The sequence below is a fragment of the Klebsiella sp. CN_Kp066 genome, assembly GCF_040065135.1.
GTDB lineage: Bacteria > Pseudomonadota > Gammaproteobacteria > Enterobacterales > Enterobacteriaceae > Klebsiella > Klebsiella oxytoca.
On the sequence record NZ_JBEAIU010000057.1, the window covers coordinates 1 to 57,020 of the forward strand.

General features: G+C 55.0%; 55 protein-coding genes (1 of these 55 running past the window's edge). 20 read left to right on the forward strand and 35 right to left on the reverse strand.

Going from position 1 to position 57,020, the window contains the following annotated elements; genetic code table 11:
• From ABLV75_RS25000 to fkpA, 9 genes are all read right to left on the reverse strand, one after another.
• Positions 1-178, reverse strand: a 178-nt coding sequence (locus tag ABLV75_RS25000; RefSeq protein ID WP_000031655.1) for a GTP-binding protein, incomplete at its 3' end; no start/stop codon positions are given.
• Between the two features lie 70 nt (positions 179-248).
• Complete coding sequence (gene fusA / locus ABLV75_RS25005) at positions 249-2,363, reverse strand: elongation factor G (RefSeq protein WP_004106369.1); 2,115 nt, start codon at positions 2,361-2,363, stop codon at positions 249-251.
• Between the two features lie 96 nt (positions 2,364-2,459).
• Positions 2,460-2,930, reverse strand: a complete 471-nt coding sequence (rpsG, locus tag ABLV75_RS25010) for a 30S ribosomal protein S7 (protein ID WP_004106370.1) — start codon at positions 2,928-2,930, stop codon at positions 2,460-2,462.
• Positions 2,931-3,025: 95 nt separating this feature from the next.
• Entirely contained in the window at positions 3,026-3,400 is a 375-nt protein-coding gene (gene rpsL, locus ABLV75_RS25015; protein WP_002920115.1) for a 30S ribosomal protein S12, read from the reverse strand.
• Between the two features lie 124 nt (positions 3,401-3,524).
• The gene (tusB, locus tag ABLV75_RS25020; protein WP_004106373.1) at positions 3,525-3,812 is read right to left on the reverse strand and encodes a sulfurtransferase complex subunit TusB; all 288 of its coding nucleotides are present in this window, start codon (positions 3,810-3,812) and stop codon (positions 3,525-3,527) included.
• A 7-nt stretch (positions 3,813-3,819) separates the two neighbouring features.
• The gene (tusC, locus tag ABLV75_RS25025) at positions 3,820-4,179 is read right to left on the reverse strand and encodes a sulfurtransferase complex subunit TusC (RefSeq protein ID WP_004106374.1); all 360 of its coding nucleotides are present in this window, start codon (positions 4,177-4,179) and stop codon (positions 3,820-3,822) included.
• Positions 4,179-4,565 (reverse strand): sulfurtransferase complex subunit TusD, encoded by a 387-nt coding sequence (gene tusD / locus ABLV75_RS25030; protein ID WP_004106378.1) that lies wholly within the window; start codon positions 4,563-4,565, stop codon positions 4,179-4,181. The genes tusC and tusD overlap by 1 nt, the downstream gene beginning before the upstream one ends.
• A complete protein-coding gene (locus ABLV75_RS25035) occupies positions 4,565-5,287 on the reverse strand; it encodes a transcriptional regulator (protein ID WP_004106380.1) in 723 nt (240 codons plus the stop codon). Before ABLV75_RS25035 ends, tusD begins: the two co-directional genes overlap by 1 nt.
• A 166-nt stretch (positions 5,288-5,453) precedes the next feature.
• Complete coding sequence (gene fkpA / locus ABLV75_RS25040; protein WP_004106382.1) at positions 5,454-6,290, reverse strand: FKBP-type peptidyl-prolyl cis-trans isomerase; 837 nt, start codon at positions 6,288-6,290, stop codon at positions 5,454-5,456.
• Between the two features lie 222 nt (positions 6,291-6,512).
• On the opposite strand from fkpA, the gene ABLV75_RS25045 reads away from it, so the two are divergent.
• A complete protein-coding gene (locus tag ABLV75_RS25045; protein WP_004106384.1) occupies positions 6,513-6,731 on the forward strand; it encodes a protein SlyX in 219 nt (72 codons plus the stop codon).
• A 59-nt stretch (positions 6,732-6,790) separates the two neighbouring features.
• Here ABLV75_RS25045 and slyD read toward each other — a convergent pair whose 3' ends face one another.
• From slyD to kefG, 4 genes are all read right to left on the reverse strand, one after another.
• Positions 6,791-7,378 carry a peptidylprolyl isomerase gene (gene slyD / locus ABLV75_RS25050; protein ID WP_004106387.1) on the reverse strand — a complete coding sequence of 196 codons (588 nt, stop codon included), beginning with the start codon at positions 7,376-7,378 and terminating at the stop codon, positions 6,791-6,793.
• Between the two features lie 94 nt (positions 7,379-7,472).
• Positions 7,473-7,673 carry a YheV family putative zinc ribbon protein gene (locus tag ABLV75_RS25055; protein WP_004106389.1) on the reverse strand — a complete coding sequence of 67 codons (201 nt, stop codon included), beginning with the start codon at positions 7,671-7,673 and terminating at the stop codon, positions 7,473-7,475.
• 11 nt (positions 7,674-7,684) lie between these two features.
• A complete protein-coding gene (kefB, locus tag ABLV75_RS25060) occupies positions 7,685-9,490 on the reverse strand; it encodes a glutathione-regulated potassium-efflux system protein KefB (RefSeq protein WP_004106390.1) in 1,806 nt (601 codons plus the stop codon).
• On the reverse strand, positions 9,477-10,040 hold the full coding sequence (gene kefG, locus ABLV75_RS25065) for a glutathione-regulated potassium-efflux system ancillary protein KefG (protein WP_024274771.1): 564 nt from the start codon (positions 10,038-10,040) through the stop codon (positions 9,477-9,479). The genes kefB and kefG overlap by 14 nt, the downstream gene beginning before the upstream one ends.
• Before the next feature lie 172 nt (positions 10,041-10,212).
• Between kefG and ABLV75_RS25070 the strand changes: the two genes are divergently transcribed.
• From ABLV75_RS25070 to ABLV75_RS25085, 4 genes are all read left to right on the forward strand, one after another.
• Entirely contained in the window at positions 10,213-12,117 is a 1,905-nt protein-coding gene (locus tag ABLV75_RS25070) for an ABC transporter ATP-binding protein (RefSeq protein ID WP_004106394.1), read from the forward strand.
• Between the two features lie 192 nt (positions 12,118-12,309).
• Positions 12,310-13,308: a hydrolase gene (locus ABLV75_RS25075; protein WP_160886763.1), complete on the forward strand. Its 999-nt coding sequence runs from the start codon at positions 12,310-12,312 to the stop codon at positions 13,306-13,308.
• Entirely contained in the window at positions 13,305-13,523 is a 219-nt protein-coding gene (locus ABLV75_RS25080) for a YheU family protein (RefSeq protein ID WP_004106398.1), read from the forward strand. Before ABLV75_RS25075 ends, ABLV75_RS25080 begins: the two co-directional genes overlap by 4 nt.
• A gap of 35 nt (positions 13,524-13,558) precedes the next feature.
• Positions 13,559-14,428 carry a phosphoribulokinase gene (locus ABLV75_RS25085; RefSeq protein ID WP_004106399.1) on the forward strand — a complete coding sequence of 290 codons (870 nt, stop codon included), beginning with the start codon at positions 13,559-13,561 and terminating at the stop codon, positions 14,426-14,428.
• Positions 14,429-14,474: 46 nt separating this feature from the next.
• Here the strand turns inward: ABLV75_RS25085 and ABLV75_RS25090 are convergent, their stop codons facing one another.
• A complete protein-coding gene (locus tag ABLV75_RS25090; protein ID WP_004106401.1) occupies positions 14,475-14,879 on the reverse strand; it encodes an OsmC family protein in 405 nt (134 codons plus the stop codon).
• 304 nt (positions 14,880-15,183) lie between these two features.
• Here ABLV75_RS25090 and crp point away from each other — a divergent pair, with 304 nt between their 5' ends.
• The gene (crp, locus tag ABLV75_RS25095; protein WP_000242758.1) at positions 15,184-15,816 is read left to right on the forward strand and encodes a cAMP-activated global transcriptional regulator CRP; all 633 of its coding nucleotides are present in this window, start codon (positions 15,184-15,186) and stop codon (positions 15,814-15,816) included.
• 51 nt (positions 15,817-15,867) lie between these two features.
• The gene (locus tag ABLV75_RS25100) at positions 15,868-17,946 is read left to right on the forward strand and encodes a YccS/YhfK family putative transporter (protein ID WP_004106404.1); all 2,079 of its coding nucleotides are present in this window, start codon (positions 15,868-15,870) and stop codon (positions 17,944-17,946) included.
• On the opposite strand, the gene ABLV75_RS25105 is transcribed toward ABLV75_RS25100, so the two are convergent.
• From ABLV75_RS25105 to ppiA, 5 genes are all read right to left on the reverse strand, one after another.
• Positions 17,936-19,156 carry an aspartate aminotransferase family protein gene (locus ABLV75_RS25105; protein ID WP_004106406.1) on the reverse strand — a complete coding sequence of 407 codons (1,221 nt, stop codon included), beginning with the start codon at positions 19,154-19,156 and terminating at the stop codon, positions 17,936-17,938. The two genes, ABLV75_RS25100 and ABLV75_RS25105, sit on opposite strands and share 11 nt — an antisense overlap.
• 90 nt (positions 19,157-19,246) lie before the next feature.
• Entirely contained in the window at positions 19,247-19,810 is a 564-nt protein-coding gene (pabA, locus tag ABLV75_RS25110; protein WP_004106408.1) for an aminodeoxychorismate synthase component 2, read from the reverse strand.
• Between the two features lie 31 nt (positions 19,811-19,841).
• A complete protein-coding gene (locus tag ABLV75_RS25115; RefSeq protein ID WP_325911996.1) occupies positions 19,842-20,444 on the reverse strand; it encodes a putative adenosine monophosphate-protein transferase Fic in 603 nt (200 codons plus the stop codon).
• Positions 20,434-20,601: a YhfG family protein gene (locus tag ABLV75_RS25120; protein WP_004106412.1), complete on the reverse strand. Its 168-nt coding sequence runs from the start codon at positions 20,599-20,601 to the stop codon at positions 20,434-20,436. The genes ABLV75_RS25115 and ABLV75_RS25120 overlap by 11 nt, the downstream gene beginning before the upstream one ends.
• Before the next feature lie 107 nt (positions 20,602-20,708).
• Positions 20,709-21,278: a peptidylprolyl isomerase A gene (gene ppiA, locus ABLV75_RS25125; RefSeq protein WP_004106413.1), complete on the reverse strand. Its 570-nt coding sequence runs from the start codon at positions 21,276-21,278 to the stop codon at positions 20,709-20,711.
• A gap of 277 nt (positions 21,279-21,555) precedes the next feature.
• Between ppiA and tsgA the strand changes: the two genes are divergently transcribed.
• Entirely contained in the window at positions 21,556-22,740 is a 1,185-nt protein-coding gene (gene tsgA / locus ABLV75_RS25130; RefSeq protein ID WP_004106415.1) for an MFS transporter TsgA, read from the forward strand.
• Here tsgA and ABLV75_RS25135 read toward each other — a convergent pair.
• Entirely contained in the window at positions 22,737-24,059 is a 1,323-nt protein-coding gene (locus tag ABLV75_RS25135; RefSeq protein WP_004106417.1) for a cytosine deaminase, read from the reverse strand. The two genes, tsgA and ABLV75_RS25135, sit on opposite strands and share 4 nt — an antisense overlap.
• A 240-nt stretch (positions 24,060-24,299) precedes the next feature.
• On the opposite strand from ABLV75_RS25135, the gene nirB reads away from it, so the two are divergent.
• The 5 genes from nirB to ABLV75_RS25160 all read left to right on the forward strand — a co-directional run bounded on the left by nirB (position 24,300) and on the right by ABLV75_RS25160 (position 30,110).
• Positions 24,300-26,843 carry an NADPH-nitrite reductase large subunit gene (gene nirB, locus ABLV75_RS25140; protein WP_348855205.1) on the forward strand — a complete coding sequence of 848 codons (2,544 nt, stop codon included), beginning with the start codon at positions 24,300-24,302 and terminating at the stop codon, positions 26,841-26,843.
• On the forward strand, positions 26,840-27,166 hold the full coding sequence (gene nirD, locus ABLV75_RS25145; RefSeq protein ID WP_004106426.1) for a nitrite reductase small subunit NirD: 327 nt from the start codon (positions 26,840-26,842) through the stop codon (positions 27,164-27,166). The genes nirB and nirD overlap by 4 nt, the downstream gene beginning before the upstream one ends.
• A 138-nt stretch (positions 27,167-27,304) precedes the next feature.
• Positions 27,305-28,111: a nitrite transporter NirC gene (gene nirC, locus ABLV75_RS25150; RefSeq protein ID WP_004106428.1), complete on the forward strand. Its 807-nt coding sequence runs from the start codon at positions 27,305-27,307 to the stop codon at positions 28,109-28,111.
• Between the two features lie 220 nt (positions 28,112-28,331).
• Positions 28,332-29,705 (forward strand): siroheme synthase CysG, encoded by a 1,374-nt coding sequence (gene cysG, locus ABLV75_RS25155; RefSeq protein WP_004106431.1) that lies wholly within the window; start codon positions 28,332-28,334, stop codon positions 29,703-29,705.
• Between the two features lie 231 nt (positions 29,706-29,936).
• Positions 29,937-30,110 carry a YhfL family protein gene (locus ABLV75_RS25160; RefSeq protein ID WP_016810006.1) on the forward strand — a complete coding sequence of 58 codons (174 nt, stop codon included), beginning with the start codon at positions 29,937-29,939 and terminating at the stop codon, positions 30,108-30,110.
• A 254-nt stretch (positions 30,111-30,364) separates the two neighbouring features.
• Here the strand turns inward: ABLV75_RS25160 and trpS are convergent, their stop codons facing one another.
• The 12 genes from trpS to ABLV75_RS25220 all read right to left on the reverse strand — a co-directional run bounded on the left by trpS (position 30,365) and on the right by ABLV75_RS25220 (position 40,349).
• On the reverse strand, positions 30,365-31,369 hold the full coding sequence (gene trpS / locus ABLV75_RS25165; protein ID WP_004106433.1) for a tryptophan--tRNA ligase: 1,005 nt from the start codon (positions 31,367-31,369) through the stop codon (positions 30,365-30,367).
• Positions 31,370-31,372: 3 nt separating this feature from the next.
• Complete coding sequence (gene gph / locus ABLV75_RS25170) at positions 31,373-32,122, reverse strand: phosphoglycolate phosphatase (protein WP_004106435.1); 750 nt, start codon at positions 32,120-32,122, stop codon at positions 31,373-31,375.
• Positions 32,115-32,792 carry a ribulose-phosphate 3-epimerase gene (gene rpe, locus ABLV75_RS25175; protein ID WP_004106437.1) on the reverse strand — a complete coding sequence of 226 codons (678 nt, stop codon included), beginning with the start codon at positions 32,790-32,792 and terminating at the stop codon, positions 32,115-32,117. Before rpe ends, gph begins: the two co-directional genes overlap by 8 nt.
• Before the next feature lie 17 nt (positions 32,793-32,809).
• Complete coding sequence (gene dam, locus ABLV75_RS25180; protein ID WP_004106438.1) at positions 32,810-33,637, reverse strand: adenine-specific DNA-methyltransferase; 828 nt, start codon at positions 33,635-33,637, stop codon at positions 32,810-32,812.
• Positions 33,638-33,715: 78 nt separating this feature from the next.
• The gene (damX, locus tag ABLV75_RS25185; RefSeq protein ID WP_004106439.1) at positions 33,716-35,026 is read right to left on the reverse strand and encodes a cell division protein DamX; all 1,311 of its coding nucleotides are present in this window, start codon (positions 35,024-35,026) and stop codon (positions 33,716-33,718) included.
• Positions 35,027-35,110: 84 nt separating this feature from the next.
• A complete protein-coding gene (gene aroB / locus ABLV75_RS25190) occupies positions 35,111-36,205 on the reverse strand; it encodes a 3-dehydroquinate synthase (RefSeq protein WP_004106440.1) in 1,095 nt (364 codons plus the stop codon).
• Positions 36,206-36,259: 54 nt separating this feature from the next.
• Complete coding sequence (aroK, locus tag ABLV75_RS25195; RefSeq protein WP_004106441.1) at positions 36,260-36,781, reverse strand: shikimate kinase AroK; 522 nt, start codon at positions 36,779-36,781, stop codon at positions 36,260-36,262.
• Between the two features lie 269 nt (positions 36,782-37,050).
• Positions 37,051-38,292, reverse strand: coding sequence for a DNA uptake porin HofQ (gene hofQ / locus ABLV75_RS25200; RefSeq protein ID WP_032704789.1), 1,242 nt, complete (start codon positions 38,290-38,292; stop codon positions 37,051-37,053).
• Positions 38,201-38,608: a HofP DNA utilization family protein gene (locus tag ABLV75_RS25205; RefSeq protein WP_032704790.1), complete on the reverse strand. Its 408-nt coding sequence runs from the start codon at positions 38,606-38,608 to the stop codon at positions 38,201-38,203. The genes hofQ and ABLV75_RS25205 overlap by 92 nt, the downstream gene beginning before the upstream one ends.
• On the reverse strand, positions 38,598-39,038 hold the full coding sequence (locus tag ABLV75_RS25210; RefSeq protein ID WP_004106444.1) for a hypothetical protein: 441 nt from the start codon (positions 39,036-39,038) through the stop codon (positions 38,598-38,600). The genes ABLV75_RS25205 and ABLV75_RS25210 overlap by 11 nt, the downstream gene beginning before the upstream one ends.
• On the reverse strand, positions 39,022-39,561 hold the full coding sequence (locus ABLV75_RS25215; RefSeq protein WP_004106445.1) for a PilN domain-containing protein: 540 nt from the start codon (positions 39,559-39,561) through the stop codon (positions 39,022-39,024). The genes ABLV75_RS25210 and ABLV75_RS25215 overlap by 17 nt, the downstream gene beginning before the upstream one ends.
• The gene (locus ABLV75_RS25220) at positions 39,558-40,349 is read right to left on the reverse strand and encodes a hypothetical protein (protein WP_004106446.1); all 792 of its coding nucleotides are present in this window, start codon (positions 40,347-40,349) and stop codon (positions 39,558-39,560) included. The genes ABLV75_RS25215 and ABLV75_RS25220 overlap by 4 nt, the downstream gene beginning before the upstream one ends.
• Positions 40,350-40,466: 117 nt before the next feature.
• On the opposite strand from ABLV75_RS25220, the gene mrcA reads away from it, so the two are divergent.
• Complete coding sequence (mrcA, locus tag ABLV75_RS25225) at positions 40,467-43,025, forward strand: peptidoglycan glycosyltransferase/peptidoglycan DD-transpeptidase MrcA (protein ID WP_004106448.1); 2,559 nt, start codon at positions 40,467-40,469, stop codon at positions 43,023-43,025.
• Between the two features lie 159 nt (positions 43,026-43,184).
• Here the strand turns inward: mrcA and nudE are convergent, their stop codons facing one another.
• Positions 43,185-43,745 (reverse strand): ADP compounds hydrolase NudE, encoded by a 561-nt coding sequence (gene nudE / locus ABLV75_RS25230; protein ID WP_004106453.1) that lies wholly within the window; start codon positions 43,743-43,745, stop codon positions 43,185-43,187.
• A gap of 330 nt (positions 43,746-44,075) precedes the next feature.
• On the opposite strand from nudE, the gene ABLV75_RS25235 reads away from it, so the two are divergent.
• The 5 genes from ABLV75_RS25235 to pckA all read left to right on the forward strand — a co-directional run bounded on the left by ABLV75_RS25235 (position 44,076) and on the right by pckA (position 50,221).
• Positions 44,076-46,205, forward strand: a complete 2,130-nt coding sequence (locus ABLV75_RS25235) for an intracellular growth attenuator family protein (RefSeq protein WP_004106455.1) — start codon at positions 44,076-44,078, stop codon at positions 46,203-46,205.
• Positions 46,206-46,265: 60 nt separating this feature from the next.
• A complete protein-coding gene (yrfG, locus tag ABLV75_RS25240; protein WP_004106458.1) occupies positions 46,266-46,949 on the forward strand; it encodes a GMP/IMP nucleotidase in 684 nt (227 codons plus the stop codon).
• Positions 46,946-47,347 carry a ribosome-associated heat shock protein Hsp15 gene (gene hslR, locus ABLV75_RS25245; protein ID WP_004106460.1) on the forward strand — a complete coding sequence of 134 codons (402 nt, stop codon included), beginning with the start codon at positions 46,946-46,948 and terminating at the stop codon, positions 47,345-47,347. Before yrfG ends, hslR begins: the two co-directional genes overlap by 4 nt.
• A gap of 18 nt (positions 47,348-47,365) precedes the next feature.
• Positions 47,366-48,250 carry an Hsp33 family molecular chaperone HslO gene (gene hslO, locus ABLV75_RS25250; protein ID WP_187107319.1) on the forward strand — a complete coding sequence of 295 codons (885 nt, stop codon included), beginning with the start codon at positions 47,366-47,368 and terminating at the stop codon, positions 48,248-48,250.
• Between the two features lie 348 nt (positions 48,251-48,598).
• Complete coding sequence (gene pckA, locus ABLV75_RS25255) at positions 48,599-50,221, forward strand: phosphoenolpyruvate carboxykinase (ATP) (protein WP_004106463.1); 1,623 nt, start codon at positions 48,599-48,601, stop codon at positions 50,219-50,221.
• A gap of 59 nt (positions 50,222-50,280) precedes the next feature.
• On the opposite strand, the gene malQ is transcribed toward pckA, so the two are convergent.
• A complete protein-coding gene (gene malQ / locus ABLV75_RS25260) occupies positions 50,281-52,374 on the reverse strand; it encodes a 4-alpha-glucanotransferase (protein ID WP_004106465.1) in 2,094 nt (697 codons plus the stop codon).
• Between the two features lie 10 nt (positions 52,375-52,384).
• The gene (malP, locus tag ABLV75_RS25265; protein ID WP_004106468.1) at positions 52,385-54,775 is read right to left on the reverse strand and encodes a maltodextrin phosphorylase; all 2,391 of its coding nucleotides are present in this window, start codon (positions 54,773-54,775) and stop codon (positions 52,385-52,387) included.
• Positions 54,776-55,394: 619 nt separating this feature from the next.
• Between malP and malT the strand changes: the two genes are divergently transcribed.
• On the forward strand, positions 55,395-57,020 hold the 5' portion of the coding sequence (gene malT / locus ABLV75_RS25270; protein ID WP_004106471.1) for an HTH-type transcriptional regulator MalT. 1,080 nt of this gene lie beyond the right edge of the window; only the first 1,626 of its 2,706 coding nucleotides appear in the window; its start codon is at positions 55,395-55,397; its stop codon lies beyond the right edge, outside the window.

The following is a 57,020-nucleotide window of genomic DNA, read 5'->3' on the forward strand; positions in this document are numbered from 1 at the left end:
CACGAGCTTTTTCTTCCGGCGCGTTATCGATCTGGTCGAATGCGCGAGCAGCACCACCGTAGGTTTTAGCCAGAACGGTAGTGATTGCAGCGGTCAGAGTAGTTTTACCATGGTCAACGTGGCCGATAGTACCGACGTTGACGTGCGGTTTTGTACGTTCAAATTTTTCTTTAGACACGGCTATATTCCTTACTATAGTGCTCTCCCCTTCAGGAGAGAGCACGGGACTTTGGTTTTAACCCTGCGGCTTATTTACCACGGGCTTCGATTACGGCCTGAGCAACGTTGTTCGGCGCATCATCATACTTCAGGAACTCCATGGAGTAAGAAGCACGACCTTTGGTCAGAGAACGCAGCTGAGTTGCATATCCGAACATTTCAGACAGCGGAACTTCAGCGTGGATCACAACGCCAGTCACGTTGGATTCCTGACCGCGCAGCATACCGCGACGACGGCTAAGGTCACCGATAACGTCACCAGTGTTCTCTTCCGGAGTTTCTACTTCAACCTTCATGATCGGCTCAAGCAGAACTGGTTTCGCTTTCTTAAAGCCATCTTTGAAGGCAATAGAAGCGGCCAGTTTAAACGCCAGTTCAGAGGAGTCAACGTCGTGGTAAGAACCGAAGTGCAGACGCACGCCCAGATCAACTACCGGATAACCAGCCAGAGGGCCAGCTTTCAGCTGCTCCTGGATGCCTTTATCAACGGCCGGGATGTATTCACCAGGAATTACACCACCTTTAATGTCGTTGATGAACTCGTAACCTTTCGGGTTAGAGCCCGGCTCCAGCGGGTACATGTCGATAACGACGTGACCATACTGACCGCGACCACCAGACTGTTTAGCGTGTTTACCTTCGATATCGGTAACTTTCGCGCGAATCGCTTCACGGTAAGCAACCTGAGGTTTACCGACGTTCGCTTCAACGTTGAATTCACGTTTCATACGGTCAACGATGATGTCGAGGTGCAGCTCACCCATACCGGCGATGATAGTCTGGTTAGATTCTTCATCAGTCCATACGCGGAAAGACGGGTCTTCTTTAGCCAGACGGCCCAGAGCCAGACCCATTTTTTCCTGGTCAGCTTTGGTTTTCGGTTCAACGGCGATAGAGATTACCGGCTCAGGGAATTCCATACGCTCCAGAATGATCGGCGCGTTAGGATCACACAGAGTATCACCCGTAGTAACGTCTTTCAGACCGATAGCAGCAGCGATATCGCCCGCGCGAACTTCTTTGATCTCTTCACGTTTGTTAGCGTGCATCTGTACGATACGACCGAAACGCTCACGAGCAGCTTTCACGGAGTTCAGGATGGTATCACCAGAGTTAACCACACCAGAGTACACGCGGAAGAAGGTCAGGTTACCCACGAACGGGTCGGTAGCGATTTTGAATGCCAGAGCAGCAAACGGCTCATCATCGCTAGCGTGACGCTCAGCAGGAGTATCTTTACCATCGTCCAGGATACCGTTGATCGCAGGAACGTCGACCGGGGATGGCAGGTAGTCAATTACCGCATCCAGCATCGCCTGTACGCCTTTGTTCTTGAACGCAGAACCACAGGTTACCAGGATGATTTCGTTGTTCAGAACGCGCTGACGCAGAGCAGTTTTAATCTCTTCTTCAGTCAGTTCTTCGCCACCCAGGTATTTTTCCATCAGCTCTTCAGAAGCTTCAGCAGCGGACTCGATCAGGTTCTGGTGCCATTCTTCGGCCAGTTCCTGCATGTCTGCCGGAATATCTTCGTAGGTGAAGGTTACGCCTGCATCTTCTTCGTTCCAGTTGATGGCTTTCATTTTCACCAGGTCAACAACACCGGTGAACGCTTCTTCAGCGCCAATCGCCAGCTGCAGCGGAACAGGGTTCGCGCCCAGACGGGTTTTGATCTGACCAACAACTTTCAGGAAGTTCGCACCCATACGGTCCATTTTGTTAACGAACGCAATGCGCGGAACTTTATATTTGTTTGCCTGACGCCATACGGTTTCAGACTGAGGCTGAACACCACCAACTGCGCAGTAAACCATTACTGCACCATCAAGCACACGCATGGAACGTTCTACTTCGATAGTGAAGTCAACGTGCCCCGGGGTGTCGATGATGTTTACGCGATGCGGTTCATACTGCTTAGCCATACCTGACCAGAATGCAGTAGTCGCTGCGGAGGTGATAGTAATACCACGCTCTTGCTCCTGCTCCATCCAGTCCATGGTGGCAGCGCCGTCATGAACTTCACCGATTTTGTGGTTTACACCGGTGTAGAACAGAATACGTTCGGTAGTAGTAGTTTTACCGGCGTCGATGTGCGCACTGATACCGATGTTACGGTAGCGTGCGATGGGTGTTGTACGAGCCATTTGATTCCTCGTTTATTTCTTTAGGCGTTCAGTTAAGTTATCCAAAACGGGCGACTTACCTGAAGCGCCCGCCTGGTGACTAAGACTCCGAAGGGATTACCAACGGTAGTGTGCGAACGCCTTGTTGGCTTCTGCCATACGGTGAACGTCTTCACGTTTCTTAACTGCAGTACCTTTGTTGTCTGCAGCATCAGAAAGTTCGTTCGCCAGACGCAGAGCCATGGATTTATCACCACGTTTACGAGCAGCTTCAACGATCCAACGCATTGCCAGAGCATTACGACGAACCGGACGGACTTCAACTGGAACCTGATAAGTAGAACCACCAACGCGGCGGGACTTAACTTCGACAGTCGGGCGAACGTTGTCGAGAGCGACTTCGAATGCTTCCAGTTCATTTTTACCAGAGCGCTGAGCCAGGGTCTCCAGCGCGCTGTATACGATTGCTTCTGCAGTAGATTTTTTACCATCTACCATCAGGATATTTACAAATTTAGCCAGCAGTTCTGATCCGAACTTAGGATCCGGCAGGATTTTACGCTGACCAATGACGCGACGACGTGGCATGGAAATACTCCGTTGTTAATTCAGGATTGTCCAAAACTCTAAGAGTTTAGTTTGACATTAATATAAAACGTTTGGCCTTACTTAACGGAGAACCATTAAGCCTTAGGACGCTTCACGCCATACTTGGAGCGAGCTTGCTTACGGTCTTTAACGCCGGAGCAGTCAAGCGCACCACGAACGGTGTGGTAACGAACACCCGGAAGGTCTTTAACACGACCGCCACGGATCAGGATCACGGAGTGCTCCTGCAGGTTGTGACCTTCACCACCGATGTAGGAGGTGACTTCGAAACCGTTAGTCAGACGCACACGGCAAACTTTACGCAGTGCGGAGTTCGGTTTCTTAGGAGTGGTGGTATATACACGAGTACATACGCCACGTTTCTGCGGGCAGGCTTCCAGCGCCGGCACGTTGCTCTTTGCAACTTTGCGCGCGCGTGGTTTGCGTACCAGCTGGTTAATTGTTGCCATTAAATAGCTCCTGGTTTTAGCTTTTGCTTCGTAAACACGTAATAAATCGCCTCATATAATATGAGGACGCAGAATTTTAGGGCGGTGCCGAAAAGGTGTCAAGAAATATACAACAATCCCGCCATTACCAGGACAACTGACCGGCATGTTTGACTGAAAGTCTGACGAAATCAGTATAGCTAACCCTGACGACACTGTCCGCAATTTGACCAGCCAGCCCGCGGGCTTCGATATCGTCTTGCAGAGCGTAGAGGGATATGGGGGCAGATTGCAGGATTTCAAGGAAACGGCCTTGAGCGACAGCGGCGATAACGCCGTCCGACAGCAGCAGCAGCTCGTCACCTTCTTTTATCAAACGGAGCATAGCCGCAATGTCGGCGTGCCAGGGGGATGTGCTTAATGTGTGGAGCATTCAGACCTCAGAAACGCAGTATCACGTTAAAATCGTCCAGCCGGGCGCGCAGAGCCTCTGGCTCCAGCCATTCACCGTCCACGACCCACGGCGTGGCGGAAGTCAGGCCGCGCTCGCGCGCTGAAGCCGCGCAAATCCAGCACTGTTCAATATCGTATAGCGACAGGAGTTTAAAGGTAGAGATATAATCGCGCGCCAGCACTGCGGCTGGCCGCTGATCCGGAAGGAGCTGAAATACGCCATCTCCGACGAAGAAGACGCCCATCTCTTCCGTCAGTGCGGATGTCGCCAGCAGGGCATCCAGCCCTTCCCTGCCCGATGCTGAGCCATGGGGTGCGGACGAAAAAATAAAGGCTATGCGTTTCATCAGAACTGCACCATCCGGTCGCAGGTTAAGGCAGCTTCCGCCAACGCACCTAATCCACTCAGCGTAAAGCCCGGCTGCAAATTATGCGCTGGCAAACTCAGCTGCTGCGCCTCCTGTGCATCGGTTATGCCACGGCGTAAAGCTGCGGCTACACAGATATGTAAGGAGACGCCGTGTTCGTCATGTAATGCCTGCCAGGCCCGGACCAGATCAAACTCATCGCTGGCGGGGGCAGTTAGCTGATTCGCATTGTAGACGCCTTCACGATAGAAAAAGATACTGAGCAATTCGTGGCCTTCCTGCAACACGGCTCGGGCAAACTGCAGTGCGCTGCTGGCCTGCTGCGTACCATAAGCCGGCCCCGTCACCGTAATGGCAAAACGCATTATTTATCCAGCCCCTGGAAATCTCCGCTTTTGAACTGACGAATATAGAGATATACCGTGTGCTTAGAGATGTTCAGCCGATCCGCTACCTGATTAATGGCGTCTTTGATATCAAAGATCCCTTTCTCATAGAGGTTCAGAACGATCTGACGATTTTTGGCGTTGTTAGAAACGTTGCGGTCGGCATTCACCTCTTCAATAGTGAACTCAAGCGTCTGTGCAACCAGGTCGTCAACCGATGAAGCAAAGTTGACCTGTGAATTCACTTCTGTCGTTTCTGGCGGAATAAAGGTGCTCATTATTTGCGAGAACGGCACGTCAAGGTTCATGTTGATGCACAGCAGGCCAATAACCCGATGGTCACGGTTGCGGATAGCGATGGTCACTGATTTCATCAGTACGCCGCTTTTGGCGCGAGTAAAATAGCATTTGGAAACGCTGCTATCGGCCCCAGTCATATCGTGCAACATGCGCAACGCAAGGTCGGTAATTGGCGAGCCGATCTGACGGCCGGTATGTTCACCGTTGGCGATACGAATAGCGGAACATTTTAAGTCCTGCAATGAGTGCAGTACGATTTCACAGTGGGAACCGATGAGCATCGCTAACCCGTCCACTACCGCTTCATAGGATTTAAGGATATCGAAGTCGGTCTGGTCAAAAGGACGTTGATCCAGCAAATCAAGCTCGCTGGTCTCGTTGGTTAAAAGCGACCTGGACATGGAAAAAAGCACTCCTTTTCAGGAGCCTGTCGTTATCGTCAGGGCAGGCTCATCATCATTATTAATCTATCTAAAGTAATACAGCGCCTGAGGTTCTTTCCAGTTTTAATTATATCTGCCCTCAATAAAAAAGCCGCCGCCCCTGGAGGCGGCGGCTTGAGCCAGATTACTTCTTCGCGTCAGCGGCTGGCGCTTCGGCCGCAGCTTCAGGCTTGGCGTCCGCTTTCGGAGCCGGTTTGATGTCCAACAGCTCTACATCAAATACCAGAGTGGAGTTAGCCGGGATACCCGGTACGCCGGTTTTGCCGTAAGCCAGATCCGGCGGAATGACCAGCTGAATTTTACCGCCTTTCTTGATGTTCTTCAGGCCTTCAGTCCAGCCAGGGATTACGCCGTCCAGACGGAAGGACAGCGGTTCGCCACGGGTGTAAGAGTTATCAAACTCTTTACCATCGATCAGCGTACCTTTGTAGTTAACAACAACGGTATCGCTGTCTTTCGGCGCTTCGCCCGTACCCGCTTTCTCTACTTTGTACAGCAGACCGGAATTCGCTTTTTTCACACCCTGCTTTTTCGCATAGGCATCGCGATAAGCTTTACCTTTTGCCTCATTCTCAGCAGCATCTTTTTCCATTTTCTGCTGGGCAGCGGTTTTTACGCGAGTTTCAAACGCCTGCAGAGTCTGTTCGATCTCCTGATCGGACAGCTTGCTCTTATCGGCAAAAGCGTCCTGAACGCCAGCAATCAGCTGAGCTTTATCTAATTTGATGCCCAGTTTTTCTTGTTCTTTCAGGGAGTTTTCCATGTAACGTCCCAGCGATGCACCCAGCGCATATGCAGATTTCTGATCGTCATTTTTGAATGCCGATTTGCTGTCCGTTGCAGGTGCCGCTTTCGCTTCGGTGGCTGCTTTGGTCACAGTTTCAGCAGCAAAGGTCAGCGGTGCATTCAGGGCGACGGCCATTGTGGTCGCCAGCAGCGTTACTTTAAACAGTGATTTCATCCATTTCTCCAGGGCCGGGGCATCTCACCCCAGGGTTATCATAAAAAACAAAAAACGTACTATAGAACGTTGCAGAACAAATCAACATACAGACGTACCTGAATATCGCCTCATTTCAGACTATTTTTGTATGAATTAGTTTCCTGTCAGGCGTAACGATGCTGCGTGAATGCTGAAACTTCAGTAGAATCCGCCCGCAGGATCAGACAGAAGAGGTTACTCATGCACGATAGCACTTTAGAGACTCGCCTTGCAGAGCTGGAGAGCAGACTGGCGTTTCAGGAAATCACCATTGAAGACCTCAACAAGACCGTCACCGCCCACGAGATAGAAATGGCCAGGATGCGCGAACATATGCGCCTGATGGTGGAAAAGCTGAAAGCTACTCAGCCCTCGCATATGGCTTCACAGGCAGAAGAAACGCCTCCACCGCACTATTAAGACGTAAAAAAAGCGGGTCTCCCCGCTTTTTTCTATTCCAGAACGCTAGCGCGATGGAATTAGTGGCAACCGCAGCCGCCGTTACCGCCGCAGCCGCCTTTGCCATGTTCATGGTCATGGCCGTGACCGTGGCCACCGCAGCAACCGTCATGATCGTGGTCGTGACCGTGATCGTGGCCGTGAGCGCCATGTACATGACCGTGTTCCAGCTCTTCCGCCGTTGCTTCGCGAAGCGCGACAACTTCAACGTTGAACTTCAGATTCTGGCCAGCCAGCATGTGGTTACCGTCAACAACAACGTGTTCGTCACCCACTTCGGTGATTTCTACCGGTACCGGGCCCTGATCGGTTTCCGCGAGGAAGCGCATGCCAACCTGCAGCTCGTCAACGCCCATAAACACGTCTTTAGGAACGCGCTGTACCAGGTTTTCGTCGTACTGGCCGTACGCGTCATTAGCGCCGACTTCTACGTCAAATTTGTCGCCCACTTCGTGACCATCCAGCGCGCTTTCCAGGCCGGAAATCAGGGAACCGTGACCATGCAGGTAGTCCAGCGGCGCGCTTACCGGAGACTCATCAACCAACACACCGTCTTCTGTACGTACCTGATAGGCCAGGCTGACCACCAGGTCTTTTGCTACTTTCATGATATCTCCTGAGCATGGGAAGAATAGTGGCGCAGATTGTAGCGGAATTCTGCAGCCGTGTACCCTTTAGCTTAAAAAAAGCCGCCCGATAACGCTAGTCCGGATGAAAAATGCCTATCACTTGCTCTTCTTTGCGAACATGCTCGCGGACCTCTTTATCCGCCTCTCGCATCTGGTGTCCACACTTAACGCACTCAACTATATCGACATTATTCTCACGCCACATCGCCAGCGAATCCTGAGCCTGGCACGCCGGGCATTTCGCCCCGGCAATAAAACGTTTACGCACAGCCATATCATTTACCTTTATTCAAATTCATCCCAGCCGTCTAACTGTCTGCTCTCTTTTTGCATCTCACGCTGAAAAATTTCCTCCAGCTCGCGCCTGGCTTCGCGCACGCGGGATATCTGCAGAGTATCACTATGAACCGGCATTAACTCACGCAACATTCGCATATCAAGACGCCGAAAATGCAGCTGCGCGCGCTGCGCCTGATGAGGATGCATGCCTAGCGAGATAAGCGCTTTACGCCCTAGCTCGAGCGCGCTGGAGAAGGTTTCACGAGAAAACTGCGCCACTCCCGCCTGCAGCAGTTCATGCGCCTCGACGCGTCCTCGCGCTCGCGCCAGAATATGAAGATGTGGAAAGTGTTGTTGACACATCTCGACCAGCTTCATGGTATCTTCCGGCTCATTGCAGGTAATGACGATCGACTGCGCCTCTTCGGCTCCTGCCGAGCGCAGGAGCTCCAGCTGCGTCGCATCGCCAAAGTAGACCTTATAGCCATATTGGCGCATCAGATTGACCGCGCTGATATCGCGCTCCAGCACCGTAATACGCATTTTGTTAGCCATCAGCAGGCGGCCAATCACCTGACCAAAGCGCCCAAAACCAACGATAATGACCTGCGGTTTATCATCTTCGACCCACGGAGCCTCGCCCTCCTCTTCGGATTGATTGAATCGGCGAGAGAGTATTTTGTCGATTAGCTTCATCAACAGCGGCGTGGTCATCATCGACAATGTCACCGTCACCAGCAGTAGAGCCATTTGATCGTTCTGAAAAAGGCGCATCGAGGCAGGTAATGAGAACAGCACAAAAGCGAATTCTCCCCCCTGGCTCAGCACTCCGGCAAACTGCACCCGTTCTGCGCTACGCAGGCCGTACACCCGCGCAAGGAGATACAGCACGACGCCTTTTACCGACACCAGTATTGCGACGCTGGCCGCTACCCATAGCAGGTGGGTATAGAGCACGCCAAGGTTCAGCGCCATGCCAACGGAAATAAAAAACAGCCCGAGCAGGAGCCCTTTAAAGGGCTCAATAGCGATTTCCAGTTCGTGGCGATACTCACTCTCGGCCAGCAGAACGCCGGCGATAAAGGTCCCCAGCGCCATCGACAAACCGAGCGCATCCATAAATAAAGCCGATGCAAGAACCAGCAGCAGCGTCGCTGCGGTGAAGACCTCCCGCACGCCGGATCCGGCGATAAAACGAAACACCGGCCTCAGCAGAAAACGGCCGCCAACCAGCATTCCGCCAAAGGCCAGGACCTTCATCCCGATGGTGAGCCAATTAAAGTGGTCGTCACCTGAACCGGCAAACAGGGGCACCACCGCCAGGGCCGGGATAACGGCCAGATCCTGAAACAGCAGTACGGAGAATCCCAGTTGCCCGGACTCGCTGCGGCTCATGCCTTTCTCACGCATCAGCTGCAGCGCCATCGCGGTTGAAGACATCGCCAGCCCAAGTCCGCCCACCACCGCTGCGCGCCATGAGAAGTCGCTAAGCATGAGCAAGCCGCCAAGAATGAGCGCGCTGAAAGCGACCTGCGCGGCGCCTACGCCGAAAATTGAGCTTCTTAGCCGCCAGAGCTTGGACGGATTCAGCTCCAGCCCAATAATAAACATCAGAAAGACGACGCCTAATTCTGAGAAGTGAAGGATTTCATCAACATCGCTGATAAACCCTAACCCCCAGGGGCCAATGGCGATACCGGCCAGCAGATACCCCAGCACGGCGCCAATACCCAGCCTCGCCGCCAGCGGTACCGCCACCACCGCGGCAAACAGAAATAACACCCCGGCCAGCAGTAAATCAGCTCCCGCCATTTGTACCTCCAGCCGTTACAGGATTAGCCAGCCAGTCGCGGTAGGCACGAGCGCGGCTTTTCAGATCGTCAGGCGATTGCCGCCGCGCCCAGTAGACGATAATCGGGCTTATCCAGTGCATGCGGCACATGCCGGCGGTCAGTTCGAAAGGGCGAAGAATGTCATTTATTGGATAGCGATGGGCATCACGTCGATAGGCGCTCTCCGGCTCCCCGGTGGTAATCACGCTACGCCAGTACTTTCCCGCCAGCTGGTTCCCTCCCGCCCCGCTGGCAAAACCACGGCTGAGCACCCTATCCAGCCACTCTTTCATCAGCGCCGGACAGCTCCAGGTATAAAGCGGATGCTGAAAAACAATCACCTCATGCTGGCGCAGGAGATCCTGCTCATGGGCGATATCGATAAAAAAATCCGGATAGTGCGCGTAAAGATCGTGCACGGTAACATTCGACAACTGTAAGGCCGGTTCAAGCAAAACCCGGTTGGCCACGGAATCCTGAGATTCTGGGTGGGCATACAGCAGCAAAACCTTCGCTGTCTGAGACATCATTCCCCTCCCGAACGTCTTCTGGCGGCCTGTGCAGCGGCTGCGTCCCGACGCAACCAGAATGACTTTGTGTATCGTCTTCATTTTGGGCTACCATTGCGGCCCGGTTGAGCGATTCGCTCCACACTACATTATCATAATGACAAATTAACATAGTCAGAACATACGGCGCCTTATGATTGTTTTCTCCTCGTTACAAATTCGTCGCGGCGTACGCGTCCTGCTGGACAACGCCAGCGCCACCATCAACCCAGGGCAAAAAGTCGGCCTGGTGGGTAAAAACGGCTGCGGTAAATCCACGCTGCTTTCGCTTTTGAAAAACGAGATTAGCGCCGACGGCGGCTCGATGACTTTTCCCGGTAGCTGGCAGCTGGCCTGGGTTAACCAGGAAACGCCAGCCCTTCCTCAGCCGGCTATAGACTATGTTATTGACGGCGATCGCGAATTCCGCAAGCTGGAGGCGGATTTGCACGCGGCCAACGAACGAAATGACGGACATGCCATTGCGACGGTCCACGGTAAGCTGGATGCCATCGATGCCTGGACCATAAGATCCCGCGCGGCCAGCCTGCTGCACGGCCTCGGTTTCAGCAATGAACAGCTTGAGAGGCCGGTGAGCGACTTTTCCGGCGGCTGGCGCATGCGTCTTAACCTCGCCCAGGCGCTTATTTGCCGTTCCGATCTGCTACTGCTTGATGAACCGACTAACCACCTCGACCTCGACGCGGTAATCTGGCTGGAGAAGTGGCTCAAAAGCTACAGCGGCACGCTGATCCTGATCTCCCACGATCGCGACTTCCTTGACCCAATCGTCGACAAAATTATTCATATCGAACAGCAAACGATGTTCGAATATACCGGCAACTACAGCTCTTTCGAAGTGCAGCGCGCAACCCGCCTTTCTCAACAACAAGCGATGTATGAGAGCCAGCAGCAGCGCGTGGCCCATCTGCAGAGCTATATCGATCGTTTCCGCGCGAAAGCGACCAAAGCCAAGCAAGCGCAAAGCCGTATCAAAATGCTCGAGCGTATGGAGCTCATCGCCCCTGCCCACGTTGATAATCCGTTCCACTTTAGCTTCCGTGCGCCGGAAAGCCTGCCCAATCCACTGCTGAAGATGGAAAAAGTCAGCGCCGGCTATGGCGAGCGCGTCATTCTCGATTCGATCAAGCTGAATCTGGTTCCAGGGTCGCGCATCGGTCTGCTGGGGCGTAACGGAGCGGGTAAATCCACGCTGATTAAGCTGCTGGCCGGCGAGCTACAGCCGCTGCGCGGTGAAATTGGCCTGGCGAAAGGCATCAAGCTTGGCTACTTTGCTCAGCACCAGCTTGAATTCCTGCGCGCGGACGAATCCCCGCTCCAGCATCTTGCCCGCCTGGCGCCGCAGGAGCTGGAGCAGAAACTGCGCGACTATCTGGGCGGTTTCGGGTTCCAGAGCGACAAAGTCAACGAAGAGACAAAGCGTTTCTCCGGCGGCGAGAAGGCGCGCCTGGTGCTGGCGCTGATCGTCTGGCAACGCCCTAACCTGCTGCTGCTTGATGAACCGACCAACCACCTCGATCTCGACATGCGCCAGGCGCTAACTGAAGCGTTAATTGATTTTGAAGGCGCCCTGGTGGTGGTCTCCCACGACCGCCATCTGATTCGTTCCACTACCGACGATCTTTATCTGGTGCACGATAGCAAAGTCGAACCTTTCGACGGCGATCTCGAAGATTACCAGCAGTGGTTGAGCGACTCGCAAAAGCAGGAAAGCCAGGCATCGGAAGAACCGAAAGAAAACGGCAACAGCGCCCAGGCGCGTAAAGATCAGAAACGCCGCGAAGCCGAGCTGCGTACGCAAACCCAGCCGCTGCGTAAAGAGATTATCCGTCTGGAAAAAGAGATGGAGAAGCTCAACGCCCAGCTGGCGCAGGCGGAAGAGAAGCTCGGCGACAGCGGCCTGTACGATCAAAGCCGTAAAGCAGAGCTTACCGAATGTTTACAGCAGCAGGCCAGCGCAAAGTCCGGCCTCGAAGAGTGTGAAATGGCCTGGCTGGATGCGCAGGAACAGCTGGAGCAGATGCTGCAGGAAGGCTAGCGACAACATGCGCTACAGCGAGGCGGGGAAACCCGCCTGTTTACCTCTCTCTCCGCGGCTTTTTACACGTAACCTGCCTACCGATTAGCCGCAAGACCACATATTGGCTAACCTGCGTACTTCATGCGCGGTATAGTATGGATAAAGATTATTAATTGCTCTGGTGCTATGGTTGATATCACTCCTACAGAAATGACGCCCCCGGAAAACGACTCGCAGCAGTTTCATCCGATGCGCGGCGTAGGCAATCGTCATTTGCAAACCATGTTGCCGCGGCTAATCCGTCGCAAACTCCGTTTCACTCCCCACTGGCAGCGTCTTGAACTGCCGGATGGCGACTTTGTCGATCTGGCCTGGAGTGAAGATCCTTCTCAGGCACGCCATAAACCCAGACTGGTGGTATTTCATGGTCTGGAGGGCAGCCTGCACAGCCCTTACGCACACGGACTTATCCATGCGGCAATGCAGCGCGGCTGGCTGGGCGTGGTGATGCATTTTCGCGGCTGTAGCGGCGAACCCAACCGAAATAACCGCATCTACCATTCGGGCGAAACGGAAGACGGCTCCTGGTTTCTGCGCTGGCTCCAGCGCGAATACGGTTCGGCCCCGACCGCAGCGGTAGGTTATTCGCTCGGGGGCAATATGCTGGGCTGCCTGCTGGCAAAAGAAGGCGACGATATTCCGGTCGATGCCGCGGTGATCGTCTCGGCTCCGTTTATGCTGGAAGCCTGTAGCTATCATATGGATAAAGGTTTCTCACGCGTTTATCAGCGCTATTTGCTTAATCTGCTAAAAGCCAACGCCGCACGTAAGCTAAAAGCCTATCCTGGCTCTCTGCCCGTCGATTTACGTCAGCTAAAAAGCATGCGCCGTATCCGCGAATTTGACGACAGCATCACCGCGAGGATCCACGGTTTTGCCGATGCGCTGGACTATTATCGCCAGTGCAGCGCCATGCCGCGCTTAAGCGATATCACGAAGCCCACGCTGATTATTCACGCAAAAGACGACCCTTTTATGGACCATCACTCGATACCGCCGCAGGAACAATTGCCGGCGAATGTCGAGTATCAGCTGACGGAGCACGGCGGGCACGTTGGGTTCGTCGGCGGTACCTTGCGTAAGCCAGAGATGTGGCTTGAAAGACGCATTCCGGATTGGCTAACCCGCTGGTTAGGAGGAAAATTATGATCATACCCTGGCAAGAGCTCGCTCCCGAAACGCTGGATAGCCTGATCGAAAGTTTTGTCTTGCGCGAAGGCACCGATTATGGTGAACATGAACGTTCGCTGGTTGATAAAGTCTCTGATGTAAAACAGCAGCTAAAAAGCGGAGAGGCCGTGCTGGTATGGTCAGAGCTGCACGAGACGGTCAACATCATGCCCCGCAAGCAGTTTCACGGCTAAGGCGGCACACACTATCGTTTATCCAGGGAGTTGTTATGTCTGCCAAACATCCGGTGATTGCCGTCACGGGCTCCAGCGGCGCGGGTACCACAACCACCAGCCTCGCTTTCCGCAAAATCTTCGCCCAGCTGAATCTGCATGCCGCTGAAGTCGAAGGGGATAGCTTTCACCGCTACACCCGCCCGGAAATGGACATGGCGATCCGCAAAGCGCGGGATCAGGGCAAACATATCAGCTACTTCGGCCCAGAGGCCAACGACTTTGGCCTGCTGGAACAGACGTTTTCTGAGTATGGGCTAAGCGGCAAAGGCCAGTCGCGCAAGTATTTACATACCTATGACGAAGCCGTGCCGTGGAACCAGGTTCCGGGGACCTTCACGCCCTGGCAGCCGCTGCCCGAGCCGACTGACGTCCTCTTTTACGAAGGCCTGCACGGCGGCGTCGTGACGCCGCAGCACAACGTCGCAAACCATGTCGACCTTCTGGTCGGCGTGGTGCCCATCGTCAATCTTGAGTGGATCCAGAAGCTTATCCGCGACACCAGCGAACGCGGCCACTCTCGGGAGGCGGTGATGGACTCGGTGGTCCGCTCGATGGAGGACTACATCAACTTTATCACCCCGCAGTTTTCGCGCACCCATCTCAACTTCCAGCGCGTCCCCACGGTGGATACGTCCAATCCCTTTGCGGCCAAAGCCATCCCTTCCCTGGATGAAAGCTTCGTGGTGATTCATTTCCGCAACCTGAAAAATATCGATTTTCCGTGGCTTCTGGCGATGCTTCAGGGTTCGTTTATCTCACATATGAACACGCTGGTGGTACCGGGCGGAAAAATGGGGCTGGCGATGGAGCTGATTATGGCGCCGCTGGTTGAACGGCTGATGGAAGGCAAGAAAATAAGCTAGCTGCGATCGCCCCGGCGGCAACATAACCTACCGGGGTCGGTTCCGTTTATCCTTCGATCACTTCATAAGAGTGAGTAATGTTTACCGCCTTCTCAAGCATCAGCGCCACCGAGCAGTATTTTTCCGCCGACAGGTCAACGGCGCGGGAAACGGCCGCGTCTTTCAACTCCTTACCGGTCACGATAAAGTGCAGATTGATATGGGTAAACAGACGCGGCGCCTCTTCGCGACGCTCCGAGGTCAGCTTAACTTCGCAGTTGGTGACGTTATGACGCCCCTTCTGCAAAATGGAAACCACGTCAATCGCGCTGCACCCGCCTGCCGCCATCAGCACCATTTCCATCGGGCTGGGCGCTTTATCCCCGGAATTACCGTCCATCAGAATCTGGTGGCCAGAAGCCGACTCACCGATGAAGGTTAACCCTTCAACCCACTTCACTCGCGCTTGCATAAATTTAACTCCAGGGCTGTAATTTTCCTGACAGATTACGCGTAGATAACAATTCTCGCAACGGAAGGCGACCTGGGTCATGCTGAAGCGAGACACCAGGAGACATGCGGCGAAAGCTATGCTAAAACAGTCTGGATGCTACAGTAATACATTGATGTACTGCATGTATGCAGAGGAGTTCACATTACAGGCTGCAGAACACTTTCAGCCGGATTCCCAGGTATAGGGATTCAATACGATTGCATGCCCGGATGCCGTGTAGTGTCGGCACCCGGAGATAGCTTATAACAGAGGATAACCGCGCATGGTGCTTGGCAAACCGCAAACAGACCCTACCCTTGAATGGTTCTTGTCTCATTGCCACATTCATAAGTACCCATCAAAGAGCACGCTGATCCACCAGGGTGAAAAAGCAGAAACGTTGTACTACATCGTTAAGGGCTCCGTGGCTGTACTCATCAAGGATGAAGAAGGTAAAGAGATGATCCTCTCTTACCTCAACCAGGGCGATTTCATCGGTGAATTAGGCCTGTTTGAAGAAGGTCAGGAGCGTAGCGCCTGGGTACGTGCGAAAACCGCATGTGAAGTGGCCGAAATCTCCTACAAAAAATTCCGTCAGCTGATCCAGGTTAACCCGGATATCCTGATGCGTCTCTCTTCGCAGATGGCGCGCCGTCTGCAGGTTACGTCGGAAAAAGTGGGCAACCTCGCTTTCCTCGACGTGACTGGTCGTATCGCCCAGACGCTGCTGAACCTGGCAAAACAGCCGGATGCGATGACCCACCCGGACGGTATGCAAATTAAAATTACCCGCCAGGAAATCGGTCAGATTGTCGGATGCTCTCGCGAAACCGTTGGCCGCATCCTGAAAATGCTGGAAGATCAAAACCTGATCTCGGCACACGGTAAAACTATCGTCGTCTACGGTACCCGTTAAGTCGGTAAAACGGCGTATTGCCTGACAATACGCCGTTTTTGTTTTTCCCTCATGTGGCGCAGGCTGATTTACCACCCGGAAGTCAACTATGCACTGCGGCAAACGCTGGTGTTGTGTCTGCCGGTTGCGATAGGGCTTCTGTTCGGTCATCTACAGCAGGGTCTGCTGTTTTCTCTTGTTCCCGCCTGCTGCAACGTTGCCGGGCTGGATACACCGCATAAGCGTTTCTTTAAACGCCTGATTATCGGCGGCTGCCTGTTTGCCGGCAGTAGCCTGATCGTTCAACTCCTTCTGCAGCGAGAAATACCTTTGCCGCTGATCCTCACGGGTCTGGCGCTCATCCTCGGCGTCACGGCCGAAATCAGCTCGCTGCACGCAAGGCTGCTGCCCGCCTCGCTTATCGCGGCTATATTTACGCTCAGTCTCGCGGGCAACATGCCGATTTGGGAGCCGCTGCTGATCTACGCGCTCGGGACGTTATGGTATGGCGTTTTTAACTGGATCTGGTTCTGGCTATGGCGCGAACAGCCGCTGCGCGAATCCTTAAGTCTGCTGTATCGCGAGCTGGCCAATTATTGCGAGGCCAAATACAGTCTGCTTACCCAGCATACGGACCCCTCAACATCGTTGCCGCCGCTGCTTAATCGACAGCAAAAGGTGGTAGATCTGATAACCCAGTGCTATCAGCAGATGCATATGCTGGCAGCCAATCAGCGCAGCGATCATAAACGCCTGCTGCGCGCATTCCAGGTTGGACTGGACCTGCAGGAGCATATTTCCGTCAGCCTTCATCAGCCGGAAGAGGTGCAAAAACTGGTGGAGCGCAGCCATGCGGAAGCGGTGATTCGCTGGAACGCGCAAACCGTTGCCGCCCGCCTGCGGGTGCTGGCGGACGATCTCCTTTACCACCGTTATCCTCAGCGCTTTCAGATGGATAAACAGATCGGTGCGCTGGAAAAAATCGCCTGGCAGCATTCCGATAACCCGGTCGGGCAGTTTTGCGCCTGGCATTTCAGCCGTATTGCCCGGGTTCTGCGCACCCAGCGGCCGCTGTACGCGCGTAACCTGATGGCGGATAAAACCCGTCGCCTGCCGCTGCTGCCTGCCCTGAAAAACTATCTGTCGCTTAAGTCGCCGGCCTTACGAAATGCGGCGCGTATCAGCGTGATGCTGAGCGTCGCCAGCCTGATGGGCAGCGCGCTGAACCTGCCAAAACCCTACTGGATCCTGATGACGGTTCTGTTCGTGACGCAAAACGGCTACGGCGCCACCCGAGTACGCATCGTCCACCGGGCTGCAGGAACCATTGCCGGGCTGGTCATTGCCGGACTGACGCTGCACTTTCACGTCCCTGAAGGCTATACGCTGACCGCGATGCTCTTTATCACGCTGTTAAGCTATCTGATTATCCGCAAGAACTACGGCTGGGCGATGGTCGGATTTACGGTAACGGCAGTGTATACCCTGCAGCTACTCACCCTGAACGGCGAACAGTTTATCGTTGCCAGGCTGATTGATACGCTGATTGGCTGCCTGATCGCCTTCGGGGGTATGGTCTGGCTATGGCCGCAATGGCAAAGCGGCCTGCTGCGCAAAAATGCCCACGATGCGCTGGAAGCCGATCAGGATGCTATCAGGCTGATCCTCAGCGACGACCATCAGGCCCCGGCGCTGGCCTATCAGCGAATGCGCGTCAACCAGGCGCATAACGCGCTGTTTAACTCGCTGAATCAGGCAATGCAGGAACCCGGTTTTAACTCGCACTATCTGGAAGATATGAAGCTGTGGGTTACCCACAGCCAGTTTATTGTCGAGCATATCAACGCCATGACCACCCTGGCGCGCGAGCACAATATGCTCACGCCAGATCTGGCGCAACGTTATCTGGAGTCCTGCGAGATTGCGCTCCAGCGCTGCCAGCAGCGGCTGGATTCCGATGGGCCGGGCAGCGCAGGGGATGTGAATATCATGGAGGCGCAGGATGCGGAGGTTCCTCGCGGCCCGCTCAGTACAATGGAGCAGCATCTGCAGCGCATCCTCGGGCATCTGAACACCATGCACACGATTTCATCGGTGGCATGGCGTCAGCGTCCGCATCATGGCATCTGGCTGCGCGCCACTAAGCGCTGAGCACCCGCTCAACAGCCTGGGCAAAGCGCGTCATGCCTTCAGCAATATCGCTATCATCAATCACCAGCGACGGTACAAAGCGCATCACGTCCGGTCCGGCATTGAGCACCATGACACCAGCCTCTGCGGCGGCGTAGAGGAAATCGCGCGCCTTCCCGTGATACTGCGGCTTAAGCTCGGCGCCGATAAGCAGCCCCATGCCGCGGATATCGCTGAACAGATCGAACCGCGCGTCAATTTGCTGAAGGTGCTCAACAAACAGCTCGCGCTTCGCGGTGACGCCGTCCAGCACTTCCGGTGTGTTAATCAGATCGAACGCCGCTCCGCCCACCGCGCAGGCCAGTGGGTTACCGCCGTAGGTCGATCCATGAGAACCGGCGTGGAACGCGCTGGCGATGTCATGGGTGGTCAGCATCGCGCTGATTGGGAAACCGCCGCCCAGCGCCTTGGCGCTGGTCAGAATATCCGGCGTCACGCCATAGTGCATATAAGCAAACAGCGAGCCCGTGCGCCCCATACCGCACTGAACTTCATCAAAGACCAGCAAAGCCTGATGCTGGTCGCACAGATCGCGCAAGCCTTGCAGAAATTCCGGCGTCGCTGCGGTCACGCCGCCTTCTCCCTGAATCGGCTCGACCACCACCGCGCAGGTATGATCGTCCATCACGGCTTTCACCGCGTGTAAATCGTTAAACGGCACGTGAACGATATCGGCCGGTTTAGGCCCAAAACCATCGGAATATTTCGGCTGCCCGCCAACGGAGACGGTAAACAGCGATCGACCGTGGAATGCGTTATGGAAGGCAATAATTTTGGTTTTGTACGGACTATGGCGAGTGACGGTATAGTGGCGCGCCAGCTTAAAAGCCGTTTCGTTGGCTTCGGTTCCGGAGTTCATAAACACGACGCGATCGGCGAACGTCGCATCAACCAGCTTACGCCCCAGGCGCAGGGCCGGTTCGTTGGTAAAAACGTTGCTGGTATGCCACAGCTTTTCACCCTGTTCATGGAGTGCCGCCACCAGCGCCGGATGGCAATGTCCGAGCGCAGTCACGGCAATACCCCCGGCGAAATCAACGTACTCTTTCCCCTGCTGATCCCATACCCGGCTTCCTTTGCCCTTCACCGGAATAAATTCCGCCGGTGCATAAATTGGCAAAATAACCTCATCGAATGTCGCGCGGGTGATCGCCGGTTGTTCAGTTGCCATGTCGTGCCCATCCCTCTTCGTTATGCGATAGTGATTATGATAATCTAATCACAAAATATGCATAAAAAATCAACCCATGGCAACTACAAATCACCGATTGAAGAAGTTTGCCAGCAGCTGGTGGCCCTGTTCGCTGAGAATGCTCTCCGGATGAAATTGCACGCCCTCAAGGTCGAATTCGCGGTGGCGAATGCCCATGATCTCACCCTCCTCGCTGCGAGCGGTCACCTCAAAGCATTCAGGCAGCGTTAGCGGGTCAATCAGCAGGGAGTGGTAGCGGGTCACGGTTAGCGGATTATTGAGGCCACGAAATACCCCCTGGCCACGATGGCTAATGGGGGACGTTTTCCCGTGCATGACTTTGGCCGCCCGCACGATCGCGGCGCCGAAAACCTGGGCTATCGCCTGGTGGCCCAGGCAAACGCCTAAGATTGGCGTCTTGCCGGAGAAGTGGCGAATAACCGCCAGCGAAATCCCGGACTCATTCGGCGTGCAGGGCCCCGGCGAAATAACGATTTTCGCGGGCGCCAGCGCAACAATTTCCGCTAACGTCAGCTCGTCATTACGCCTGACCTGCACTTCTGCCCCAAGTTCGCAGAAATACTGGTACAGATTCCAGGTAAAAGAATCGTAGTTATCGATAAGCAGGATCATAGCGGCTCCGGGAACAAAGAACCGCGCTATTCTACTCAGTTTCCGCAGCTTCGCTTACCACTTTACGAAATATCGTCTGCAGTGGAGAAAGGTCGCCCATTGCGCCACTCTGGTTGGCCTGGTTCCATACATCGACGGCAATATCACGCCAGTCCAGCGTATAGCCAGCATGAATAGCCAGTTGTTCAAAGAAAATGCGTTGCGCCAGGCCGTTGCCGATTCGGAAAGGATGCAGGACGTTAATTTCGCAGTAGTAATGAGCGAGACGTTCAATGAATTTATCCTGAGCAAGCCCCACCAGATAGCCTTCCTCTTCCAGGGCCTGAAAGAGCGTGTTCCCCTCTTTTTCGATATAGGCGAAATGGCAGAAACGGGTGTCGCCCTGATAGATATCCACTTCACGCAGTTGTCCCGCCCAGTCGAAAATATCCTGATAGAGCTGGCGATGAATCGCGCAGAGATGAGGCAAGCCGCGCACCAGTGGCCCGAGTTCGATGGTTGCCGTGCGTAGCGCGGTCAGCTCCCACGCCGCCTGCTCAAGGCGCTGTGCCTGGCGGATACCTAAGCGGTTACGCATGACCTGCAGACCGGAGTAAAGATAAGGATCCCGGCCCTCACCAAATTTATCGCTCATAGTGGCTCCTTAACGCCGCAATACGCGCCAGGGCTTCTTCGGGAGTAAGGTTGATTAGCGGAATATCGACGCCCTCCAGCCGCCGGCTGGCCTGAAAATTCACGTTGCGTCGATCCTCCCAGAGTCGGGATTTCTGTTTTTCGGTGAGCTTTTTCATTTAACACCTCCCTGACATGTCCGCAGTAGCCACAAGTATAAGCGGCAAAAAGCGATTTCGCAGGGAAGCGGGGAATGCGCGGGTGAGCGTTACCCGCGCAATTAAGATTACGGCAGTACTTTTGCGGAAAGAATAACGATAGGTTTGGACGGAACATTTTGATACGGCCCAACGTTGTGAGTCGGCACCTGAGAAATTTTATCCGCGACGTCCATGCCTTTGACTACTTTACCAAACACCGCATAGCCGAAATCACGCTGGCCATGATCGAGGAAGGCGTTATCCGCAATATTGATAAAGAACTGGCTGGTGGCGCTGTCCTGATCGGCAGTACGCGCCATGGCGATGGTGCCGCGCATGTTGCGCAGACCGTTGTCGGCTTCATTTTTAATCGGCGGATTAGGCTGTTTCTGCTGCATCTGTTCGTTAAAGCCGCCGCCCTGCACCATAAAGCCCGGGATCACACGGTGAAAAGTGGTGTTGTTATAAAAACCGCTGTTCACGTACTTGAGGAAGTTATCAACCGAGATGGGCGCTTTCTGGCTATTCAGCTCAAGCTCAATATTGCCCGCAGACGTGGTCAGCAACACATGAGGATCCCCCTTTGCCGCCATGGCCGGGGAAAATGCTGAAATGGCGAAAACGGCAGCCACCGCCGCGAGAGTTGATTTGAGCATGGAAATTCCTTAACGGAGCAGAATAAAAACCGAGTGCTTTGATTCTAAAGAGCCTTTGCATCCTGGGCTAGCCTTTTACCTAATTTTACTTAGCTGAAACACTTGTAACGATGGGCCAGGCGCTCCGCCAAATAATCAAATGTGATACAAGTCACACTAACAATTGCAAAAAACTATAAATTTCAGAATAAACGTTTGCTTGAATCACGCTAACGCATAAAATCTGTCCGCCCGGCGCAGAGTCAACGCGCTTTACATTTCTATTCACAGGCCTGTCATGACTAACAGCAATCGTATCAAGCTCACATGGATCAGCTTCTTCTCCTACGCCCTGACCGGCGCGTTGGTGATTGTCACCGGGATGGTGATGGGAAACATCGCAGATTATTTTCATCTGCCCGTCTCCAGCATGAGCAACACCTTTACCTTTCTTAATGCCGGTATCCTGATCTCTATCTTCCTGAACGCTTGGCTGATGGAAATTGTTCCGCTGAAAACGCAACTGCGCTTTGGCTTTATCCTGATGATTCTGGCCGTCGCCGGTTTGATGTTCAGCCATAGCCTGGCGCTGTTTTCCGCCTCGATGTTCGTGCTTGGGCTGGTCAGCGGGATCACCATGTCGATTGGTACCTTCTTGATTACCCATATGTACGAAGGTCGTCAGCGCGGCGCGCGGCTGCTGTTCACCGACTCCTTCTTCAGCATGGCGGGGATGATCTTCCCGATGCTGGCCGCCTATCTGCTGGCGCGCAGCATCGAATGGTACTGGGTTTATGCCTGCATCGGCCTGGTCTACGTCGCTATTTTCATTCTGACCTTCGGCTGTGAATTCCCGGTCCTGGGCAAAAAAGCCTTGCAGGATAGCCAGCCGGTCGTGAAAGAAAAATGGGGTATCGGCGTGCTGTTTCTCTCCATCGCCGCCCTGTGCTACATCCTCGGCCAGTTGGGTTTCATCTCCTGGGTACCGGAATACGCCAAAGGCCTGGGCATGAGCCTTGGCGATGCGGGTAAGCTGGTAAGCGATTTCTGGATGTCGTACATGATCGGCATGTGGTCATTCAGCTTCATCCTGCGCTTCTTTGACCTGCAGCGTATTCTGACCGTGCTGGCGGGCGTGGCGACGGTGCTGATGTATCTGTTTATTAACGGTTCGCCGGAGCATATGCCGTGGTTTATTCTCACCCTCGGCTTCTTCTCCAGCGCCATCTATACGTCGATCATCACCCTGGGGTCACTGCAAACTAAAGTGTCGTCGCCGAAGCTGGTGAACTTCATTCTGACCTGCGGCACCGTGGGTACCATGCTGACTTTCGTCGTTACCGGCCCTATCGTTGCCGCCAGCGGACCGCTGGCAGCGCTGCATACCGCTAACGGCCTCTATGCCGTGGTCTTTGTGATGTGTCTGATCCTCGGCTTCGTCTCCCGCCACCGCCAGAACAACGCGGCAGCGGAATCGCACTAAGCCTCAGGCCCCTTTGTTCCGGCAAAGGGGCTATTTCGGGTAAAGAACAGCTCCTCCCCGCCCCGATCCATCTGTACCCAGGTTTGCGCCAGCTGCGTGGTAGCGATAACTCTCCCCTGGCGAATGGACCAACGAACCGGAACCTGACAACGCACAGCCTCAAACCCGTTTTCCGCAGGGAGAATCACCAGATTCGCCGTGTTCCCCGTCGCAATACCGTAATCGCTCAGGCCAAACGTTCGCGCGCTATTTTCCGTCACCAGCTTGAGTCCATCGTTAATCTGCTGATAGCCCATCATCTGACAAACGTGCAGCCCCATGTGCAGCACCTGCAGCATGTTGCCGGTTCCCAGCGGATACCAGGGATCAAAGACATCGTCATGGCCAAAGCAGACGTTAATGCCCGCCGCCATCAGCTCCTTCACGCGCGTGATGCCGCGGCGTTTCGGATAGTCGTCAAACCGTCCCTGAAGGTGAATATTGACCAGCGGGTTAGCCACGAAGTTAATGCCGGACAGTTTCAGCAAACGAAAAAGACGTGATGTATAAGCGCCATTGTAGGAGTGCATCGCGGTGGTATGGCTGGCGGTCACTCTCGGCCCAATCCCCTCTTTTAACGCCAGGGCCGCCACGGTCTCAACGAATCGCGACTGTTCATCATCGATTTCATCACAGTGGATATCTAAAGGCCGCTGATACTTTTTCGCCAGACGAAAAGCGATGTGCAGGGACTCCACGCCATATTCGCGAGTGAATTCAAAATGCGGGATGGCGCCCACCACATCGGCGCCCAGCCGCAGGGCTTCTTCCAGCAGAGCCTCACCATTGGGATAGGATAAAATCCCCTCTTGTGGGAAGGCGACAATCTGCAAATCTACCCACGGCGCGACTTCCTGCTTCACCTCCAGCATGGCTTTGAGCGCGGTCAGCGTCGGATCGGAAACGTCGACGTGGGTGCGCACAAACTGAATACCGTTGGCAATTTGCCATTTCAACGTCTTCCAGGCGCGGGCTTTCACGTCTTCATGGCTCAACAGCGCCTTACGCTCCGCCCATCGCTCAATCCCTTCAAACAGGGTACCGGACTGATTCCAGTTCGGCTCGCCGGCGGTCTGGGTCGTATCGAGGTGAATATGCGGTTCAATAAAAGGGGGGATGGCCAGCCCGCCGCGCGCATTCAGCACTTCAAAATTCTCTTTGCGCGCCTCCCCCATAGGGGTGATATCCCCGAAGCGCCCCTTGTCTATCGCTATCTGCCATAACCCTTCGCGATCGGGCAGACGAACGTTCTCAATTAACCAAAGCGGCGCTGCTGTCATATCGATGACTCCCGTAATTGTTGCTGAAATTTTACTCAACCCGCCGTGGGTATCCGTTGCTAATTTTGTACATAAAAAAAGCAAAAAGGAAAAGCCAGCGTTTTCCGTCACTTATAAAAATACTGACAAATCATAAACATACCACTTAAGTAGTAGGTAAAGGTGTAATTGATTTGCATCAATAAGTGTCGCGGCTGAATCGTTAAGGTAGGCGGTAATATAAAAGAAATCGAGGCAAAAATGAGCAAAGTCAGACTCGCTATCATTGGTAATGGTATGGTCGGCCACCGCTTTATTGAGGACCTTCTTGATAAATCCGACGCCAGCCTGTTCGATATTACCGTCTTCTGTGAAGAACCCCGTATCGCCTACGATCGCGTACACCTCTCCTCCTACTTCTCTCACCATACCGCCGAAGAGCTCTCTTTGGTACGGGAAGGTTTCTACGAGAAGCACGGCGTTAAGGTACTGGTCGGTGAACGCGCCATTACCATCAACCGCCAGGAGAAGGTCATCCACTCCAGCGCGGGCCGTACCGTTTTCTATGACAAGCTGATTATGGCAACCGGCTCCTATCCGTGGATCCCGCCGATAAAAGGTTCTGAAACTCAGGACTGCTTTGTTTATCGCACTATTGAAGACCTGAACGCTATTGAAGCCTGCGCCCGTCGCAGCAAGCGCGGCGCCGTCGTCGGCGGCGGTCTGTTAGGCCTGGAAGCCGCTGGGGCGCTAAAAAACCTCGGCGTTGAAACCCACGTCATTGAATTCGCCCCTATGCTGATGGCGGAACAGCTGGATCAGATGGGTGGCGAACAGCTGCGCCGTAAGATTGAAAGCATGGGCGTGCGGGTGCACACCAGCAAAAATACCAAAGAGATTGTCCAGGAAGGACGCGAAGCGCGTAAAACCATGCGTTTTGCCGACGGCAGCGAGTTGGAAGTTGACTTCATCGTTTTCTCTACCGGTATCCGCCCGCGCGATAAGCTGGCCACCCAGTGCGGTCTGGAAGTCGCTCCACGCGGCGGCATTGTGATCAATGACGCCTGTCAGACTTCTGACCCGGATATCTACGCCATCGGGGAATGTGCCAGCTGGAATAACCGCGTTTATGGCCTGGTCGCCCCGGGCTATAAAATGGCCCAGGTTACCGTTGACCATATCCTGAAAACAGAAAACGCCTTTGAAGGCGCGGATCTGAGCGCCAAGCTAAAGCTGCTGGGCGTTGACGTCGGCGGGATTGGCGACGCTCACGGACGCACGCCAGGCGCGCGCAGCTACGTTTACCTCGACGAAAGCAAAGAGGTCTACAAACGCCTCATCGTGAGTGAAGATAATAAAACTCTGCTCGGTGCGGTGCTGGTGGGCGACACCAGCGATTACGGCAATCTGCTGCAGCTGGTGCTCAATGCGATCGAACTGCCGGAAAACCCGGACTCGCTGATCCTCCCGGCGCATGCGGGCAGCGGTAAGCCGTCAATTGGCGTGGATAAACTGCCGGACAGCGCACAAATTTGCTCCTGCTTTGACGTCACCAAAGGCGCATTGATTGCCGCTATTAATAAAGGCTGCCACACCGTGGCGGCGCTGAAAGCAGAAACCAAAGCCGGCACCGGCTGCGGCGGCTGTATCCCGCTTTTGACTCAGGTTCTCAACGCCGAACTGGCGAAACAGGGCATCGAAGTCAACAATAACCTGTGCGAGCACTTTGCGTACTCCCGTCAGGAACTGTTCCACCTCATCCGCGTGGAAGGCATCAAAACCTTTGAAGAGCTGCTGGCAAAACACGGTAAAGGCTACGGCTGTGAGGTTTGTAAACCGACCGTTGGCTCGCTGCTGGCCTCCTGCTGGAACGAATATATTCTGAAACCGCAGCACACCCCGCTGCAGGATACCAACGACAACTTCCTGGCCAATATCCAGAAAGACGGCACCTACTCCGTTATTCCCCGCTCTGCCGGCGGTGAAATCACCCCGGAAGGGCTGGTGGCGGTAGGCCGTATCGCTCGTGAATTTAACCTGTATACCAAGATCACCGGTTCCCAGCGTATCGGCCTGTTTGGCGCACAAAAAGACGATCTACCGGAAATCTGGCGTCAGTTGATCGACGCGGGCTTCGAAACCGGTCACGCATACGCTAAGGCGCTGCGAATGGCGAAAACCTGCGTAGGCAGCACCTGGTGCCGCTACGGCGTGGGCGATAGCGTCGGCTTCGGCGTAGAGCTGGAAAACCGCTACAAAGGCATCCGTACGCCGCACAAAATGAAGTTTGGCGTCTCCGGCTGTACCCGCGAATGCGCGGAAGCTCAGGGTAAAGACGTCGGCATCATCGCCACGGAGAAAGGCTGGAACCTTTACGTCTGCGGTAACGGCGGTATGAAACCCCGCCACGCGGATCTGCTGGCAGCGGATCTGGATCGCGAAACGTTAATGAAATATCTCGACCGCTTCATGATGTTCTATATCCGTACCGCCGACAAACTGACCCGTACCGCACCGTGGTTAGATAACCTGGAAGGCGGCATCGATTATCTGAAGTCGGTCATCATCGACGACAAGCTGGGACTGAACGAGCATCTGGAAGAAGAGATGGCTCGCCTGCGTGCAGCGGTAGTCTGCGAGTGGACAGAAACCGTTAACTCGCCAGCGGCCCAGGTACGCTTCAAACACTTTATCAACAGCGACAAGCGCGACCCTAACGTCCAGGTCGTGCCTGAGCGTGAGCAACATCGCCCGGCCACGCTGTACGAACGTATCCCGGTAACTCTGGTGGAGGAAAACGCATGAGCCAGTGGAAAAATATCTGCAAACTCGATGACATCCTGCCGGAAACCGGCGTCTGCGCGCTGTTAGGCGATAAACAAGTGGCGATTTTCCGCCCGTATCACGGTGACCAGGTGTTTGCGATTAGCAATATCGATCCGTTCTTCGAGTCCAGCGTCCTCTCTCGCGGCCTGATCGCCGAGCATCAGGGCGAGCTGTGGGTGGCCAGCCCGCTGAAAAAGCAGCGCTTCCGCCTGCGTGACGGCCTGTGTATGGAAGATGAAAGCCATTCGGTAGCGCACTATGAAGCCCGAGTGAAAGACGGCATCGTGCAGTTACGTGGTTAAGCAATTTAAGGGAGGCGCAACGCCTCCCTTTTTTTTAAATTTTTTACCTTCAATTGATGACACAACATCATCTGTGCTGCGTCGCGAAGGCTGCCAACCAGGAAGCAGCGCAAAGGATGAGGTGTTAAAGGAAATCCTATGTTTACGGACACAATAAACAAGTGCGCGGCCAACGCCGCCCGCATTGCGCGCCTTTCGGCCAATAATCCAATCAGCTTCTGGGTCAGCTCAATGATGGCGGGAGCCTATGTCGGCCTCGGCATCATTCTTATTTTTACCCTCGGCAACCTGCTCGATCCTGCGGTCCGCCCGCTGGTGATGGGCGCCACCTTTGGCATTGCGTTAACGCTGGTGATTATCGCCGGCTCTGAACTGTTCACCGGCCACACCATGTTCCTTACGCTGGGCGTGAAAGCGGGCACCATCAGCCGGAGTCAGATGTGGGCGATTCTGCCCCAGACCTGGATGGGTAATCTGCTGGGTTCGGTTTTCGTGGCGCTGCTGTATTGCTGGGGTAGCGGCAGCCTGCTGCCGGTCGATAGCAGCCTCGTGCATACCGTCGCGCTGGCAAAAACCAGCCAATCCGCGATGGCGCTCTTTTTCAAAGGCGCGCTGTGTAACTGGCTGGTGTGTCTGGCGATCTGGATGGCGATTCGTACCGAGGGCGCGGCCAAATTTATCGCCATCTGGTGGTGTCTACTGGCGTTTATCGCGTCCGGCTATGAGCACTCCGTCGCCAACATGACGCTTTTTGCCCTCTCCTGGTTTGGCCATCACAGCGATGCGTATACCCTTGCGGGAATAGGTCACAATTTGTTATGGGTAACACTCGGCAATACTTTGTCCGGTGTCGTATTTATGGGATTGGGTTATTGGTATGCTACGCCGAAATCGGAGCGCCCCGCCCCGGAAAAAACTAACGAGACTGAGAGTCTGGCTCAGTAGGCGTAATCGGTGAAGGCAGGTTGAACGCGGACAGCGCGAAACAACCGGAACGCACACGTAGTACGTGAGGATGATTCGCTACGCTCACCCTTCGGGCCGCCCTAAAGGGCGTTCAAAACTCGATGAATTTTGTGTGAGCACTGCCCAGGTTCAACCTGACAAATAAAATAGCCTGATAGCCAGATTCTAAGGCTGCTGCCAATAATTAAGAGGGAATGTCGTGGACCATTTGCCTATATTTTGCCAATTACGCGATCGTGACTGTTTGTTAGTCGGCGGCGGCGATGTGGCTGAACGTAAAGCTCGCCTGTTACTGGACGCTGGCGCCAGATTGACGGTTAATGCCCTGGATTTTGTGCCGCAATTCCAGGTATGGGCCGATGCAAACATGCTAACCCTGGTCCAGGGCGAGTTTAATCCTGCGCTGCTGGATAACTGCTGGCTGGCCATCGCTGCTACCGATAACGAAGCGGTTAATCAACAGGTCAGCGAATCAGCGGAAGAAAGGCGAATATTTTGCAACGTGGTCGATGCGCCTCAGCAAGCCAGCTTTATTATGCCGTCGATTATCGACCGTTCACCGCTGATGGTTGCCGTCTCTTCTGGCGGCACCTCGCCGGTGCTGGCGCGCCTGCTGCGCGAAAAGCTGGAGTCGGTTCTGCCATTACATTTGGGCCAGTTGGCCCACTATGCAGGTCAGCTGCGTTCAAGGGTGAAGAAGCAGTTTGCCACCGTCGGCGAGCGCCGACGCTTCTGGGAGAAGCTGTTTGTTAACGACAGGCTGGCGCAGTCGCTGGCCAACGAGGACCGCCAGGCCGTCGCGGACGCTACGGAGCAGCTGCTGACCGAGCCGCTGGACCATCGCGGCGAAGTAGTGCTGGTAGGCGCAGGTCCTGGCGACGCCGGACTGCTGACCCTCAAAGGCCTTCAGCAAATACAGCAGGCCGATGTAGTGGTTTATGACCGCCTGGTCTCCGACGACATCATGAATCTGGTGCGCCGCGATGCCGATCGGGTCTTCGTGGGAAAACGCTCGGGCTACCACTGCGTACCGCAGGAAGAGATTAACCAGATTCTGCTGCGCGAAGCCCAGGGTGGAAAACGCGTTGTTCGCCTGAAAGGTGGCGATCCGTTTATCTTTGGTCGCGGCGGCGAAGAGCTGGAAACTTTGTGTCATGCGGGTATTCCTTTCTCGGTAGTACCGGGAATTACCGCGGCCTCTGGCTGTTCCGCCTACTCCGGCATCCCCCTGACTCACCGGGATTTTGCCCAGGGCGTGCGCCTGGTCACCGGCCACCTTAAGACCGGCGGCGAACTGGACTGGGAAAACCTGGCGGTAGAGAAACAGACCCTGGTGTTCTACATGGGCCTGAACCAGGCTCCGGCGATCCGGGAAAAACTGATTGCCCACGGCATGGCGGCGGATATGCCCGCTGCCATCGTTGAGAACGGCACGGCGATAACCCAGAAGGTGGTCACCGGTACGTTAGAACAGCTGGATATTCTGGCGAAGCAAATGGCCAGCCCCGCGCTGATTATTGTCGGTCGCGTTGTCGGCCTGCGCGACAAGCTGAACTGGTTCTCAAATCACTAATCTTCCTGGCCCACTATTACCATTAATATTGGGCCATATTTTCTTTCAACATAATCTTGCCGCAAATATATTCCATAATATTTAAAAAGCAATTAAGTTAATTTAATCCTTGGAAATTTGACACCCAAAATAAAATCCTATTAAATCAAAAATAAGAAATGACTCAAAAGCCGTTTCTTATTAGCAATGGAAAGTCAAATATATTATATATCATACAACAGGGATTATCTTATGAAAAACATGCTCAGGTTCGCTGCATTAGCGGCAGTTCTCACGTCGCTCACTGCCTGCACCGGCCACATTGAAAACAAAAACAAAACATGCAGTTATGACTATCTCCTTCATCCTGCAATTTCTATTTCCAAGATGATAGGCGGCTGTGGACCCGCAGCAGATCAGAAATAAAATATCAGGTCGGATTATTCCGGCCTTTTTATATGCGGCCTAAAAACCAGTACAATTAAGAAAGTCATGATTGTGTATGAGCGATACGAATAATGACATTTCGGGCTCGCTGCTTTCCGGCCAATCAACGAGTGCTCCTCGCTAATAAATGCAGAGCGTTTACAGAACCACTGCATCATATGGCATCAGCGATTACCAATGAAAAAGCCGGATGTTTTGCACCCGGCTTTTATTGCTCAACCACCGTTAATCCATCAGGGTTTGGCGACGAAACCAATCGCTTCGTAAACCGCTTTCAGGGTCACGGAAGCGCGAGCGCTGGCTTTCTCTGCGCCCTCTTTCATGACCTGATTAAGGAAAGCTTCATCACCGCGGAATCGGTGATAGCGCTCCTGCAGTTCGGTCAGCATACCGGAAACGGCTTCTGCCACCTCGCCCTTCAGATGACCATACATTTTGCCTTCAAAATGCTGCTCCAGCTCTGGAATGCTCTGACCGGTAACCGCAGAGAGAATATCCAGCAGGTTGGAAACACCCGCTTTGTTCTGGATGTCGTAGCGAACAACCGGCGGCTCGTCGGAGTCGGTGACCGCGCGTTTGATCTTCTTCACTACCGATTTCGGGTCTTCCAGCAGGCCGATAACGTTGTTGCGGTTATCATCTGACTTGGACATCTTTTTGGTCGGCTCCAGCAGCGACATCACGCGCGCGCCGGATTTGGGAATAAACGGTTCCGGAACTTTAAACACGTCGCCGTAAATAGCGTTGAAACGCTGGGCGACATCGCGGCTCAGTTCCAGGTGCTGCTTCTGGTCTTCGCCAACCGGGACCTGGTTAGTCTGATACAGCAGAATGTCGGCAGCCATCAATACCGGATAGTCAAACAGACCGGCGTTAATGTTTTCCGCATAGCGCGATGACTTGTCTTTAAACTGGGTCATACGGCTCAGTTCGCCAAAATAGGTGTAGCAGTTCAGCGCCCAGCCCAGCTGCGCATGCTCAGGCACGTGGGACTGAACAAAAATGGTGCTTTTTTTCGGGTCGATACCGCACGCCAGATACAGCGCAAGCGTATCCAGCGTCGCCTTACGCAGCTGCTGCGGATCCTGACGGACGGTAATCGCGTGCTGGTCAACGATGCAGTAAATGCAGTGGTAATCGTCCTGCATGTTTACCCACTGACGCAGCGCACCCATATAGTTGCCAATGGTCAATTCACCTGAGGGCTGTGCGCCACTAAAAACGATGGGCTTGGTCATTTTTTATTCCTGATTTTCACTGTACGGTAGCCCGAAAGCGGGCAAGAGTTCATTAAATTGGTCAAAGATATAATCCGGCTCACTCAACGAAATCGGCTCGCCGTAGTTGTAGCCGTAGGTCAATCCGATAGAGCAGCAGCCGGCGGCCTTCGCGGCCTGAATATCATTGCGCGAGTCGCCAACGAACAGCAGCTCTGCGGGCGCCAGCCCCAGTTTCTCCGCGACCATCAGCAGCGGTTCCGGGTGCGGTTTTTTGTTTTTTACGTCATCGCCGCCGATAACAACGGTAAAATATTTGGCGATATCCAGCGACGACAGTATTGGCGCGACAAACGGCGTTGGCTTATTGGTCACCAGCGCCAGCGGCAGGCCTTTTGCGTGCAGCGCGCCCAGCGTATCGGCAACGGCAGGAAACAAAAAGCTCCCCTCTTCCGCCACTTCGCCATAGTAGCGATCGAACAACTTGCGCAAAATGGCCTGTTGCTCAGCCTGCGGGATATCATCATGATCGACGGAAGGTTTGCCCTGCGCCGCTCTGAGCGTCGCGCGCTCCTGACGAGCCCAGGTCAGGGCCCGCTGGATGAGTACGTCAGCGCCGTTACCAATCCAGGTCACGACTCGCTCTTCGCCCGCCATCGGGAGTTCCAGCGCATACAGGGCGTTATCAACGGCAGCGGTCAATCCCGGCGCGCTGTCCACCAGCGTTCCGTCGAGATCAAACGCCACACCGCGAATGTTGTGTAACTTATCCATGGCTAACCTTTGCTAATTCACTACGCATTTGTTCAACGACTTTTTTGTAGTCCGGCTGATCGAAAATAGCCGAGCCGGCAACAAACATATCCGCACCGGCAGCAGCAATCTCAGCGATGTTGCTCACTTTTACACCGCCATCCACTTCCAGACGGATGTCGTAGCCGGATTCATCAATGCGACGACGAACTTCACGCAGTTTATCCAGGGTATGCGGAATAAAGGACTGACCACCAAAGCCAGGGTTGACGGACATCAACAGAATGACATCCAGCTTATCCATCACGTAATCGAGGTAGCTCAGGGAGGTCGCCGGGTTAAATACCAGGCCGGCTTTACAGCCGTGCTCTTTGATAAGCTGCAGCGTACGGTCAACGTGTTCGGAAGCTTCCGGATGGAAAGTAATGATGCTGGCGCCCGCGGCGGCAAAATCAGGGATGATGCGGTCAACCGGCTTGACCATCAAATGCACATCAATCGGCGCGGTGATACCGTAATTTCGCAGTGATTTCAGCACCATCGGACCAATGGTCAGATTCGGCACGTAGTGGTTGTCCATCACGTCAAAGTGCACAACATCCGCACCCGCAGCCAACGCATTGGCGGTATCCTCGCCCAGACGGGCAAAATCAGCCGACAGAATCGAAGGGGCAATCAAATACTGCTTCATCCGCATCTCCTTGAAATTTATTTGGTCTTGGGCGGACGGTACAGAGCCAGAAGCTCGTCCACCTTCTTACGTGTACCACCGTTACTGCTGATGCTGCGTCGAACCTTCACAATATGCGTCTCAGCGGCGTTTTTATACCACTCCTGAGTGAGCGGCGTGCGATGGTTGGAAATCAGCACTGGAATACGCTTTTTCATCAGCGATTCCGCTTTTTTAGCCAGCAGCTCCTGCTGCTCCTGGCTAAAGCTATTCGTATGATAGGCCGTGAAGTTAGCCGTTGACGACAGCGGCGCATAGGGCGGATCGCAGTAAACAACGGAACGGTGATCTGCCCGCTTCATGCACTCTTCATAAGATTCACAATGAAACTCGGCATGCTGCGCCTTCTCCGCGAAATGATACAGTTCAGCTTCGGGAAAATAGGGCTTTTTATAACGGCCAAAGGGCACGTTGAACTCCCCGCGCAGGTTGTAGCGACACAGACCATTGTAGCCATGACGGTTCAGATACAGGAACAGCACCGCGCGGCGCAGCGGCTCCTGGCTCTGGTTAAACTCGTCGCGAAACAGATAATACTGTTCAGCAACGTTGTTCTCAGGCGTAAACATCTCTCGCGCCGCCGCAACGTACTCATCGGTTTGCAGTTTGACGATGTTATACAGATCGATCAAATCACTATTGATATCAGCGAGGATATAACGAGAAAAGTCGGTATTAAGAAATACCGACCCGGCGCCCACGAAAGGCTCAATCAAGCAGTCGCCCTGCGGCAAGTGCTTTTTAATATCATCAAGCAGGGGGTATTTGCCCCCTGCCCATTTCAGAAAAGCGCGATTCTTTTTCATGCTGCCTAACTAATTACACATTCTCCGGCTGTGGAGAAAGCTCCGACAGCATCCAGCGCTTCAGACTACACTGCGGCATTATTTCAGGTCAGACTGAACCTGATGCAGCGGTTTTGCCCACGGATTTTTCGCCTGTACATCTGCTGGCAGCGTAGCAACGGCACGTTTCGCTTCATCTTTTGAAGCGTAAATACCGCTCACCAGCACATACCAGGGCTGACCGTTACGCGTAGTCTCGTAGACAACATATTTCTCCAGCTTCTCTTTCTTCGCCCAACTATTGAGGTTGTTGTAGTTAGAAGAGCTGCTGAGCTGCAGCGTATAGTGGCCGGACGGCGCAGACTTCATCGAACCAACATCGCCAGCGCTTTTACCCGTAGTCGCCGCTGCAGCTGCCGGAGCGGCAGCTGCAGTCGCAGCCGGAGCAGTAGTTGCTGTCGCGGTGGTCGCCGCAGGAGCGGTAGTCGCAGCCGGTTTAGCCTGTGCGGTAGCGGTAGGCTTAGTGGTCGGCTGAGTTTTTGCCGGGGTCGTAGCGGCGACGCTTTCTGTACGCTTAGGCTGAACCGGAACCTGTTTCGGCTGCGTCGGCGCTTTCGCCGTGGCCTGCGGTTTTGGTTCGATAACCGTATGCTTACGCTCAGCCGGACGCGGCGCTGCCGCCGTCTGACGCTCGGTAGTGGCCTGACGCGGGGCGGCGCCATTGCGCAGCGGCGCAACGGTAGCAGGTTCTGTAGGCAGAGTAGAGTTGGCTACCGCGCTATCAATTTGCCCCTGCTGCTGGGTCAGCGCGTTATTCAGATCACCCTGAACCTCAACGCGCTGCTGCCCTTGTGGTTCAGCCGTCGTCTGCCCTTGAGTCGGGTTAGACGCGATGGGCGGCAGAGAGACATCCTGCGATTGCGCGTTGTTTGCCGCAGAGGAGTCCTGGGCCGCTGGCTGGGTATTATTGTCCTGATCTCCGGACAAGTTGATGCTCTTCTCGCCGGAAGCGGTTTGCTCGTTGGATGAGGATGGTGATTTCAGCGCGGAACCAACGCCAACGATCAGCAGCAGCAGAACGAGGATGCCTACGCCCATCATGATGTACTGACGGGAGGCCGGTTTTGCCGGCGCTTTCTTACGCTTACGCGGACGACGCTCAACCTGACGCTCTTCGTCATCGCCTTCGTCAGACTCTACTTCTTCTTCGTACTCTTCATACTGCTCTTCATCGCGCTCACGGCGTGCTTTGCTGCCGCGCGTCGGGCGACCATCGTCAGCATCATCAAGATCGACATCATCAAAATTGATTTGCGGATCGGCATCACGCTCTGAAGACTGACGAGAACGACCAGTACGACGATCGCTGCGATCGGCTTTCATATCGTCTTCTGGTTTTAATTCATCCATTTAACACCCCACTAAAAGGCTTATGCTCACGACTATTGCATGTCACCCGAAATGATAACGCCGCGCGAACGCGGCCAGACCTTCTTATTGTTGCGCCTGCTGAGTATCAGCAATCGCGCCAAGAACAACATCATGCGGTACTCCGCCGCGTATCTCGCTCTTCCCTATCGCGAGGGGTAGCACCAGCCGCATCTCGCCTGCCAGTACTTTTTTATCACGCATCATGTGGGGCAAATACGCGTCAGCTGTCATCTCCTGCGGCCCGCACACCGGCAGGCCTGCACGTTGCAGCAGATGGATAATTCGCTGCGTATCCTGCGGATTAAACCGCCCCAAACGCTCGGACGCATGCGCCGCCATCACCATGCCGGCAGCGACCGCTTCACCATGTAACCAATTACCGTAGCCCATTTCAGCTTCGATAGCATGACCAAAAGTATGGCCAAGATTGAGTAAAGCACGTAACCCGGTTTCGCGCTCGTCGGCGGCGACAACTTCCGCTTTCAGCTCACAACAGCGACGGATACAGTACGCCATCGCTTTTTCATCCAGCGCCATCAGTGCATCAATATTATTTTCCAGCCAGTCGAAAAATTCGCCGTCAAGAATCACGCCGTACTTGATCACTTCAGCCAGACCGGAAGAGAGCTCACGCTTCGGCAGCGTTTTAAGACAGTTAAGATCGACAACAACGGAAACTGGCTGCCAGAAGGCGCCAATCATGTTTTTACCGAGAGGGTGGTTGACGGCCGTTTTGCCGCCCACCGAAGAGTCCACCTGCGACAGCAGAGTGGTAGGAACCTGAATAAAGCGCACGCCACGCTGGTAGCTGGCGGCGGCAAATCCGGTTAAATCACCGATCACCCCACCGCCGAGCGCCACTAGCGTCGTGTCGCGGCCGTGTGGTTTTTGCAATAGCGCGGTAAAAACAGTATCCATCACCGCCAGGCTTTTAAACTGCTCGCCGTCGGGAAGAATCACGCTATCGACTTTTACTCCCGCTTGCTCAAGTACGGAGCGTACGGTATCCAGATAAAGCGGCGCCAGCGTTTCATTGGTGACCAGCATAACCTGATCGCCTGATTTCAGTGGCAGGAAGGAAGCTGGATCGTTAAACAAACCAGCCGCGATGGTAATCGGGTAACTACGTTCCCCGAGGGTTACAGTAAGCCTCTCCATAACGCGACGTCCACCTCAGTTGCTTTTACTCTGACGCACTTTATTAAGCCAGAATCAATTGCTTTCCAGCATATGAATAATCTGGTTTGCTACCACTTTCGCGCTTTGATCGTCAGTGCGGATAGTGACATCAGCAATCTCTTCGTACAGTGGATTGCGCTCATCTGCCAACGCTTCCAGAACTTCGCGAGGCGGCGCATCAACTTGTAACAAAGGACGCTTTTTATCGCGCTGCGTACGGGCAAGCTGCTTTTCGATAGTTGTTTCCAGGTACACCACCACGCCGCGGGCGGAGAGACGGTTACGCGTTTCACGGGATTTTACAGAGCCACCGCCGGTTGCCAGCACGATTCCCTGTTTTTCCGTCAACTCATTGATGATTTTTTCTTCACGGTCGCGGAAGCCGTCTTCGCCTTCTACATCAAAGACCCAACCCACATCTGCGCCAGTGCGTTTCTCAATTTCTTGATCGGAATCGTAAAATTCCATGTTGAGCTGTTGGGCTAACTGGCGCCCAATAGTGCTTTTGCCGGCACCCATAGGCCCAACCAGAAAGATATTGCGTTTCTCTGCCATTTTTTCGGTACTACTAAGACTATTCGTTAATGGTAAACCCGCTTCGCAGACACCCAGCGCAGCAGGACATGAACTGAAACCTCATATGCAATAGAGCGAGAGTCAGACTAAAAATTATCTCAATACTCCGGCTGGTTTGGCAACAGAATAAATCACCGGACAAGAAAGGGAGGATTGATGTCGTACCCGACTCTCAAATCGGTACCCCTTGTATGCTAAATCCGTCCTCACGTCAAACACCTGAAACGTGTTTAGCATGAAAAACCCGCTTAATGCACTGCCAGAATACGTGGAGTGATGAAGACAACCAGTTCACGTCGTTCGTTATCCTTGCCGTCGCGGCGAAACAGTTGGCCAAACCAGGGGATGTCGCTAAGGAGAGGAATACCCTCGCGAGAAGTTTTATTTTTTTGCGCAAAGATACCGCCTAAAGCCAGGGTCTCGCCGCTTTTAACCTCTACCTGAGTTTCTATTTCTTGTTTATCAATAGCCAATACTTCGCCATTATCCTGTTTGAGCACCTGGCCCGGCGTATTTTCGCTAATTCTGAGTTTTAAACGTACGCGGTTTTGATGTAACACCGTCGGCGTTACCTCCATCCCCAGCACCGCCTCTTTAAACTCCACAGAGGTTGCGCCGCTTTCGCCGCTGGAGACCTGATAAGGTATCTCGCTTCCTTGCTTAATGCTGGCGGGCTGCATATGCGAAGCCAGCAGTCGAGGGCTGGCGATGATGTCTACCTGCTGCTTCCGCTCAAGCGCGGAGAGCTCCAGCTCCAGAAGCCGCCCGCTGATGCGGCCGATGTTAAACCCGGCCCTTGTACTGGCATCCCCTACCGCCAGGTTGCTGCTCAAGGTGGTTAATTTACCCGAGCCTGGCGGGCTGCTCGCTTCTGCCAGGCTCCATTTAACGCCCAGTTCCCGCAGGCTGGTTTCGCTCATTGAAACGATATGCGCCGCCAGCTCGACCTGACCTACGGGTACATCCATCTCCTGGGCCCATGCTTTTAACGCCGGAAGGTGCCGGGCATCATCTCGAATCAACAGACGGTTGGTTCGCTTATCGACCGTCAGATGTCCGCGAGCGCTCAGCAATTTTTCGCCGGCTTTAGCCAGATCCTCCGCATCAGCATAGCGAAGGGTCACGCTATGCCCCTGCAAAGGGAGATTCTGCAGACGCTTTGCTCTTTCCGCCTCAAGGTTCATCTGCTGCGCCTTTTGCCACGCCTGGGTGTGTACGTAGAGAACCGAACCTTGCTGGGTAAGGGTCAAACCGGCGCTGTCGATCACCGATCGCAACGCCTGCAGCCAGGGTACCTCATTCAGATGAAGAGATACCGAGCCGCTGACGTCAGGTGCGATCACGAGATTTTTTTGCTTTAGCTCCGCCAACGACTGGAGTACCTGAGCCACCGGGGCATCATCGATGACCAGCGACACGGGAAGATCCTTTTTTGCCGCGTCGCCCATCAGCGGCAGGAGCAGAAAAAGCAGGCTTATCCATCGCATCATTCTTTATTCCCTTTCGCAGCCAGACCCACTGTGCAGGTTCACACCCGGGGCCGGTTAATATGGTTATTTTCTCTGCCGTCAGCAGCGTCACCCGCCAGCCCGCGGGTAAAATCGTCTCCGTCCTCACCCGACGCCACTTCCCGGCGCTATCCTGCAAAATGCCAATAAGCGCCAGCGGGTCGCCGACAGCTCCGCCATAGCGCCACTGGCTAAGCTGCGCCGTCCGGCAGCGATCCACCGGGGGGCGGAACGGATCGCGTTCCACCGCCAGCAGCGGAAGTGGGAACAGCAGCCAGTACCACCATTTAAGGCGCATCTTCCGCCCCCAGATGCAAAGTCAACCGTAGAGCCTGTTTTTCCGGCTGCACAGAGAAAGCCGTAGCTCGCATCCCGCAGCGGGCAAGCCAGGAAAAGAGCGCAGGCACCGCTTGCCAGTCAGCCTCCAGCTGCATCTCGCCCCCACCGCCCATCGGCCGCCAGGCGATAAGCGCCGCCCCAGCCACCGGGGGCTCAATGGGAGAAAATGGCTGGGTCGCTGCGTCATCTATTCCGGCTGCACGTAGCGCGCTCACCAGCGGCAGCAGTTTTCGCCACTGCATCTGTATGCGCGGCGAGAGCTCCACTGGCGTTTCTGTCTGGGAAGGCAGCATGAGCCAGCGCCCGATTGCGGCAATCAGAACCAGCAGGAGAGGTATCGCTAACAGACTTTTACGCTCCGCCAGCAAGCGTTCAATGCTCCCCCGCATGTTCGTCCTCTCCAACCATGGAAAAGTGAAATAGCCAGCGCCCTTCGCTATCGCGGTGCGTTTCCCCTGCCTTTGCCGGAAGAAAACCGCTAATGTTTGCCAGCGCCTTTTCCAGCGCGGCTAACCCTTTAAGATTCAACGTTAGCCCGCTTAGCGACAGAGCGTTCTGGCGGTATTCCAGATGGGTTAACCAGGCATCTTCCGGCATACGCGCCGCTATCTCCTGCAGCCTTGGCTGCCACGCGGCGGTTTTTTCGCGCCGCAGGCGGCGCAGGCGCTGTTGATCCCTGTGCTGTAGCTGCTGACGCATGGTGCGCTCACGCTGCTGTAATGCGCTGTAAAGCTGGTTATCAGCGTTTAGCTTAACGGTTGCCAGCCAGTGAGCGGCCCGTTTGTTGAGCCGTGGGGCAAGCAGCGCCGCAAGCAGGATAAGCAGTAAACCGACGCTCACCAGGCCGCCTATGCGCAGGCGCTGTTTTCGCCGCGTTTCGCGCCAGGGAAGAAAGTTGACGATGTGGCTCATAGCTGGCGCGCTCCCAGCGCCAACCCCAGAGCAACGGTATAGCTGTCGCCACAGCTCGGCAGAGGCGGCTGCAGGCGATCGATGACGCTCCAGGCGTCAAAGCTCTGCCCGTCGCACGGCGCTGAAGTGCAGAGACGAAATGCTCCAGCGTTTACCCGGGAAACCATGTGGGGAAAAGAGGGAGCTTCGCTGCACAAACAATATCCCCAGTTCTCGGCGGTTGCCCAAAGCCAGCTCGCTTCGTCGCGCCACGCCAGCCCCTGCGTTTCAACCGGCAGCCAGGGGATAAAAGCGCTAAGCGCGCTGGCATCCGGGACAATCCCCACCACTCTTAACCTGAGGCGGGTTGCCAGCCGGCATAGCGCGTTGACGTCTAAGCGCTGCGCAGCGGTAACCCGCCAGCCATCGACCGCAGCAGATTGGGCATAATCGACGCACAGCGAAGAGGCGGGCATTTCCAGCTGCTGCGCCATGGCGCTGGTAATCCAGGTCGCCTGCTCGCTTTCTCTTAATGAAATCTGCGGACGCAGGAGCTGCTTCTGCAGCGTTCGCGCCGCCGGGAAGGCAATGCAGACTTGATGCTGCAAAGGCAGCTCCCGCCGCCAGCTTTGCAACTGGTGGGCCAGCGACTCAACGTCCACTACCATCCCCTGACGCACGGTGCCGGGCATTAATGGGATATTCCACCAGCGGCGCAGCGCCCAGCGTGAGCGCTCATGCAACAACGCGACAATAGCAATATGGTCCTGCTGAATATGCATTCCTATGCGCCAGTTTCTAAAAGCCATGCCTACGATCTCCTTATCACCCGATATGCTTCGCTATATCAATGCTCCAGGCTTGCCTTTATACTACTGCGCGTTTGTTTATAAACTGCCCAATGAAAACTAAATGAGAAATCTCCGGTGAAGTTCGTAAAGTATCTTTTTATCCTTGCAGTCTGTTGCGTACTGCTGGGAGCAGGCTCGATTTTTGGTCTCTATAAATATATAGAGCCGCAGCTCCCCGACGTCGCAACGCTGAAGGATGTGCGCCTGCAAATCCCGATGCAGGTCTATAGCGCGGATGGCGAGCTGATCGCGCAATATGGCGAAAAACGCCGTATTCCCGTCACGCTGCAGCAAATGCCGCCTGAGCTGATTAAAGCGTTTATCGCCACCGAAGATAGCCGTTTTTATGAGCATCATGGCGTTGACCCTGTCGGGATTTTCCGCGCCGCCAGCGTCGCGATGTTCTCCGGTCACGCCTCGCAGGGCGCCAGTACGATTACCCAACAGCTGGCGCGTAACTTCTTCCTGAGCCCCGAAAAAACGTTGATGCGTAAGGTGAAAGAGGCCTTCCTCGCGATCCGCATCGAGCAGTTACTCAATAAAGATGAAATTCTTGAGCTGTACCTGAACAAAATCTATCTTGGCTATCGCGCCTACGGCGTCGGCGCGGCCGCGCAGGTCTACTTTGGCAAATCCGTCGATCAGCTTACGCTGAGCGAGATGGCGGTGATTGCAGGCCTGCCTAAAGCGCCGTCAACCTTTAACCCGCTCTATTCCATGGATCGTGCAACCGCCCGCCGCAACGTTGTTCTTTCGCGTATGCTGAGCGAAGGCTACATCACGCAGGCGCAGTACGATCAGGCGCGTAGCCAGCCTATTGACGCAAGCTACCATACCCCGGAAATCGCCTTCTCCTCGCCGTATCTCAGCGAAATGGTGCGTCAGGAGATGGTCAGCCGCTACGGCGAGCAGGCTTATGAAGACGGCTATCGCGTCTACACCACCATCACCCGTAAAAATCAGCAGGCAGCCCAGCAGGCGGTACGGAATAACGTGCTGGATTACGATATGCGCCACGGCTATCGCGGGCCGGAAAAGGTGCTGTGGAAAGTGGGTGAAACGCCGTGGGATAACCAGAAAATCATCGATACCCTGAAAAAAACCCCAGGCTCCGGACCGCTCTCTCCGGCGGTTATCACTTCGGCAAATCCGCAGGAAGCCGTCGCGCTACTGAGCAACGGAACCTCGGTGTCGCTGAATATGGAAGGCGTCCGCTGGGCGCGGCGCTTTATCTCCGATACTCAACAGGGCGCCACGCCGCGTAAGGTGAACGATGTCGTGCAGACCGGACAACAGGTCTGGGTTCGCCAGGTAGGCAACAGCTGGTGGCTGGCGCAGGTGCCGGACGTCAACTCGGCGCTGGTATCGATCAACCCGCAAAACGGGGCGATCATTGCGCTGGTCGGCGGTTTCGATTTCAACCAAAGCAAGTTCAACCGCGCCACTCAAGCGCTGCGTCAGGTTGGCTCTAACATTAAACCGTTCCTCTACACCGCGGCGATGGATAAAGGCCTGACCCTGGCGAGCATGCTCAACGACGTGCCGATTTCCCGCTGGGATGCCGGTTCCGGCTCCGACTGGCGGCCGAAAAACTCCCCGCCGCAGTATGCGGGTCCTATCCGCCTGCGCCAGGGTTTGGGTCAATCAAAGAACGTGGTGATGGTCCGCGCGATGCGGGCTATGGGCGTGGATTACGCGGCTGAGTATCTGCAGCGCTTCGGCTTCCCGGCGCAGAACATCGTGCGGACCGAATCACTGGCCCTGGGCTCCGCATCGTTCACGCCGCTGCAGGTTGCGCGCGGCTACTCGGTTATGGCTAACGGCGGTTTCCTGGTTAGCCCTTATTTCATCAGCAAAATCGAGAACGATCAGGGCGGCGTCATTTTTGAAGAGCGGCCAAAAATTGCCTGCCCACAGTGCAATATTCCGGTGATTTACGGCGATACGCCGAAGTCTGATGTGCTGGAAAATAAAGACGTTGAGGACGTAGCGACCTCGCAGGATCCGCAAAATCCCGGCGTTCCTCCGCAGCCGCAGCTGGCGCAGGCAAACCAGTCTCTGGTCGCGCAAAGTGGCGCTCCGGAGTATGCGCCGCACGTGATCAACACGCCGCTGGCGTTCCTGATTAAAAGCGCCCTCAACACCAATATCTTCGGCGAACCCGGCTGGATGGGTACCGGCTGGCGAGCAGGGCGCGACCTGCAGCGTCACGATATCGGCGGCAAAACCGGGACCACTAACAGCTCAAAAGATGCGTGGTTCTCCGGCTATGGCCCTGGCGTGGTGACATCGGTATGGATTGGCTTTGACGACCACCGTCGCGATCTCGGCCGCACCACCGCCTCCGGCGCCATCAAAAATCAGATATCAGGCTACGAAGGTGGCGCCAAAAGCGCGCAGCCGGCCTGGGATGATTTTATGAAAAGGGTGCTGGAAGGCGTACCGGAAGAGCCGCTCACGCCGCCGCCGGGCATTATTACGGTCAACATTGACCGCAGCACCGGTCAGTTAGCCAGCGGCGGGAACAGCCGCGCAGAGTACTTTATTGAGGGAACTCAACCTACCCAGCAGGCCGTTCACGAAGTGGGCACCACCATCACCGATGGCGGGGGCGAGTCTCACGAACTGTTCTGACAAAAAAAGCGCCTGCGGGCGCTTTTTTCTTTGGCTGATGGTCACCATTTTAGAGACGTTGCCCGCCGCGTAGCCAGGCGGCTGGCGCCTTACCCGCCCAGGCGGTGCGGTACAGGCATTCACTCCGCAGGCAACGGGCGTTTTTTACCTGCGAGTGCGTTAAAGTCGCCCCTGAGCCTGAAGCCATTCCCGCAGCAGGAACAGCGCGCTCACGTTACGGGCTTCGTTGAAGTCTTCTTCATCAAGCAGCGTCATCAGCTGCGATAGCGGCCAGCGAACCTGCGGCAGCGGCTCTGGCTCATCGCCAGGCAGCGATTCCGGATACAGATCTTCCGCCACCAGGATATTCATCTTGCTGGAGAAATAGGACGGAGCCATGCTGAGCTTTTTCAAAAACGTCAGCTTTTGCGCGCCAAATCCGACCTCTTCTTTCAGTTCGCGGTTGGCGGCTTCCATAACGCTTTCGCCAGGATCGATCAGGCCTTTCGAAAAGCCCAGCTCATAGGACTCGGTACCAACAGCGTATTCGCGAATCAGGATTATGTGGTCATCGACAATCGGCACAATCATCACGGCTTCACGGGTAGAAGGCCGCATCCGTTCATATACGCGGCGCACCCCGTTGCTGAACTCAAGGTCCACGCTTTCAACATTAAAAAGGCGCGAGCGCGCGACTGTTTCAACGTTGAGAATGGTGGGTTTTTGTAATGATTTGCTCATTGTCATCGGTCTATGCTGTGATTACAGAGGGCATTGTGCGATACGCAGCACGGTTTCGGCAATCCAATTCGCCACTAATTTACATAGTTGCAACCTTTTCGTTTTGAAACCTATTATCACAAAGACTCAAAAGTCAATAGGTTGACCAGTATTTGAGAATATACCGATTCCTGGATTTTAACGTTTTTGATAAGGTTGTATGCTGCTGCATTGCACAATAGATGTTCCCGCTTTGACAGGATAAGTGCCGATGGCAACGGCTGTTTTACCTGCATGATGAATGGCAACCGACGATACCAATAAGAAAAGAATAACTATGATGGGATGGGCATGGGCACCTTTCTGATATTTTTGTTAGCTCTGCTAATCTGCGCATTGCTTATCGGGTGGTGGTATCGCTCGCATGCCAGACGTCGCCGCCTGCCGCTGCTGCACGCCTTTAGCGATGCCGCTACGCGCAACCTCTCCGATGAAGAGCGCAGCGCCGTAGAAAAATACCTCGAAAGTCTCAGCCGCAACCAGCAGTTGCCAGCTTCAGGCGCCAGTACCGCGCCGCTAAACCTGATGCTGAACGAACAGAGCGATACCGTTTATAGCGTTACCCGAGCGATCACTCGCTACGGCATCACCACGGACGATCTCAACAAATGGCGCTACTTCCTTGATTCAGTAGAAATTCATCTGCCCCCATTCTGGGAGCAACATATTAATGACGAGAACAGCGTCGAATTAATCTCCACCACGAGCCTACCGCTGGTGATTGCGCTTAACGGGCAGACGCTGAGCGACTATCCGCAGGAGTCCCGTGGTTTCGCCCTTGAACAAGCCCCGGCGACCCAGGCATCTATCCGCGGGGAAGAGAGCGAACAAATTGAGCTGCTCAACATCCGCCCGGAAACGCCCGAAGAGCACGCACTGAGCCGCCCCGACGGCCTTCGCGAAGCTATTCTGGCAGTCTCCGCGTTCCTGCTGTTTTATTGTAGCCTGATCGCCCCCGACGTCTTTTCGCCCTGGCTTCTCGGCGGCGGTATACTGCTACTTCTTGCCAGCGTATGGGGAATCTACGCGCCGCCGCGCAAAACGTCGCTGCGGGAAATTCATTGTTTGCGCGGTATGCCTAAACGCTGGGGGTTGTTTGGTGAAAACACCCAGGAGCATACCAACAATATTTCTCTCGGCATTATTGACCTCATCTACCCGCGCCACTGGCAACCGTGGATCGCGCAGGACCTTGGCCAGCAAACGGATATCGACATCTATCTCAGCCGCCATGTAGTCCGCCAGGGACGCTATCTGTCGCTGCACGATGAGGTTAAAAACTTCCCGCTTCAATACTGGCTTCGTAGCACGATTATCGCCCTGGGAGCACTACTGGTTGTTGTCATGCTGTGGGCCAGCGTTCCGCTAAACATGCCTTTTAAATTCACGCTGTCATGGCTAAAAGGCGCACAGACCATCGAAGCCACTACGGTCGCCCAACTGGAGAAATCGAAAATTCGCATTGGCGATACGCTGCGCCTGAAAGGCTCGGGAATGTGTAACATTCACACCCCGGGCGCGTGGACAGCAAAAGAGAACTCGCCGTTTATGCCGTTCGATTGTTCACAAATCGTCTGGAATGATGCGCCTCCCCTGCCCCTGCCGGAGTCAGATATCGTCAGTAAGGCCGCCGCGCTGATGCAGACCGTTCAGCGCCAGCTCCACCCCGAATCCGATGACGATTCGCGGGTCAGCCCGGCGCTACGCTCCGCTATTCAGAAATCCGGCATGGTGCTGTTGGATGACTTTGGCGATATCGTCACCAAAACCAACGACCTGTGCTCTGCGAAAGACGATTGCGTTCGCCTGAAGAATGCGCTGGTTAACCTCGGTAACACCCGTAACTGGGAAACGCTGACCAAACGCGCCAGCGCGGGCAAACTGGACGGGGTTAACGTGCTGCTGCGTCCGGTAAGCGCGGAGTCGCTGGAGAATCTGGTTACCACCTCCACCGCGCCGTTCGTCAGTCGGGAAACCTCACGTGCCGCTCAGGCGCTGAATAGCCCGGCGCCTGGCGGTTTTCTGATTGCCAGCGATGAAGGCAGCGACCTGGTCAATCAGCCCTGGCCAAGCACCGGATTATACGACTTCCCTGCACACCAGCAGTGGAGTGAACTACGGCGCCTGGCGAGCATGTTGATGCACACGCCGTTCCAGGCTGAAGGTATCGTCACCAGCCTTTATACCGATGCTAACGGCACGCAGCATATCAACCTGCACCGTATCCCTGACCGCACTGGCCTGTGGCGCTACCTCGGGACAACGCTGCTGCTGCTGGCCATGCTGGGCTGCACGGCGTATCACGGCATCCAGGCTTTTCGTCGCTATCAGCGCCATCGCCAGCGCCAGGAAGAGATCCAGAAATACTACGAAAGCTGCCTGAATCCGGTTCTGCTCTCCTCGCCGGACCCGCAAGAATAATTCTCTGTACGGCGGGGTGTGATACCCTGTCGCGCAATTTCCCTTCGCTGGAGACTTACCATGCATTTTGATATCGCCTGGCAGGAGGTTGATACCGTTCTGCTGGATATGGACGGCACGCTGCTCGACCTCGCTTTCGACAACTACTTCTGGCAAAAACTGGTTCCCGAAACCTGGGGCGCCGCGCGCGGGCTCAACCTGCAGGAAGCCAGAGACGCGATGCGCCAGGAATATCATGCGGTGCAACATACGCTAAACTGGTACTGCCTGGACTACTGGAGCGAGCGCCTGGGTTTGGATATTTGTGCGATGACCAGCGAGCAGGGGCCAAGGGCGACGCTACGTGATGATACCGTGCCGTTCCTTGAGGCGCTTAAAACCAGCGGTAAGCGCCGGATTTTGCTGACTAACGCGCATCCGCACAATCTGGCGGTGAAGCTAAAACATACCGGGCTGGATGCGCACCTTGATTTATTGCTTTCCACCCACACATTTGGTTATCCGAAAGAAGATCAGCGTCTGTGGCACGCTGTGGCTGAAGAGACCGGCTTCGACGCGCGTAATACGCTCTTCGTCGACGATAACGAGGCGATTCTGGACGCGGCGGCGGAGTTTGGCATCCGCTATTGCCTGGGCATCACCAACCCAGATTCCGGACTGGCGGAAAAAAGCTACGTTCGTCATCCCGGGTTGAATGACTACCGGCATCTGATCCCCTCGCTGACCCTACAGGAGAGGCCATGAAAGAAAAACCCGTCGCAGCCGTCAGGCTGGACAAATGGCTGTGGGCAGCCCGCATTTATAAAACCCGAGCGCTGGCGCGCGAGATGATTGAAGGCGGCAAGGTACACTACAACGGACAGCGTAGTAAGCCGGGAAAAGTGGTCGAACTCAACGCCACCCTGACGATCCGCCAGGGCAATGATGAACGCACTATCGTGGTAAAAGGCATTACCGAACAGCGCAGACCTGCCAGCGAAGCCGTCGCGCTCTATGAAGAGACGGCAGAGAGCATCGAGAAACGCGAGAAAATGGCGCTGGCGCGAAAAATGAACGCGCTAACTATGCCGCATCCCGACAGGCGTCCGGATAAGAAAGAGCGCCGCGACCTGATGAGATTTAAACACGGCGATAGTGAATAACTGTGGCCCGCAAGAGAGATGATTATGACTCAACACGATCAATTACACCGCTATCTGTTTGAAAACTATGCCGTACGCGGTGAGCTGGTGACAGTTTCTGAAACGTTAGAACAGATCCTGACTAACCATAGCTATCCGCAGCCGGTGAAAACCGTGCTCGCGGAACTGCTGGTCGCCACCAGCCTGCTGACCGCGACGCTGAAATTCGCTGGCGATATCACCATTCAGCTGCAGGGCGATGGCCCGCTGTCGCTGGCGGTGATCAACGGCAACAACCAGCAGCAGATGCGCGGCGTAGCCCGCGTCCAGGGCGAGATCCCGGATGGAGCGGATCTGAAAACTATGGTCGGTAACGGATATCTGGTCATCACCATCTCTCCGGAAGAGGGCGAGCGCTATCAGGGCGTGGTCGGCCTTGAGGGAGACACCCTGGCAGCCTGCCTGGAAGATTACTTCCAGCGTTCCGAACAGCTGCCGACCCGGCTGATCATCCGCAGCGGCGAGCACGAAGGCAAACCGATGGCCGGCGGCATGCTGCTGCAGGTTCTGCCGGCGCAAGATGCGCAGGCGGCTGATTTTGAACATCTGAGCACGCTGACCGAAACCATCAAAGCTGAAGAGCTGTTTACCCTGCCAGCGAACGATGTGCTCTGGCGTTTGTATCACGAAGAGGAAGTCACCGTTTACGAGCCGCAGAACGTCGAGTTTAAGTGCACCTGCTCTCGCGAACGCTGCGCCGGCGCGCTGAAAACGCTGCCCGATGAGGAGATTGATAGCATCCTCGCCGATGAGGGTGAGATCGATATGCACTGCGACTACTGCGGAAATCATTACATCTTTAATGCAATGGATATTGCCGAGATCCGCAACAACGCCTCTCCGGCCGACCCGCAGCTCCACTAATTCTCAATTCGTCAGGAGCGAGCTCCCCTCTCGTTCCTGACGTCAACCTTTTTCATCCGCGTGATGAATCGATTCCCCATGAAAGAGTTACGTAATTTTCTTTCAGGTAAGCGATTACATTCACATTTCAACAGTTTTTTTAATTACTTTTTAACCATTAAGAAACATCTACCCCCACCGACGCATCAATTCCTGAGATAATCCCCTATGCCTCGTGACAGGAGTCACAACGTTTTTCGTAAGTCCGTCGTTTGTCGAGATACGTAAATCTATGAGCCTGGTCGCGGTCTATACCCCGTAATAACCCCTACAATTTAAAGCAGTACATATTGGCTAAGGAGCAGTGACATGCGCGTTAATAATGGTTTAACCCCGCAGGATCTCAAGGCTTATGGTATCAATGACGTCCAGGATATCGTCCATAACCCCAGCTACGATACTTTGTATCAAGAAGAGCTCGCCCCCAATCTGGAAGGTTATGAACGTGGCGTATTAACAAATCTTGGTGCAATCGCCGTAGATACCGGTATTTTTACCGGCCGTTCTCCAAAAGATAAGTATATCGTTCGTGACGACACCACCCGCGATACGGTGTGGTGGGCTGATAAAGGCAAAGGTAAGAACGACAATAAACCGCTGTCAGAGGAAACGTGGCAGCACCTGAAAGGACTGGTCACCCGCCAGCTCTCCGGCAAGCGTCTCTTCATCGTTGACGCCTTCTGCGGCGCTAACGCCGACACGCGCCTGAGCGTCCGCTTTATTACCGAAGTCGCCTGGCAGGCGCATTTCGTGAAGAACATGTTTATTCGCCCGAGCGATGAAGAACTGGCAAACTTTGAGCCGGATTTCATCGTGATGAACGGCGCCAAATGCACCAACCCGCAGTGGAAAGAGCAGGGTCTGAACTCCGAAAACTTCGTCGCCTTTAACCTGACCGAGCGCATCCAGCTGATCGGCGGTACCTGGTACGGCGGCGAAATGAAAAAAGGGATGTTCTCGATCATGAACTACCTGCTGCCGCTGAAGGGCATCGCTTCCATGCACTGCTCCGCCAACGTCGGGGAAAAAGAGGATGTCGCTATCTTCTTCGGGCTTTCCGGTACTGGCAAAACCACCCTTTCCACCGACCCGAAACGCCGCCTGATTGGCGATGATGAACACGGTTGGGACGACGACGGGGTATTTAACTTCGAAGGCGGCTGCTACGCTAAGACGATTAAGCTTTCAGAAGCCGCAGAACCGGATATCTATCATGCGATTCGCCGCGATGCTTTGCTGGAGAACGTGGTCGTACTGGCCGACGGCACCATCGACTTTAACGACGGTTCGAAGACCGAAAATACCCGCGTCTCCTATCCGATCTACCATATCGAAAACATCGTTAAGCCGATATCCAAAGCGGGTCATGCCACTAAGGTTATCTTCCTGACCGCCGACGCGTTTGGCGTTCTACCTCCGGTTTCTCGCCTGACCGCCGACCAGACCCAGTACCACTTCCTGTCTGGCTTTACCGCCAAGCTGGCCGGTACCGAGCGCGGCGTCACGGAGCCGACGCCAACCTTCTCCGCCTGCTTCGGCGCCGCGTTCCTTTCGCTGCACCCGACGCAATACGCTGAAGTGCTGGTAAAACGCATGCAGGCCTCCGGCGCGCAGGCCTATCTGGTCAACACCGGCTGGAACGGCACCGGCAAACGTATCTCGATCAAAGATACCCGCGCCATTATCGATGCGATCCTTGACGGTTCGCTGGACAATGCCGAAACCTTCACGCTACCGATGTTTGAGCTGCAGATCCCGACCGAGCTTCCGGGCGTGGATACTCATATCCTCGATCCGCGCAACACCTACGGATCGCCGGAGCAGTGGCAGGAAAAAGCGGAGCAGCTGGCGAAACTGTTTATCGAGAACTTCGAGAAGTACACCGATACGCCAGCGGGCGCTGCGCTGGTGGCCGCAGGGCCAAAACTGTAATCGGTTCAGCAGAAAATACAAAGCCGGGAATCACTTCCCGGCTTTTTTAACGCTCCCAATCAGGCGGATTTCTTCTTACTTGCCGACTTACGCCGCTTATCCAGATCCTTAATCAGCTTATTCACCTGCTCATCGGCAAACATCGCCTCGAGCGTGGTGGAGAGCTTGCGACGCCAGTTTGGATACTCCGTGCTGGTGCCCGGAATATTGACCGGCTCGGCCATCTCCAGCCAATCTTCCGGCTGCAGGCCCAGCAGCGCGCTGTTGCTGTCGGCAATATAGCGCTGCATACCGCGATTCAGGGTTGAGGTCATCGCCATCAGCGACGCTTTATGCCCGGTACGCTTCGGCAGACAGCCGTAGCGGTGCAGAGCATCCAGCAGCCCCTGCTTCGCCAGCTCGCGATCCTGATAAAGTCCGCGCAGCACCACCTCATCCGGATACAGGCCAAGCGATTTCCCCAGCGTCAGGTCGCCGCTTTCCCAGTAGCCGCGCAGCGTTGGCAGGTCATGCGTCGTTGCCACAGCCATTGATTGCTCCGGATACGCCTTCGGCGCACGGAAAGTCTTCTCGTGGTCATTTTCGAAATAGAGCACTTTGTAAGAGTAAACGCCGCTTTTTCGCAGCTTACCGACGATCTCAACCGGTACGGTTCCCAGATCCTCGCCGATCACCATACAGCGGTGACGCTTACTCTCCAGCGCCAGAATCGACAACAGATCGTCTACCGGATACTGAACGTAAGCACCGTGATCGGCCGTCTCACCGTAAGGGATCCACCACAGACGCAGCACCGACATCACGTGATCGATACGCAGCGCCCCGCAGTTTTGCATATTAGCGCGCAGCAGCTCGACAAATGGCTCATAGGCGCGCGCCACCATGATATGCGGGTCCATCGGCGGCAGGCCCCAGTTCTGTCCCAGCGGACCCAGAATGTCCGGCGGCGCCCCGACGGAGGCTTTCAGACAGTACAGCTCGCGATCGCACCAGGTTTCCGCTCCGCCTTCCGCAACGCCGACCGCCAGATCGCGATACAGGCCGATCGGCATGGCATCGTTCTGGCTGGTATGCCAGCACTCGGCGAACTGGGTGTAAGCGAGCCATTGCAGCCACAGGTAAAAATTCACCTCGTCGGCATGCTCGGTACAGAATGCTTTAACCTCCGGGCTATCGGTATCCTGGTAAGCCTTCGGCCACGCGGGCCAGCCCCAGCGCATCGGATCCTGCTTAACCTGCCAGGCGTGCAGCGCGTCATACGCCGCCTGCCAGTACAGACTTTCGCCCTCACGGGTCACAAACTGACGGAACTCCGCCGTCGTCTCATCATTGCGCGCGGAAAAACCTTTCCAGGCCATGCGCAGCGCAGTGAGCTTAAGAGCGGTCACGGCGCTATAGTCAACGTCATCGGTCTGGCGCGCGGCCTGTAAGGCTTGCTGCGTAGCCGATGATTGCCACCATTTTTGCGCCTCTTTGCTGTGACGGAAATCGTCTACCGCGTTGACGTCGATATAGATAACGTTGAGCCAACGGCGTGAAGAGGGGCTGTACGGGCTGGCGCTCTCCGGGTTAGCCGGGTAGAGCGCGTGAATCGGGTTAAGACCAATAAACGCGCCGCCGCGGCGAGCGATTTCCGGCAGCATAGCGCGCAAATCGCCGAAGTCGCCAATTCCCCAGTTCTTCTCCGAGCGCAGCGTATACAGCTGCACGCAGGTTCCCCACAGCTTCTTACCATCCTTCAGCGCCTGCGGTTCATAGCAGCGCGCGGGCGCGACGATAACCCGACAGTGGCTGCGCTCGCCGTCCTGAGTCAGCGTCAGCGTGTGATACCCTTCCGGCAATTTTGCCGGCAGCGGCAGGGTTTCTCCGCCGCGCGCCTGGCCCTGATACTGTTTCCCTTCTTCGGTGGTGAGGATCCAGTGAAACTCCCCCTGGCCCGCCACCGGCAGAGACATCTTTTTGCCATAGGTGAACACCTGCACCGCAGGCAGCGGATCAACCGTCGCCTTCACGGCAGTCGCTGTACGATGCATCGCATCAAGCAGCCGCTGCTTGGTCGCCGCAGCAATAGACTGCGGCTTACCGTGAGCATTGATGTAGCTTGGGCTTATCCCCGCCGCCAGGGCAGCGTTATCAAGGCGTTTACTCTCCATAGGCCTGTCCTTAGCGTTTTGCCTGCCAGATACGTTGCTGATAATCGCGAATCGAACGGTCGGAGCTGAACATGCCGCAGCGCGCGGTGTTCAGAATCGTTGCGCGCGTCCAGGCTTCCTGGTCGCGATACAGCTCATCAACCTGCTTCTGCGCCGCCACGTAGGCTTCAAAATCCGCCAGCACCAGGTACGGGTCGCCGCCTTTCAGCAGACTGTGCAACATCTGGTCGAAGGCATGCTTATCGCCATCGCTATATTTACCGCTCTCCAGCTCTTTCAGCACCGCATCCAGCAGCTTATCTTTCTTCCGCCACTTCAGCGGGTCGTAACCTTTGGCCTTCAGCGCTTTCACTTCTTCCACAGTATGACCGAAGATGAAGATGTTCTCTTCGCCCACCTGCTCAGCAATTTCAACGTTGGCGCCGTCGAGGGTTCCCACGGTCAGCGCGCCGTTCAGCGCCAGCTTCATATTGCCGGTACCGGAGGCCTCTTTGCCCGCCGTAGAGATCTGCTCGGAGACATCCGCCGCCGGGATCAGCATTTCCGCCGCCGAGACGCAGTAGTCCGGCAGGAATACGACTTTCAGCTTATCGCCTACCAGCGGATCGTTATTGATCGCTGCGGCAACTTTGTTGATCGCCCAGATAATATTCTTCGCCAGGTAGTAGCCCGGAGCCGCTTTCGCACCGAACAGGAACACGCGCGGTACGCGGTCGGCCTGCGGGTTCTCGCGGATTTCTTTGTACTGCGCGAGGATATTCAGCAGGTTGAGGTGCTGGCGTTTATATTCGTGCAGACGCTTAATCTGAATATCGAAAATCGCCTGCGGATTAATTTCGATACCGGTACGCCGCTTCACAAACTCCGCCAGACGAACCTTGTTGGCCAGCTTAATCTCACGATACGTCTGGCGGAACGTCGCGTCATCAGCATATTTTTCGAGGTTGATCAGCTGGTCGAGATCGTTGGCCCACTCTTTCTTCAGCGTTTTATCCAGCAGCGCGGCCAGCGCCGGGTTACACTGCTTGATCCAACGACGCGGGGTAATGCCGTTGGTGACGTTATGGAATTTGTTCGGCCACAGCTGGTGATATTCCGGGAACAGATCTTTCACCACCAGATCGGAGTGCAGCGCGGCAACGCCGTTAACCGCAAAGCCGCTGACCACGCACATGTTCGCCATACGAACCTGTTTGTCGTGCACCACCGCCAGCTTCGCCCAAACCTGCTTGTCGCCCGGCCAGGTTTTATCCACCAGCGTTTTAAAGCGGTCGTTAATCTGTTTAATGATCTGCATGTGGCGCGGCAGCAGCGCTTTTACCAGCTTCTCATCCCAGCACTCCAGCGCTTCCGGCATCAGGGTGTGGTTGGTGTAAGCAAAAGTTTTGCTGGTAATCGCCCAGGCGTCGTCCCAGCTCAGCTGGTGCTCGTCAATCAGCACGCGCAGCAGCTCCGGAATCGCAATCGTCGGGTGAGTATCGTTCAGCTGAATAACTTCATAATCCGCCAGCTCTGCCAGCTTGCGACCTGCCAGATGATGGCGACGCAGAATATCGGCAACCGAGCAGGCGCACTGGAAGTACTGCTGCATCAGACGCAGTTTTTTACCCGCCTGATGGTTATCGTTCGGGTAGAGGACTTTCGTCAGTTTTTCGGCGTCAATGCCCTGCTGTTCGGCACGCAGGAAATCGCCGTCGTTGAATTTAGTCAGGTTAAAAGGATGCGCGTGCTTAGCCTGCCACAGACGCAGCGGCTGAGCCACGTTGTTGCGGTAGCCCAGCACCGGCAGATCCCAGGCTTCGCCGGTAATCACAAATGCCGGAACCCACTCACCATTTTTAGTCACTTTACCGCCGAGGCCCACCTGTACGTCCAGCGCTTCATTGTGGCGGAACCACGGGTAGTTGCTACGTCCCCAGTCATCCGGCGCTTCCATCTGCTGCCCGTCAGCGAAAGACTGGCGGAACAGACCGTACTGATAGTTCAGGCCGTAGCCGGTGGCCGACTGACCCACGGTTGCCATTGAATCCAGGAAACATGCCGCCAGACGGCCGAGGCCACCGTTGCCCAGGCCCGGGTCGATTTCCTCTTCCAGCAGGTCGGTCAGGTTAACGTCATGCGCCTGTAGCTCATCGCTGACCTGCTGATACCAGCCAAGGTTGAGCAAATTGTTGCCGGTCAGGCGACCAATCAAAAACTCCATTGAGATGTAGTTTACGTGACGCTGCCCTGCGGCCGCTTTCGCTACCGGCTGAGCCGACAACAGCTCGGACAGCGCACCGCTTACGGCGCGCCACCATTGACGCTGGGTCATCTCGGAAGCGGACTGTAAACCAAAATGCTGCCACTGACGCGTCAGTGCAGCCTGAAACTGAGCTTTGTTAAAAGAAGTCTGTGACATAAGAAATCCGGGTCCTTTACTAAAACGTTAGCGTTAGTGTGCCGACCTCCCGGAGTCACGTCCTCATCCCGCCAGGGATTAGCCGGGGAGGAGTAGCAGGGATGAGCGAAAAGTGTGATCGTGGCCACTATTACGTTAGCTTACCGGCAAAATTATGCTGCAAAATTCGCCGCTGCGGAACCCGCAACCTGTCTCTCCTGGCGAACAAAACTTTGTTACAAGCCTGGCTGATAAAAAGGCCATAAAATGCCGTTTTGTAAATATGGCGAAATAAAAGTAAATATTCGAAGAATAAACGGAATTTAATGCAGAAATAACTCAAAAAGATGACTTATAAGAATAAGCTGACAATATTTTAATAAAAACAAACAACTACTTAGATTGTAAAAAAAGATTAGCCTGTCGTGCCTGAATTTCCCGCAAGCCCAGAAACCGCGCACGCTGCCCTCCTTTATATCAATTTCACTCGATGTCAAAATTTGTGACATAGAGCAAATTCAAGAGCATAAAACTCGGACATAACTTGCAATAAAATTCATTATGGCCGACCTTATTGGGTATTAATTACGAAGCGCAAAAAAATTCGCAATCCCTCCCTTGCACAGCGAAATGAAGAACTATGTTGATTCCGTCTAAATTAAGTCGTCCGGTCCGCCTTGAACACACTGTGATTCGTGAGCGATTACTGGCGAAACTTTCCGGCGCGAACAATTATCGTCTCGCGTTGGTGACCAGCCCGGCTGGATACGGTAAAACCACGCTCGTTTCTCAATGGGCGGCGGGGAAAAATGACCTTGGCTGGTTCTCGCTGGATGAAGGTGATAACCAACAGGAGCGTTTTGCCAGCTATCTCATCGCCGCCGTTCAGCAGGCGACCGGCGGCCACTGTGCAGCCAGCGAGGCCATGGTGCAAAAGCGCCAGTACGCCAGCCTGCCTTCCCTCTTCGCTCAACTGTTTATCGAACTGGCCGACTGGCAGCGCCCGCTATTCCTGGTGATTGATGATTACCATCTGATCACCAACCCGGTTATTCATGATGCAATGCGCTTCTTCCTCCGCCACCAGCCGGAAAATATGACTCTGGTGGTGCTGTCGCGTAATCTGCCGCAGCTGGGTATCGCCAACCTGCGCGTACGCGATCAGCTGCTGGAAATCGGCAGCCAGCAGCTCGCTTTTACCCATCAGGAGGCCAAGCAGTTTTTCGATTGTCGTCTCAGTTCGCCTATTGAGGCCGACGACAGCAAAAGGCTGTGCGACGATGTTGCCGGCTGGGCCACCGCGCTGCAGCTGATCGCCCTCTCGGCGCGCCAGAACAACACTTCCGCGCAACACTCCGCCCGTCGTCTTGCCGGTATTAATGCCAGCCATCTTTCTGACTATCTGGTCGATGAGGTGCTGGATAACGTCGATCCGCGAACGCGTAATTTCCTGCTGAAAAGCTCGCTGCTGCGCTCAATGAACGATGCGCTCATCGTCCGCGTCACCGGCGAAGAGAATGGCCAGATGCAGCTGGAGGAGATTGAACGCCAGGGGCTATTCCTGCAACGGATGGACGATTCCGGCGAATGGTTCCGTTATCATCCGCTGTTTGGTAATTTTCTGCGCCAGCGCTGTCAGTGGGAGCTGGCGGTCGAGCTGCCGGAAATTCACCGCGCGGCGGCCGAGAGCTGGATGGCGCAGGGCTTCCCGACCGAGGCTATCCATCACGCCCTGGCGGCGGGCGACGCTAAAATGCTGCGCGATATTCTGCTCAATCACGCATGGGGCATGTTTAACCATAGCGAGCTGAGCTTGCTGGAACAGTCTCTCGCCGCGCTACCGTGGTCAAACCTGCTGGAAAATCCGCGGTTAATTCTCCTGCAGGCCTGGCTGATGCAGAGCCAGCACCGCTATAGCGAAGTGAATACCCTGCTGGCCCGCGCCGAGCAGGAGATGGATACGGAAATGGACACCGCCATGCACGGCGATTTCAACGCCCTGCGTGCCCAGGTGGCGATCAACGCCGGCGATCAGGACGAAGCCGAGCGCCTGGCGATGGTGGCACTTGATGAGCTGCCGCTGGCCAGCTACTACAGCCGAATCGTAGCGACCTCGGTACACGGCGAAGTGCTGCACTGCAAAGGCCAGCTGAGTAAATCGCTGGCGGTCATGCAGCAGACGGAACAGATGGCCCGCCGCCATGACGTCTGGCACTACGCGCTATGGAGCATGATCCAGCAAAGCGAAATCCTGTTTGCGCAAGGT

What these genes read in the sequence shown, in the direction of transcription:
- fusA (WP_004106369.1), bottom strand. Translation starts at nt 2,363, where the DNA reads ATGGCTCGTACAACACCCATCGCACGCTACCGTAACATCGGTATCAGT.
- rpsG (WP_004106370.1), bottom strand. Translation starts at nt 2,930, where the DNA reads ATGCCACGTCGTCGCGTCATTGGTCAGCGTAAAATCCTGCCGGATCCT.
- rpsL (WP_002920115.1), bottom strand. Translation starts at nt 3,400, where the DNA reads ATGGCAACAATTAACCAGCTGGTACGCAAACCACGCGCGCGCAAAGTT.
- tusB (WP_004106373.1), bottom strand. Translation starts at nt 3,812, where the DNA reads ATGCTCCACACATTAAGCACATCCCCCTGGCACGCCGACATTGCGGCT.
- tusC (WP_004106374.1), bottom strand. Translation starts at nt 4,179, where the DNA reads ATGAAACGCATAGCCTTTATTTTTTCGTCCGCACCCCATGGCTCAGCA.
- tusD (WP_004106378.1), bottom strand. Translation starts at nt 4,565, where the DNA reads ATGCGTTTTGCCATTACGGTGACGGGGCCGGCTTATGGTACGCAGCAG.
- ABLV75_RS25035 (WP_004106380.1), bottom strand. Translation starts at nt 5,287, where the DNA reads ATGTCCAGGTCGCTTTTAACCAACGAGACCAGCGAGCTTGATTTGCTG.
- fkpA (WP_004106382.1), bottom strand. Translation starts at nt 6,290, where the DNA reads ATGAAATCACTGTTTAAAGTAACGCTGCTGGCGACCACAATGGCCGTC.
- ABLV75_RS25045 (WP_004106384.1), top strand. Translation starts at nt 6,513, where the DNA reads ATGCACGATAGCACTTTAGAGACTCGCCTTGCAGAGCTGGAGAGCAGA.
- slyD (WP_004106387.1), bottom strand. Translation starts at nt 7,378, where the DNA reads ATGAAAGTAGCAAAAGACCTGGTGGTCAGCCTGGCCTATCAGGTACGT.
- ABLV75_RS25055 (WP_004106389.1), bottom strand. Translation starts at nt 7,673, where the DNA reads ATGGCTGTGCGTAAACGTTTTATTGCCGGGGCGAAATGCCCGGCGTGC.
- kefB (WP_004106390.1), bottom strand. Translation starts at nt 9,490, where the DNA reads ATGGCGGGAGCTGATTTACTGCTGGCCGGGGTGTTATTTCTGTTTGCC.
- kefG (WP_024274771.1), bottom strand. Translation starts at nt 10,040, where the DNA reads ATGATGTCTCAGACAGCGAAGGTTTTGCTGCTGTATGCCCACCCAGAA.
- ABLV75_RS25070 (WP_004106394.1), top strand. Translation starts at nt 10,213, where the DNA reads ATGATTGTTTTCTCCTCGTTACAAATTCGTCGCGGCGTACGCGTCCTG.
- ABLV75_RS25075 (WP_160886763.1), top strand. Translation starts at nt 12,310, where the DNA reads ATGACGCCCCCGGAAAACGACTCGCAGCAGTTTCATCCGATGCGCGGC.
- ABLV75_RS25080 (WP_004106398.1), top strand. Translation starts at nt 13,305, where the DNA reads ATGATCATACCCTGGCAAGAGCTCGCTCCCGAAACGCTGGATAGCCTG.
- ABLV75_RS25085 (WP_004106399.1), top strand. Translation starts at nt 13,559, where the DNA reads ATGTCTGCCAAACATCCGGTGATTGCCGTCACGGGCTCCAGCGGCGCG.
- ABLV75_RS25090 (WP_004106401.1), bottom strand. Translation starts at nt 14,879, where the DNA reads ATGCAAGCGCGAGTGAAGTGGGTTGAAGGGTTAACCTTCATCGGTGAG.
- crp (WP_000242758.1), top strand. Translation starts at nt 15,184, where the DNA reads ATGGTGCTTGGCAAACCGCAAACAGACCCTACCCTTGAATGGTTCTTG.
- ABLV75_RS25100 (WP_004106404.1), top strand. Translation starts at nt 15,868, where the DNA reads ATGTGGCGCAGGCTGATTTACCACCCGGAAGTCAACTATGCACTGCGG.
- ABLV75_RS25105 (WP_004106406.1), bottom strand. Translation starts at nt 19,156, where the DNA reads ATGGCAACTGAACAACCGGCGATCACCCGCGCGACATTCGATGAGGTT.
- pabA (WP_004106408.1), bottom strand. Translation starts at nt 19,810, where the DNA reads ATGATCCTGCTTATCGATAACTACGATTCTTTTACCTGGAATCTGTAC.
- ABLV75_RS25115 (WP_325911996.1), bottom strand. Translation starts at nt 20,444, where the DNA reads ATGAGCGATAAATTTGGTGAGGGCCGGGATCCTTATCTTTACTCCGGT.
- ABLV75_RS25120 (WP_004106412.1), bottom strand. Translation starts at nt 20,601, where the DNA reads ATGAAAAAGCTCACCGAAAAACAGAAATCCCGACTCTGGGAGGATCGA.
- ppiA (WP_004106413.1), bottom strand. Translation starts at nt 21,278, where the DNA reads ATGCTCAAATCAACTCTCGCGGCGGTGGCTGCCGTTTTCGCCATTTCA.
- tsgA (WP_004106415.1), top strand. Translation starts at nt 21,556, where the DNA reads ATGACTAACAGCAATCGTATCAAGCTCACATGGATCAGCTTCTTCTCC.
- ABLV75_RS25135 (WP_004106417.1), bottom strand. Translation starts at nt 24,059, where the DNA reads ATGACAGCAGCGCCGCTTTGGTTAATTGAGAACGTTCGTCTGCCCGAT.
- nirB (WP_348855205.1), top strand. Translation starts at nt 24,300, where the DNA reads ATGAGCAAAGTCAGACTCGCTATCATTGGTAATGGTATGGTCGGCCAC.
- nirD (WP_004106426.1), top strand. Translation starts at nt 26,840, where the DNA reads ATGAGCCAGTGGAAAAATATCTGCAAACTCGATGACATCCTGCCGGAA.
- nirC (WP_004106428.1), top strand. Translation starts at nt 27,305, where the DNA reads ATGTTTACGGACACAATAAACAAGTGCGCGGCCAACGCCGCCCGCATT.
- ABLV75_RS25160 (WP_016810006.1), top strand. Translation starts at nt 29,937, where the DNA reads ATGAAAAACATGCTCAGGTTCGCTGCATTAGCGGCAGTTCTCACGTCG.
- trpS (WP_004106433.1), bottom strand. Translation starts at nt 31,369, where the DNA reads ATGACCAAGCCCATCGTTTTTAGTGGCGCACAGCCCTCAGGTGAATTG.
- gph (WP_004106435.1), bottom strand. Translation starts at nt 32,122, where the DNA reads ATGGATAAGTTACACAACATTCGCGGTGTGGCGTTTGATCTCGACGGA.
- rpe (WP_004106437.1), bottom strand. Translation starts at nt 32,792, where the DNA reads ATGAAGCAGTATTTGATTGCCCCTTCGATTCTGTCGGCTGATTTTGCC.
- dam (WP_004106438.1), bottom strand. Translation starts at nt 33,637, where the DNA reads ATGAAAAAGAATCGCGCTTTTCTGAAATGGGCAGGGGGCAAATACCCC.
- damX (WP_004106439.1), bottom strand. Translation starts at nt 35,026, where the DNA reads ATGGATGAATTAAAACCAGAAGACGATATGAAAGCCGATCGCAGCGAT.
- aroB (WP_004106440.1), bottom strand. Translation starts at nt 36,205, where the DNA reads ATGGAGAGGCTTACTGTAACCCTCGGGGAACGTAGTTACCCGATTACC.
- aroK (WP_004106441.1), bottom strand. Translation starts at nt 36,781, where the DNA reads ATGGCAGAGAAACGCAATATCTTTCTGGTTGGGCCTATGGGTGCCGGC.
- hofQ (WP_032704789.1), bottom strand. Translation starts at nt 38,292, where the DNA reads ATGATGCGATGGATAAGCCTGCTTTTTCTGCTCCTGCCGCTGATGGGC.
- ABLV75_RS25205 (WP_032704790.1), bottom strand. Translation starts at nt 38,608, where the DNA reads ATGCGCCTTAAATGGTGGTACTGGCTGCTGTTCCCACTTCCGCTGCTG.
- ABLV75_RS25210 (WP_004106444.1), bottom strand. Translation starts at nt 39,038, where the DNA reads ATGCGGGGGAGCATTGAACGCTTGCTGGCGGAGCGTAAAAGTCTGTTA.
- ABLV75_RS25215 (WP_004106445.1), bottom strand. Translation starts at nt 39,561, where the DNA reads ATGAGCCACATCGTCAACTTTCTTCCCTGGCGCGAAACGCGGCGAAAA.
- ABLV75_RS25220 (WP_004106446.1), bottom strand. Translation starts at nt 40,349, where the DNA reads ATGGCTTTTAGAAACTGGCGCATAGGAATGCATATTCAGCAGGACCAT.
- nudE (WP_004106453.1), bottom strand. Translation starts at nt 43,745, where the DNA reads ATGAGCAAATCATTACAAAAACCCACCATTCTCAACGTTGAAACAGTC.
- ABLV75_RS25235 (WP_004106455.1), top strand. Translation starts at nt 44,076, where the DNA reads ATGGGCACCTTTCTGATATTTTTGTTAGCTCTGCTAATCTGCGCATTG.
- yrfG (WP_004106458.1), top strand. Translation starts at nt 46,266, where the DNA reads ATGCATTTTGATATCGCCTGGCAGGAGGTTGATACCGTTCTGCTGGAT.
- hslR (WP_004106460.1), top strand. Translation starts at nt 46,946, where the DNA reads ATGAAAGAAAAACCCGTCGCAGCCGTCAGGCTGGACAAATGGCTGTGG.
- hslO (WP_187107319.1), top strand. Translation starts at nt 47,366, where the DNA reads ATGATTATGACTCAACACGATCAATTACACCGCTATCTGTTTGAAAAC.
- pckA (WP_004106463.1), top strand. Translation starts at nt 48,599, where the DNA reads ATGCGCGTTAATAATGGTTTAACCCCGCAGGATCTCAAGGCTTATGGT.
- malQ (WP_004106465.1), bottom strand. Translation starts at nt 52,374, where the DNA reads ATGGAGAGTAAACGCCTTGATAACGCTGCCCTGGCGGCGGGGATAAGC.
- malP (WP_004106468.1), bottom strand. Translation starts at nt 54,775, where the DNA reads ATGTCACAGACTTCTTTTAACAAAGCTCAGTTTCAGGCTGCACTGACG.